This is a genomic window from Methanomicrobium sp. W14 (genome assembly GCF_017875315.1).
GTDB lineage: Archaea > Halobacteriota > Methanomicrobia > Methanomicrobiales > Methanomicrobiaceae > Methanomicrobium.
The window spans coordinates 576,470-618,850 of the sequence record NZ_JAGGMM010000003.1 but is presented as its reverse complement, the minus strand read 5'-3'; the positions used below and the strand labels follow the sequence as shown (position 1 = coordinate 618,850).

Genomic DNA, 42,381 nt, shown 5'->3' with positions numbered 1-42,381 from the left:
ACTCATTCCGAACCCGGCAGTTAAGCCTGCTCACGTCAGATGGTGTACTGAGATACGCGAGTTCTCGGGAAACATCTAACGCTGCAACTGCTTAAGAGAGATTGTGAGTGTCTTTTTTTGTGTTTTTGATTTAGTTTTTTGATTTAATTGTAAGTGAATCCTGGCAGACGTTTTTTGATAGATTGTGTTTGTTATTTCAATGTTTTTTCGTTTTCCTTTAGTTTTAGTTTTAAATTTTGCGTTGTTTTTGTGTCTTTTACTGATGTCCGGGACACAGACCGGATGACGGATTGTTCTTTTTTGGAGCTGTAGTTTCAATGCAGCATATCGTTTATTTCTGGAAGAGGATTTTGGGAAAAACAGGGAATTTTATAGGAGTCTTGCGAACGGTCAGAGTCCGTTCGCACTTGTGATAGGCTGTTCCGACTCCCGTGTAAATCCCGAAAAAGTATTTGGAAGTAAAGCTGGGGAACTTTTTGTACACAGGAATATAGGAAACATTGTGGCGGAAAACGACTCAAACCTGGGGGCTGTTCTTGAGTATGCAGTTGGTGAACTGGGTGTCAGATATGTGATTGTCTGTGGACATTCAGGGTGCGGGGCGATGAAGGCGCTTTTAACCGGCGGGCACGGGAAGTATATTTCTTCATGGCTGAAAAATGCCACAGAAGCAAAAGAAATTCTCGACAGCCTGGACCTTCCTGAAAAAACCGGTGAAGACAGGAATAACAAACTGATTACCCTTGAAAAAGAGAATATCGGGGTGCAGGCTAAAAAATTGTTCAAATATGATTCCGTAAAAAAGGCAGTGGGGAATGGAAAACTGTCCATAAAAGGATTTTATTATAGTCTTGAGGAGGGGACGGTTGAAGAAATTGTATAGATGAATCTTTATCTGGCAGTTTTTTTGGGTAAATTTTTTAGACTTAATTCAGCACTTTTTCAGACCTTTTCGATTACCTGTAGTTTTTTGGGTTTGATGAGTTACGTAATGCAGAAAACTGAAATTGAAGTGGATTTGTCCGGGACAGTTTTCATGTAAAAGACTTCAGAAAGTATAAAATACATAAGGTAACAGATTTTCGGGTTATATGACAGTTAGAGTCAATGAACAAAAAGACCTAATTGAAAAGGCGGATGCGCTTTTTAAGGCCTACGATAATTTTGAAATTATATCAGACGAACTTGCATCGCTTGGTTTTCAAATAACAGGGGGAAATCCCGATGTGGCGGCTCTTGAAAATACCGGCCTGGAGGTTTATGTACATGTAAATCTTGGAGAAGACGGCAGAGTATTAGGCTATGATATAATCACTTTTGACGAGATAAAAAAGAGTTTCAGTAAATAAATATTGATTTTTTTCTGTTTAATTCCCTTTTCTGAGATTTCCTCTTTTGAGGCAGACTATAACATTTGCAGCACCGAGAACTGCCATAAGAAGAAATACGGACTGCATCGACCCAGTGAACTCAGAAATAGTACCTGATGAAATTTCGGCTCCCCCGGTGTATATACTTATAATTCCGGCTGCAATGCTTATGCTTGTTATATTTCCAATCTGCTCAAAAGTGTTTGCGATTCCTGATGCTTCACCGTGGTAATCTTTTTTTACTGAGCTCATTACCGCATTTTTGTTTGGTGATGAGAAAAGAGCATATCCTGTCCCGGTGAGGGCGAGCAAAACCGTAATAAAAAGGGGGTTAATGCTTTTCATATCTATAAATGCATATATGATGAGAGTTGACACGATAAGAGACATTCCGGCTGCTGTCAGGTATTTTGGCTCTTTTTTGTCTGACAGGTGACCCGTTGCAGGAGACAAAATCCCCTGCATCAGGGATATCGGAATGAGCAGGACTCCGGCATAAAAAGCACTGTAATTAAGCCCCTTTTCAAAAAATATTGAAAATGTATATGAGACCGAGCCTATTGTGGAATAATAAAGGAAATCAGCACAGACTGACAATGAAAAAAGCCTGTTATTTTTAAACAGAGAAAGCATTAAAAGCGGGTTTTTGGCAGATTTTTCAGTTTTTACAAAGAAGACCAGAAGAATAACACCGCATATAATGAAAAAAATCCTGTGCGATGAGAAAATTCCTGTTATTGCTGCCGTTATGAGAAATAATGCCGGACAGAAAAGAATCATTCCCTTAAGGTCAAAGCAGGTATTTTTTTCCCTGATTTCTTCAGTTGATAAATTTTTAATTCGCATTGCAAGAATTCCGGCTGCAAGTGAGGCAAAAGATGGTATAAGAAACACCGACTGCCACCCTAACGTCTCGGCAGATATACTCCCGGCAGTCATTCCTATGATATATCCGAAGTATCCTGCGAAAAGGAAAAAACCAAGTGCTTCACCTCTTCTGTCTGTGCCGTAGGCTCTAGTGAGAAGAACCAGAGATGATGCTGTCATCATTCCGTCTCCCATGCCCTGGACGAACCTGAAAAGTATTATCTCCGCGCCTGATGCAGAAATCGCGATTAAAAGGGATGATATTGCAAATATCATGCCGCCTGTAAAAAAAATCCTGAGATGCCCGAATATGTCACCAAGTTTTGCAGCAGGCACAAGAAACATTACTGCGCCCAGGAGATGCGCCTGAAGGATAAGCCCCAGATCCGAAGCATTTAAACCCAGATTACCGGCTATTATCGGGTTTGCAAGTGTTATCGCGGATATCATGAAATAAATGGAAAATACACCCAGACCTGTTGTCAGTGAGATGTATCTGGAGTATGAAAAAAAGCTGTCAGGCATTGTTATTAAAATAATTTATGCGTTTGAATATCATATTTGTCATTTGTTGATCCAAGGTTTTTGATTTATTGTCTGATCTTTTTTTGTCGCATTCTGAAAATACGAAAATTAAAGTTCTTTATATGAATTCTTTGTATACCAAATAAAAAAAGGGTTTTTTTTATAGTTCGACAATTGCTTTGCCTGAACTTTTTGATCTGTTTTTATGCAAACATCTGGAAGATGGCTATTACGAAGTCTAATACCATTTTCCACCAGTCAAGGTTTTCCCAGAACATCATTAATCATTACTCCTTTTGTGGTTTTGCTGCTCCACTGTTTTTTTTGGCTTTGCAGTCCACACTTAAACTTCAAGTTTGATTATGTATAAAGTTATCAATTGAAAGAACTTTTTACAATATTTTTCAGAAAGTATGGTGCTCTTCGAAAAAAAAATGCCAATACCTATTGTTGTGCGAATATTATTTCCACTTAAGCTTATCCGCAGGAATGTATTTAAATGAATTTATATGGGATAAGCCAGAGAAATGTTATATTCAGCATGACGAGTACCCATATAGTGTTTGTAGGCCACCATAAGAAAAGACTGATAGAGTCCCTGAAGATGTCAGGTGACTTTCCTATGGGGAAAATAATTCTTATAGTGGGTGAGCAGGAATCAAGCGGAGAGGAGAAGTCCAGAACTGTAGCAGAAGAGATAAAAAAGGACCTTCTTTCCGTTGTCAGCACCGAAATTGCATATATAGACAAAAAAGATGTAAAGAGGGGGGCATTGCAGATAATCGATTTAATTAAATCCGAGGAGAGTTCCGGGAGGGATGCTGTGGTGAACATAAGCGGTTCGCTTCGGACTTTTGCGGTCTCCGCGTATATTGCGGGTTCAATAACAAAGTCAAGAGTAATAACCTCGATTCCAAAATATGATGCCAATGACAACGAGATAGGAATAGAAGAGGTAATTGACGTGCCGGTCCTTCCCGTGTGCTTTCTGCGTGATGAGCAGATGCAGATAATCCTTTCCATAGACGGGGGGGTGGACTCTCTTGATGAGCTTATAATCAGGATGAAGCCTTCGATGGAGAAATATTCTGATGAGTTTTACAAGGAGAGGAGCCGGGTGAGTCATCACCTGAAGGTCCTTGAAGAGAGCGGTTTTATAGTGAAGAACAGGAAAGGAAGAAATATATCAGTGACACTCTCCGCTCTCGGCATGATGATGCTTCATGTCAGTGACTGCCAGACATCGTAATCTTTGTCTGGTCTCAAACCGATATCTTTTATATTCAATATCACTAATGATAATAGGCAATTCTGCCAAGGTGGCGGAGCGGCCACGCGGTCGCCTGCAGAGCGACTATAACCCCAGTTCAAATCTGGGCCTTGGCTTCACGAATTCACGTTCAAATCTCCCCCCAAACTCTTTTATATTCAGCTTCTGAATTTCTTTTATGGGAAGTTCCACAGCACCCACTCGTATTGACAGTAATTTTCATTACGTCAAGTCTGCCTACGCAGACAAATCCTTTAAAAATGCACTAACAGAAGATCGGATAATCCAGGATGACATTGATCTCATTTATGAATTCATAACTGAGCTTCAGGCATCCCAAAACATCGGACTTCTGAGAACAAACAAGATAATCTACACTCTTGTTAACTGGAGACGCTTTATCTGTCCTTACAGAGATGCAAACATCTCTGATGTTTACAAAGCAATCTCTGATTTAAAACAGGCAAAGACACAAAAAGGCCTGCCGTATAAAACGAACACCATTCATGATTATATCATTTTTCTGAAAAGATTCTCGTTATGGCTAATAGAGAACAACTACTCATCGCTGCCAAAAGAAAAAATAATGAGAATCAGACCTCCAAGGATTGATTCACAAACAAAACAACCTGACCAGCTTCTTTCAAAAGAAGAAATAGAAGCACTACTAAAAGCCTGCCTGACTTCAAGAGACCGGGCGTTAATAGCACTCCTCTATGAATCCGGATGCAGAATCGGTGAAATCGCCCGACTTACATGGGGAAGGGTAAAATTTGATGACTATGGAGTTATCCTAACAGTTGAGGATACAAAATGTAACACACAGCGTTATGTCAGACTTGTAATGACGAAGCCTTACTTTTCTGCATGGCGCCAGGACTATCCTTTTGACTCAAAAGACGATGCACTTGTTTTCATAACACACAGGAAAACCCCGTTAAAACACGGGGCAGTAATGAAAATACTTGAGCGGCTGAGTGACAGGGCAGGAATAAAAAAACACATAACGCCACACATATTCAGGCACAGCAGAATCACGCACCTCATAAATGACGGCATGAACGAATCTGTAATCAAGTTGATGATGTGGGGAAACATTAACACAAAAATGTTTCATACATACGCTCACCTGACCGGTGGTGACATCGACCGTGAAGTCCTCGGCAGCTATGGTATTGTTCAAAAAGAGGAGAAGGAGAACCATGTCCTTGAACCGGTAATGTGTGCGAATTGTATGACAATCAATCCGCCGGGAGCAGAATATTGTGCTCACTGCGGAAAATCATTATCGGAGAATGCCGCTGCCACAATTGAAGAGATGGCAGAGGATGTCCTTTCAAATCCGGACATGTTAAGGAAAATGATAACAGAGATTCTTGAGGAAAGGCTAAAAGCTGCTTCAAAACCCTAAGTGTCAAGATGAAAACAATTACCAAATTTTTTCTTATAATGCGCCTTCTAAATTAAAATTCACAACAAAATCACGCTGCCCATAAATCCGCCGCAGGCGTTCTGAAAGTAAAATGCCTGCAGGTTTATTTGCTCTTAAAAGTGACCTAAAATTATGAGTCAGTTTTTGAAATGGGACCAGACTTTGTTTAGGGATCTTCAGACTTTCGAGTCTGACTTTATCCCTGACAGGTTTTTATTCCGGGATGAACAGATGAAGGAACTCTCATACAATCTCAAACCTGCATTATTGGGGTGCTCACCGGTGAATACGGTGTGCCGGGGACTTCCGGGAACAGGAAAAACAACATGCCTGAGAAAACTTTTTTCTGAGGCAGAGATGCACACAAAAAAGCTTGTTACTGTATATGTGAACTGTCAGATTGACAGATCTCCGTTTTCTATATTCTCAAAGATGTATCAGAAGCTTACCGAAGGTAGAGCAGCACCGGCCGGCGTTTCGTTTAACAATCTGATTGCAGCCACAGCCAGGAAGATTGCAGAGGAAAAGAAGGTAGTTCTTCTCTGCCTTGATGATGTTAATTACATCAATTCCGGCGATGCCATGAACACAACGCTTTTCACTGCTTTAAGGCTCCACCAGGAGTATGAGGGAGTAAGGATGGGTGTTTTTGCAGTCGTGTCCGATGTTCACAAGAATATTTTCTCCGGTCTTAATGCCGGTGTTCTTTCCTCTTTCCGGCCCGCTGACATTTACTTTCCGCCTTATTCTGCTGCAGAGATGCATGACATTTATCAGGCCAGAATCACCCAGGGCGTTTATCCGAATGTGATTTCCAAAGATATTCTTTCCCTTATTGTTGACTATTCGATGAAGACGGGTGATCTCCGTGTCGGCCTTGACCTTATCAAGAGGTCTGTTATGGCCGCTGAGAACGATGCCAGGACCTCTGTAACAGAAGAGGATGTCGGCAGGGCCTTCACACTTTCCAAGGATGTTCATGTAAATGAGACGCTTAAGACACTGAAGCCAGGTGAGAGGCAGCTTTTTGAACTCATTGGTGAGATGAACAGGGAGTCTGAAGAGAAGGGAGACGCTGCCGGCGTTACATCCGGACAGGTGCAGCGGCGTGCGAAGACTGAACTGAATATTGGTTATACTTACTTTTTTGAGTATATTAAAAAATTAGAAGAGCTTCGGCTTGTTGATGTTGTGAGGAGGGATGGGGTGCATGGGAGGATGAGTTATGTGGAGGTGAGAAAGTGAATAAGCCGCTGCCTTTATTAATTAAAACCTAAGTTTGCCAATTTGGATTCAACAACCCATGAAGTGTGATACTGATCCTGTCCAGGTTTATATTGGATTGTTCAAATTCATATCTCTTAAAAAGAGCATCCTGAATGTCAGAAATTATTTCCTCTCTGTTGGCTCCGATGAATTCAAGAACACAGTAAAGAGTTCATTCACGAAATGATTCAAGGTCAAAAATATAACGTATTTCAGATCTGTTTATCCTTAAATTTTGAACGATTCAAACATTTCTAGGAATATACTTAATTTTTTGTACTGGCAAAGTCAGGCTTTGACATAAATTTGATTTTTGCTTTCATTCTCATCAAAAAGCAAAGATACATAGTTAAAAGCACCAATTTTAAAGTATAGGTTATTTAAGAGACATCACCCATGAATAAACAGCAGCTCGCCAATAAAATATGGGAATCCGCAAATAAAATGCGTTCCAATATTGAAGCTAACGAGTACAAGGACTATATTCTTGGCTTCATATTTTATAAGTTCCTATCAGATAAGGAAGTAAAATTTCTAAAAGAAAATAATGCAACTGATAAGGATATTGCACAGATTTCTGAGACTGATACGGATACGGTTACATTTATTCAGGAGAAGCTTGGCTACTTCATCTCTTATGAGAATCTGTTTTCTACCTGGCTTTCGATGGGTAGTGATTTTGACGTTTCGAATGTTCGTGATGCCTTGTCGGCATTTAATCGCAAAATCAGTGATAAACACAAAAAGGTTTTCGATGGTATTTTTGCGACTCTGGAAACCGGTTTGAGTAAGCTTGGTGATAGTCCTGGATCTCAAACTAAAGCGGTAAATGCGCTTATTCATCTTATTAAGGATATTCCGATGGATAACCGGCAGGACTATGATGTTCTTGGGTTTATTTACGAATATCTTATCAGCATGTTTGCTGCAAATGCCGGGAAAAAGGCTGGCGAGTTCTATACACCGCATGAGGTTTCCCTCTTGATGTCCGAGATCGTGGCTGAACATCTGAAAGGAAAGGAGATGATCGATATTTACGATCCGACAAGCGGTTCAGGCTCTCTTTTGATTACGATCGGCCGATCGGCTGCGAAACATATGGCGGGTGAAAATAAGGTCCGGTATTATGCGCAGGAGCTGAAGAAGAATACCTACAATCTTACCCGTATGAATCTGGTTATGCGGGGGATTCTTCCCGATAATATTGTTACGCGGTGCGGGGATACTCTGGATAAGAAAGACTGGCCGTATTTTGAGGATACTGATCCTATTGGAACGTACAGGCCGCTGTATGTGGATGCGGTTGTTTCTAATCCTCCTTATTCCCAGCACTGGGATACAAAGGATATGGAAAACGATCCCCGGTATAAGCGGTTTGGGATTGCTCCGAAGACGAAGGCGGACTATGCGTTTCTTTTACATGATTTGTATCATTTAAAGCCTGAAGGGATTATGACGATCGTTCTTCCGCACGGGGTGCTGTTCCGCGGGGGAGAGGAGGGGACTATCCGCGAGAATCTGGTGGAGTTTAATCATATTGATGCGATTATCGGTCTTCCGGCAAACATTTTCTTTGGAACGGGTATTCCGACGATCATTATGGTTCTAAAGCAGAAGCGGGCTAATGATGATGTTTTGATTATTGATGCTTCGAAAGGGTTTGTAAAGGAGGGGAAGAACAATAAGCTTCGTGCGTCGGATATTAAGCGGATTGTCGATACGTATGTGAGCCGGGCAACGGTTCCTAAGTTTTCACGTGCGGTGAGCCGTGAGGAGATTCGGGAGAATGCGTATAATCTGAATATCCCGCGGTATGTTGATTCGTCCAATGAGGCTGAGCACTGGGATTTGTATGCACTGATGTATGGAGGTATTCCGGTATCAGAGGTTGCGGATTTGTCTACGTTCTGGGATGCGTTTCCTTCGCTTCGCAGTGATTTGTTTTCCGTGGGAACAAACGGATATTTGTCGCTTGCAGCGGGAGATGTCAGAGAACTGATTTCAAATCATGAGGATGTCTGCCGGTTTAAGGATTCGTTTACGGCGGCTTTTTCTGACTTTGACACGTATTTGCATTCTGAGCTAGTAGAGGGATGGGCATTGGTTAATACGGCGAAAGAGGAGGCTGTATTATCAGAAGATATTTTCTCGCGGCTTTCCGGAATTCCGCTGATTGATAAATATGCGGCGTATCAGGTTCTTGATGATTGCTGGCAGAGAGTCACGGTTGATTTAGAGATTTTGCAAAGTGAAGGGTTTGTGGCGGCGAAGAAGGTTGTGCCGAATCTGGTTTTGAAGAAAAAGGAAGGAAAGGAGGTTGAGGTCCAGGACGGCTGGCTAGGGTATGTTCTTCCGTTTGAGCTGGTTCAGGAGACAATGCTAAAGGAGGATCTGGTTTCACTTTCCCTGAAGAAAGAGCGGCTTTCTGAGATTTCGTCCGAGGTTGCGGATGTTCTTTCTTCGCTGTCTGAGGAGGAGCTGGAATCCGAGGCAGTGAATGAGGCGAAGGATGCTTTTACTGCGACGGGTGTTGCTAAGGAAGCAAAGCAGATCCGTGCGGAGATGAAAGGCGGAGCGGTGTTTGATGAGGATTCGTTTGAGCAGAAGCTTTTAACGGTTAATACTTTGTTTGATGAGGAAAAGGGGCTGAAAAAGCAGGTGAAAGCGGATGCCGCCCGTCTGGATGAGCTGACGAAGGAGACGATTGAGCATCTTTCTGATGCCGAGGCTCTTGATTTGCTTGAACGTAAGTGGATTTTGCCGCTGACGTCAGCTCTTGCAAAGATGCCGGAGGATGTTGTTTCCAAGCTGACGACTGCGGTGAAGTATCTGTCGGAAAAGTATGCGGTTACGTTTTCGGAGACGGAGGAGAGTATTCGCGAGGCGGAGAGTTCTCTTTCAGTGCTGACTGATGAGCTGGAAGGTTCTGAGTCTGATATGGCAGGACTTTTGAAGCTGAAGTCTCTGCTCGCAGGTGAGTGATAATGGGGAAGAGGAAGCCTGCACTCCGGTTCAAGGGCTTTGAGGAGGATTGGGATACGTTTAGATTGGAGGATCTAGTTCAAATTATTATGGGACAGTCGCCTGATGGTAGTACGTATTCAGAAACTCCAAGTGATTATATTCTTGTTCAAGGAAATGCAGATTTGAAAAATGGATGGGTTACTCCAAGAATTTGGACTACACAGGTTACTAAAAAAGCATCTGCTGGTGATTTAATAATGAGTGTTCGGGCTCCGGCTGGAACCATAGGAAAAACTGCATATGATGTTGTTCTAGGCCGTGGAGTTGCTGCAATAAAAGGAAATGAATTTCTTTATCAAAATCTCGTGAAAATGGAGTCAGATGGATATTGGAGAAAACTTTTCAGCGGTTCAACCTTTGAATCATTAAATTCCAATGACATAAACAATGCTGAATTATTTGTTTCTTCTAATACTGAACAAATGAGGATTGGGAACTTTTTCAACCAACTCGACACCCTTATCACCCAACAACAGCGAAAATACGATTCGCTTCTAAATGTCAAAAAATCTATGCTGGAAAAGATGTTTCCCAAAGACGGGGCGGACGTCCCGGAGATCCGCTTTAAGGGATTTAGTGGGGCGTGGGAACAGAGTCAATTTGGTGATATGGTAGATAGTTATCAAGACCCCATACCCACTCCCCATAATGGCTATACACGCTTGGGAATCAGGAGTCACGCAAAAGGTACATTTCATAGTTATGTGGAGAGGGGTAGAGAATTGGAAACTGCACAAATGCACAGAGTGGCTGCGGGCAATTTTATTGTGAACATAACCTTTGGTTGGGAACATGCCGTTGCAATTACTGAGGAAAATGATGCAGGAAAGCTGGTTTCTCATAGATTTCCCCAATTTCGATTCCGTGATGGCCTGAATCCTGAGTTTTTCAAATATGTGATTATCGATGAAAAATTTAGACATCATCTATGGCTTGCATCACCAGGGGGTGCTGGGAGAAATCGCGTACTCAAAATTAATGAAATGTTGGAGTACAAAATGGTATTTCCGTCTGAAGATGAGCAAGGAAAAATAGCCAATTACTTCAAAAATCTTGACTCCCTTATCACCCTTCACCACCAAAAACTCGACCACCTCAAACACATCAAATCTGCACTTCTCGAAAAAATGTTTGTCCCGGAGGCAGCATGACATTCCAAACCGAAGCCGAATTTGAAGAAGCCTTAATCTCAGCCCTCAAACGGAAAGGCTGGGGAGAACTTCCCGTCCTCAAATATTCAACAGAAAAAGAACTCATTGAAAACTGGAAAAACATCCTCCTCCAGAACAACAACGGCATAGACCGCTTAAATGGATATCCCTTAACCGACGGGGAAATGCAGCAGATCCTTGAACAAATAATTCTTCTCAAAACCCCCGTCAACCTCAACGGATTTATAAACGGAAAGACCATATCCGTTAAACGTGACAACCCTGACGACGTAGCCCACCTCGGAAAGGAAATCAGCCTCAAAATCTACGACCGACAGGAAATCGCCGCCGGGCAAAGCACCTATCAGATAGCACAACAGCCCCAGTTTACAACCCCATCTCCCATCCTCAACAACCGACGCGGAGACCTCATGCTTTTAATCAACGGCATGCCCGTCATCCACCTCGAGCTCAAACGAAGCGGCATCCATGTAAGTCAGGCATACACCCAGATAGAAAAATACTCGCACGAAAATATCTTCACCGGCCTCTTCTCCCTCATCCAAGTCTTCGTCGCCATGACGCCGGAAGAAACCGTGTATTTTGCCAATCCCGGGACTGACGGCATATTCAACAAAGACTTTTACTTCCATTGGGCAGACTTCAACAACGAATCAATCAACGACTGGAAAGATATTGCCGACTCCCTCCTCTCCATACCCATGGCTCACCAGCTCATTGGATTTTATACCGTCGCCGATGAATCAGACGGCAACCTCAAAGTCCTCAGAAGTTACCAGTACTACGCTGCAAACGCCATATCCGACCGGGTCGCACAACACCACTGGGGAGAATCAAACCCGCTCGGCGGCTACATCGGCCACACAACCGGAAGCGGCAAAACCCTCACCAGTTTCAAATCCGCTCAGCTCATCGCAACCTCAAAAGATGCCGACAAAGTCATATTCCTCGTAGACAGAATCGAACTCGGTACCCAATCGCTCAGAGAATACAAAAATTTTACCAGTGAAAACCAATCCGTCCAGGGAACCGAAGACACCCAGGTTCTCATCGCAAAACTCAAAAGCAGCAACCCGCAAGACACCCTCATCGTAACCTCCATTCAGAAAATGAGCAACATCTCCGAAGAAAGCAGTGTCAGCAAATCTCTTATCGATCAACTCAACACAAAACGCATCGTTATCATTGTTGACGAAGCCCATCGCTCGACCTTCGGCGACATGCGCAGAAAAATCCGTGAAGCCTTCCCCGACGCCCTCTTCTTCGGATTCACCGGCACCCCCATCTACGAAGAAAACCAGAAAAAATTCAATACCACAGCCACCCTCTTTGGCAACGAACTTCACCGATATAGTATTGCAGACGGCATTCGTGACAAAAACGTCCTTGGATTCGACCTCTACAAAGTATCAACACACAAAGATACAGACGTCAGAACCGCTGTCGCTCTATACAAAGCAAAAGCAGAAAGCATTGAAGATGTCCTGAGCGACCCTAAAAAAAGCCAAAAATACTACTATTACATGGACGCCTCCAAAGTCAAAATGGCAGGCTATGAAGGAAGCGACGGGAAATATGTCAAAGGCATCGAAGACTACCTCCCAAAAACTCAGTACCTAAGAATCGAACACCAGCAGAAAGTCGTTGAAGACATCCTCGAAAACTGGACCCGGCTAAGCCGCGGCGGAAAATTCCATGCCATCTTTGCAACAAGCAGCATCAACGAAGCAATCGACTATTACCGTCTCATTAAACAAACAAATCCTGACCTCAAAATAACTGCATTATTTGATCCAAACATCGACAATACCGACGGATTTGAAATCAAAGAAGACGGACTTGTTGAAATCCTGGATGACTACAACAAACGCTACCAAACAAAATTTACCCTCAAAGATCATCACCTCTTCAAAAAAGACATCTCCGCAAGATTCGCTCACAAAGAACCCTACACCAGAATTCAAACCGACCCCGAAGAACAGATTCACCTCTTAATCGTCGTAGACCAGATGCTCACCGGATTTGACTCCAAATGGATAAATACCGTATATCTGGACAAAATTCAGAAGTATGAACAAATCATCCAGGCATTTTCCCGCACAAATCGTCTCTTCGGTCCCGAAAAACCCTTCGGTATCATCAGATACTACCGAAAACCCCACACAATGGAGAGGAACATCAAAGAAGCCGTCAAACTCTATTCAGGAGAAAAAGTCTTAGGATTCTTCGTAGATAAACTCGAAGAAAACATTAACGAACTCAACAAACTCTATACCGACATAGAAACCCTCTTTGAAAATGCCGGAATTTCAAACTTTATCACAATTCCTGACGACATACCGTCCCGCAGGAAATTTGCCAAACTCTTCAAAGATCTCAACCTTCGCCTCGAAGCCGCAAAACTTCAGGGTTTCACTTGGAAGCAACTCACCTATGAATTCGGACATGGGAGCGGCAAACCAAAAACAACTGTGAATCTGCAGTTCGATGAAACCATCTATCTTATCCTGGCACTCCGTTACAAAGAACTCTTCGGAGATGCTGCAGGCGGAGGAGAAACAGCTGACATCCCCTTCGAAATTGATGGCTATCTCACCGAAATCAACACTGGTGCCATCGACGTTGACTACATGAACGCTAACTTTGACAAGTACTGTAGATCCTTAGACCAACCTAATCTTACAGAAGAAGAGCGACAAACCATCTTAGATGAACTGCACAAATCATTTGCAACCCTCACCCAGGAAGAACAGAAACATGCAGAACACATCCTCCATGATGTGGAGAGAGGTGACTTGAAGCTGGAGAGCGGCAAGACATTCAGGGAATATATTGCTCAGTACCAGGCATATGAGAAAAATGACCAGATATCCCGTATATCCTCAATATTTGGATTAAATACCTCTCTGCTTATAGAGATCATGACTGCAAAGGTAAATGAAGCAAATATCGACGAATATGGACGTTTTACAGAGTTAGAACATTCAGTTGATAAAGAGAAAGCTCGGAACTATTTCAGAGCGCTGGAAGGCAGTAACATTCCTGATTTCAAAATCAACGTAAAAATACACAATCTCCTTCAGGATTTTATTTTGCATGGTGGCTATGACATAGAGATTCCCGAGAATCTATGACTGCATAAGAGTTATCTCACTGAGGAATTGTAAAAACCCACATATCTTTTATTTGAATTAAAAAGAGGGATGAGAAAAGCATTTTCTACCATAATAAATTTTAAATCAGATATTTTTTCATTATTTTAACTCACCCCCTTCCTCCCATTCTCCTCTCTCAAAAGCCTCCCGTAACACCTCTCACAAATCGCAAGCTTCAGATCACAAGACCTAAACACCGCCTTCCCTTCATCGCAAAGACCGCACCGGCCGACATCAACACTCACTCTCTCAAAATCCGCTGCACACATAACGCCCGGCAGCGGCAGAGTAAACCCGCTCTCATTTGCACTTTTGCACTGGTTTACACTGACTTGCACTTTGGAAGTGCAACCAAACGGGCCGCCATAATAACTCTGTTTCTTATTTTGACTATCTTTTGCCTGTTTTCCAACTTCGTTTGCACTGATTTTGGAAACACACACAGAAGCACCCGGAGACGATAACGCAACTGTCCGCTTCTCCGTTCCTGAATTTTGGTGCAAACTACTATTTAGAGAGAGAAGCGTTTCATCATTTACCAATGGATTGGCAGAAGCTTCGCAGATTTCCGTTTCTTTCATTTGCACTTTTGAAGTGCAAACGTGGTGTAAACATGGTGCAAAAGTGCAAACATCAGAAGGCCCGGACGGGGAGGAGTCTTCTCCCAAGTCCCCACCGTCATCGCCTCCATCGGCGTCATTGTTCCCTTCTCCGCTGTTCTTGTCATCATCTCCGCCCTGCTCACTTCCCTCATCTATCCAGACCACACTTCCGGTATTCCACCTGTGGTAAATCTCATAGCTAAATGAAAACTGATTCTCTCTTCGGCGGACCATGCAGCCATCCATCTCCTCAGAGACAGTTGCGTCAATGAAACTTATCGCAGGGCACTTCTCAAGAAGTCCTGAATAAGAATTTCCTCCGTTAAAGTATCCCTGAAAGATTCTTCTTGCCTGATGATATGAAATGCCCATTGCTTCCTGAAGCATCCCGATTGTCAGAACTTTCCAGCCCATTTTGCAGATAGTGCTTAGAGCAGCGGCCTCATTCTTCGTAAGCTTTGTCTCCTGTCCTCCGCTATCGCCGTTAATCTGTGCATAAATCCTTGCAGCCGCCATGAAGTCATTAATGTCTGCCCGAATTGCAGGCAGGGATTCTTCAGAAACAAAACCCCTCTCACTTCCGTTATCTCCGCCGGCTTCATCTCCGGCATCACTTCCGGCCGGCCCGAAACTCTCCCGCTGCATCCTGAATAAAAGGGCATGGCACTTGATCAGATCAAAGAGAATTGCCGGATTACGCCTGTTCGCAGAGTTTGAAAACTGAACCTTCTCTGCAAATGGAATTGAGACATAGACATTTTCTTCCTTTAGCAGCGTCCACATACAGCGGCAGACCTCAGCCTCTTCAGGTTCGGAACTGATAATTTCCTCTGAAGCTTCCGTCCTTCTGATATGAAGAAGAACCCTTTCATCCTGCTCTGCGGAGTCATCAATCCACGTTGTGAGCATTCTGTTCATGACCTGATCATCTCCAACCGACTCAACCTTGGCAAGCCACCAGACGCACCGTTCCGGGATGCTGCATATCTTAAGCTGCCTGTCGGTCGTCAGTGTCTGATGCTCGATTCTGTCGCAGAAGTTTGCTGTCGCAGACTTCAGGACCTCCTGGAGATCTTCTGATAGACTGACATCATCGAAGAGAAACACAGTTCCGGGCCGAAGGTCAGGGTTATAGTATAGTGCCTTATCACTCACCGTTCCGGAAAGCCGGTAGTCTTCGGGTATCAGTTTTAGCATAGAATTGCAGGCATGTGATTTCCCCTTGCCGGAATTTCCGGAAACAGATACATGCAGGCCCTTTGTGTTCTCAACTGATTGTGAGGCAACAGACATAATCAGACATTCTGCAACAGTCCTGTCTCCGACATGAAACTTTGCGAATGTGTCAAGCATGAATGCCAGGGGATCTCCAGACCTTAGAATTTCAAGGGCCTTCTCTCTGACTGCATCGGGAAAAACTGAATTGTCAGAACTTTTATGTCCGGCTTTACTGCAGGAACTTCCCAACTCTTTCAGGCTCTTTATTGTCTTCTCCCTTTTGATTCCGAGTGCAGCGGAGTTCTTCTTTTCAGAAAACAGTCCGCTGCTTTTTTTCTTCCCCTCATACATCGCCCGGAGTTCCGGCCACCTCTGAACTCCGCTTCCGCATGAATTGTGATGGCATCCGGCAAAGATAGCGCCGGATTCAAACTGGATTGCAAATGCACCGTCTTTATGCTCACTCGAAAAAGGGCATTCAGAAAGACTGTACATCATTCCGCCTCTCCACGGTTTGATTGTCTTTATGGCAATCCCATAATTTCTGAGCCATTCGCCAAGGTCTATGGTGCTGCCTTCACTTCTGCGGTAATCGCTGCTGCTCTGATTTCTTCCTGCCGTCTTTGTTTCGTTTCCGGCCGGCTCTTTTGGCAGAAGGTCTGCAAGCTTTTTTAGTGTTTCTTTCGTCACTATCTGCGGCTGTTCCGGTGCTGATAATATCTTTGAAACTCTGTGAGGACGTTTATTGGTATCATCGCCCTTCTTTGATTTCGTTCCGTAAAGCTTCCAGATTCTGGCAGCGTTGAAGTTGCCGGTGTCAACTGTTACGGAAGTGTCAGAGAAGAATGTATCAAGAACTTCAAGGCATCTTTTTACAAGCTCGGCTGACTCTTCGCTGTTTTCAAGGTCTATCCGGTAAAGAAGGTGTGCACCGTTTCCGGAGTCGGCAAAAACCGGTTCGGGAAAACCTTCTTCAGATAACCATTCCTTAATCTTCGCTGCCTTTTCCAGTGCAAGTTTGTGCTCTGCATCAGATGATGAAACACCGCTCGGCCGCAGGGGATCAAGGTCAACCGGAAGCCACCTTCTTCTTATGATGTCTGAGTCGGCCGTTGTTGCGTCTTTCTTTGAGAGTTTCATTCTGATTCTGTTTGCACGCCTTGAAAGAAGGTCCGGGTTTATTTCGTTTAGTGTCACATAAACGCCGGAAACATCGCTTAGCCTGCTAACCACAGCTGCCTTTTCTGCAAGCAGTTTGTGGTCATCGAAGTAACCGCTATGGGCTGAATAGTCACTAATCGCCCGGACTTCAACAACACTGTCTGAGTCGAAGAGAACAGAGATTGTCTTTTCAATCTCATGTGCTGCTTTGTTTTCGCTGCTCTTCTCCTGTGATTCCGTATTCAAAGGAATACGCCTCCCCTTAAGTCCGGCATTATCTGAAAAAGCGGTGCGGAAACAACCTCTCCCCTCGCTACTTTCTGAAGAGAGAAGAGCGGGATTATGAATGTGCCTCTCACTGTTACAACATGAACAGACCTTCCGGCTGTGTTCATTGTTACATGGCCGGCGATTTCAGTCTCAAAAATTTCAGCCCATTCATCGCTGTTTTCAGTGCGGTTTTTCATAACCGGAACAGACCTGCCGTAAAAAATGAGGTTTTTTACATCCTCCGGGGTGATGTAAAAATGCTCATCTTCGATTATTATGTCAAGCTTTCCACGGCCTCCTCCCTGGATTATTCCGGAATATGGCTCATTCATCGCTGTCCTCTCCTGAATCGGATTTGTTGTCTCTGTTTTTATCTCCGGTTACTATCCGGGTTGTGGTATCAACTCTGTAAGAGTGCCCGGCTGTTCTTTTTACAGAGATTGTTTCAAGAGTGTCGCCTTTTTCCTGAATCACTTCATTGAGAGCTCTGGGTATCAGATACAGTGGATAGATTCGGGAGTTTTTTTCTGTGACTGCAGCGGCAGTAGTGGAAGGTGTGTCTGCTTTAGGTGCAGAATTTTTTCCGGATGCCATTAGTTTTTCACCTCAGCTGAGAGGGGACGTTTTATATTTTTATCAGACAGACGTATGTTGGCAGTTGGCGACAGGGTGCTGTGGAAATCAAACTGGTGCCGGCTGCCGCATGTTTTGTCATTCTGTTCATTTTTCGATTCTACAAGACGCCAGATGCCTGCTTCAAGCATCACTTTCCCGATATGTCCATATGCAGGATACTGCTTTTCAAAGGCTTCGATGTCTTCTTTTGTTACATTTCTTGGTTTTTTCTGCATGGTCTCACCTAAGTTTAATGGTGGTTTTTTTGCATCTTTTACCTGATTTTTTAATTCTTCAGGCGGCGTTTAGAAAATCCGCGGGGATTTGGTCATCACTAAAAGAAATTTAAATCCCGGTCTCAACTGTTCCCGGAATTTTCCAACGCTTGAATATTTTGTTAGTATTGGCAGATTTAAAGTTTAGGGGGGGTGTTTGGAGATGAGATTTAGTTAGGAATAAATTTATTATGAAAAAATGCAGAAAAATAAGAATAATTATATCTGTTGTGTATTGAAATATATTCCAATCAATAAAAAAGTGAAAACCAATGACTGAATATAAAAATTCTCCAATAAGAGAGGCTGTATGTGAATTCAGGTTTTCAAAAGAAACAGCATGGAATAATGATCTGTCTTCCAAACTATATGATATAATAAAATCAGAATTTCCAATTAAAGAAATAAGAAAAGAGCATCATTTTGAGGTAAAATTTGAGTTAAAACCTAGGAAAAAAGGAGTGGGAAATCAGAAAATTAAACAAAATGACAGATTTTTATTTCTTGATAAAGAGAGGAAATTCATTATTCAACTCGCTCCAAGGATGATATCAGTCAACGCTTTGAAGCCATATCCTTCTTGGGAAATATTTAAGGAAAAGATCGGCTATGCATATAATAAAATAAATGAACTGACAGATGTTCGTGGTATTGAAAGGATCGGATTAATATATGTTAATAAAATTGATCTCCCTGAGAAATTATCTGATTTAAAAGATTACTTTAGATTTTACCCACAAATACCGGAGAATCTAAATCTTAATGTAGGAAATTTTAATATGGGATGCGATTTTACATTCAATAAAGAAAACGACATGTGCAGGGTGCAGTTAGGAAGGGCAATACCGGAAAAAAAAGAGGGAATGGCATTTTTGCTGACAACAGATTATTTCACCGCAAAGCCGGGTTTAATATCTCCCGGTGATGCAATAATCTGGACCGAAAATGCTCATACTGAAATAAAAAAGATATTTAAGGGCTGTATCACAGAAAAAATGGAATCATTATTTAATGGGGCTGATTGAGATGTTATATTCCAATTCTCTCTCCGGTTATGGAACCGGGAGTCAGAAACGATACATATATCCTGAAGAGTATTATTCGGAAGAGTGTGGTGACTCACTGCAGGCAAAACTTCGGATTCTCTGGATAAGTTTGTTTAGTGATACAAATACAGAGTATCTTGAACAAATATTAGGCCAGAAGGAATCAGAAGAGTATATGTATGACAGTTCAAGCTGTTATAACAATATTGAACCCACTTTATTATATCTGGCTGATTATCTTGGAATGAGGCTTCAAAACGCCGAAGGTGTTATAGATTATATCACCAAACATCCGGGAATGTTTGATGTTGTTCTGTATGCATGTCTTCTGGCCTGTGAAGAATTTAATGCAGATTCGCAAGTATCTCTGGAATTATATAATGATAACGAGAGCTCTGATAAGTATCTGACAATATATATCCGTCAGGAGCATTATGTGGATGATATTATTGAAAAAATGGATAGTATCTGTGATGAATATGAGGCCGAACTGGCTGATCAATCAGGATGGCTTCTTTTGACAACAGACTATAAACCCCCTCTTCAATAAAAATGATTTTTTGCTGGTCGCAGTTTCTGGATGTTGCTAAATTTTTAAAGGCTCAGGCCGAAAACGGAGCTTTGCCTTTAGAGGAGGCCGCATACAGATGCTCAATAAGTAGAGCCTATTATGCTGCTTTTGGGTACTCTCTGACATACGCAAAAGATTGTATGGGATATATTCCTGAAAACACAGGAGAAGAACACCATTTGATTAGAGAATTTTATAAATCTAGTGGTAAATCTGAGATAAAAAGAAAGTTATCACGTCTTCATCAGTGGCGTAAAGAAGCCGACTATAATGAAACTGTGTATAATCTTGAATCAAACATGAAAGGTTCCTTAAAAGAAGCAGATGAGATAATCCGATCATTAAATCACTAAGTATCGAAGAATCTTTTTTACTTTCACCCTCCACGCGTTTTGCCTAATAACCAAAAATTCCAATGATATTTTCTCATGTCAATCATACTTCCGGATATTATTATGAGTGCAGCGGTCGTCCTTGGAATATCGGGTGCAGCCCTTGTCGCTGCGAAAAGTTCGGAGTTTAGGCGTGTCGGCTTTGCCTGCTGGGTTGTTGGAAATTTTATCTGGATTCTAGAAGGTGCATTCACAGAAAATATCTATATGCTTATAATGTTCGGATTCTACTGGATAACCGCCATTTATGGCTTCTTTAATACAGGAAAAGAATGGAAAAATACGCAAATCAGGGGATATATCATAAAAGATTCAAGTAAAGTATATACATTTAAAAAAAATAGTTGATTTTTTTAAAGTTTTTAATACTCATTACATCACTATAATCAAGATGTTTTTTGCTTATATGAAATAATAAAGGTAAAAATAACTGCCAGACAAATAATGACCAAAACAAAAAATGGGATAATTAATGAAAAAATAAGTCCTAAAAAAATACTAATGAAAAAGATTATAACACCACCTTCAGACCCATACATTAACAGTGATAATAATAGCTTTAAAAGGGTAAATGAAGCTACGATAAGAACAATTGTACTAATAATGGCAATAAAAAAACTAAATTCTGGAGTTAAATAATACTCTAATGAATTCAATAAGAAATTCCAATATCCTAAAAGAAGATCAGATCCATCTGGCAATCCATATCCAAGTAGTAATCCTGGAATAAAACCACCCAAAAAGATAGATATTTCAGTGTTTGTCAATTTTACCACTTATTTCTTTTTCTCAAAACTATTACAAGACCTAATGCAAAAATTGGCACTAAAACCCCAATTGGAGCTTGAGGATGACTAGTTTCAACATAAAAAGTAGGAATAATTATACTATTGGATGTAGAATCAAAAGCCTCCTTATTACGATTTATAATCCATTTACTTTTATTCCCAAACAAAAAATGCTCTGAGATTTCTCCACTTGTATTATAAATTGCAGCGGTTGTTGTAAATGTATATTTTATTGAATTAATATATTCATCTGGGAAAAAATATTCGGTCCCTTTAACAAAAGAAAAATCCCTAAATATCCATTTAGATTTATCAATAGAAATTGTTTTCAGTTCTTGATTTGGATTAAATAATCTATTAGATTTGAATTTTATCTTTTTATTTTTTTCATCGTATTGAAAATCAAAAAGAGTTTTATCAGAAATGTCTCTTAAAAAATATTCCTTTATTGTACTATAGCCTTTAGAATTAACATTAGAGAGGTATTTATTATAACTAAATTCATCAGACATTATTGCAACTAATGAATATTCACTTAAATTACCATCAATATTTAATTCAGTATTAACTGTTATATCAATAGCAGGGCCACGGACTTGTTGTAAAAAGGGAATTCCAAAATAAGTAACAACAATTCCGATTATCACTACTATAGCTAAGAAAAGGATTATAATTAGAGCATCAGAATAGTTCATTATATAAAAGATTTATACGGCTTATAAATATATTTATCCTGAGACAAAAGTTTAAAACCATTCTAACATTTTCAGGAAAACAGCTACAGCTCCACCTGCTCCTGCACCAAGGCCCGCTGCAATCTTTCCTTCACAACCTTTGGTCTCGGCCCTGTTATCTTCAAGAACGCGGATTCTGTCCTCATGATCCTGAATAGAATCTTTCATCTCGGAAAGAGTCTGGCAAATCCATTTAACGTCTCTGTTTGTTTCTACAATCATATCTCTGGTGGATTTATTACCAGTCATTGATAAAACCTCTATTAATGATAAAGTCTGACCATAAAGTCAAGTTAATATTATTAGCAATCATAATTATGCTTGTCTGTAATACATCCGGATGTGTGGGGACAACAAACGCCGGGTCAGAGACAGCAGACTTCTGCGTCTATGATCCGGCCGATTTCGTTTTAGAAAACGAAAGTTTTGTCGGAGATGACGAAGAAATGGCAGATTTTATTGAAACCATTAACACAAAAACTGCAGTCAGGGTTCTTGCAACTCCTATTGCGGATGCTGCGACCTTTAATTCGATCATCAGTGGTGTAATTTCAGATAACCCCTTTGAGTGTGTTGATTACACATCCAATGGTCAGACCGTATCCGGTGTGACTGTCTCAAAGCAGAGTTATACTGCAAAATTCATCTATGAGGACGATGACGCAAAAACTGTTGGGAGTATGTCTTTAAAGGCACCTACTGTTGACTCTTATAATGAAGTAATCACCCAAATCCTTGCAAACACTGCGCTTGCAACAGAGATTGGCGGCGATTGCATAAGAGACAGTGAAAAAGATGTCTTCTCATGCACTATCAAGTGTATGGATGCAGGCGGAGAACTGTACTATGTGACCTTCTCCAGAAACAACGTAAGAGTCAGCTCATATAATGATGATGCAATTCTTGCGAATGTCGAAACCTGGGCTGACTCTGTGGCAGCGCTGGCCTGATATTATAATCAGACCTGTGCAATTTTGCAGAATCAGTGCTGTGTGCTTCTGACATAAAAAGGACGGAGGGAGATATCCTTTCATTCTTTTTACTTACCTAATTTTTTTCTGCAGAAATTTTTTGTGTAATTTAAAGATTATAATTTATTACACATATAATCACATTGAGTTGCTCACTTCGTTATAAGTAAAGTACATATTTCAAAATTTCATCGCCCAAAGATTAATTAATTATAAAGATCATCCGCTACGTTAATAGTGAATGGGGGAGCATAAAATGTTTGAAGATCCTTTAATTGAAAAAATTAATAATGATGGTTATATTGGTGTAAAAATCCCTAGAACCAATTTAAATCCATTGAGTCTTTTGATAAAAAAATGGAGAAAATATGAATTTTCTTCCGCAGAATTAAATTCTATTTTAAGAGAAAAGAATGAATGCACATTACCCAAATCTAAACCCTTTTCTTTACCTCAAATGAATGGAGAAATTATTTCCAAATATGGCTTTGGTTTTGGAATATCCTTTTTTAAAGAATTTTTGAATCTGATGGGTCTTCCTAGTGCTAGTGTTGAAAGTACATTTAAAAATGTCACTAAATTAGAATATGCCTTTACAAATATAAAAGGAAAAGAAATTGATGATGCAAAATTAGATCGATACTTAAAATGTTCTGACTCAATTTATCCAGTTCCAACATATAAAATTGATTTAGAAAAAGACAAAATCTGTATTATTACTTCAGTTATTTATTGTAATGAACTTTTGATTAATGCATATGATAAAAATAATGTCTCAATTGATTTAGAAACGCCTTTAATGAAAGGATTATCTGATGTTAAATTAGATTTTTTATTAGAGTCTACCGAAAAAGAGCAAATAAAAATTCAAAGGAAAAAACAATTTTATGCTTTTGGGCTTAAAGCAGCTAGACTTTTTTATGAAGATGAAAAATATACTCGTTTTTCAAGAATAACTGAAGGAATAGTAAAAGGAGTAAATGATGATATGAAAATTGATACATGTGTTGTAAGACCTAATCCAGATGAAAATATTGTAAATGAATGGCTTTGTCCAAATGACAATATTATAATTGAATGAGATTGTTAATAATATAATATGAATTTTTAGATAATATAGGTAATATTTCGTAGAAAAATGCCTCGTAGTTGATTCTAAAACATTTTATATGTGCCTAATACCTCACCAGAATTCTAAAGGAGATAAATGTTGCTTAATAGGTACCCGTGAAGTTACATTTAAAGAATATAAAGAAAAAGGAGTCGGGAAGTGTATTAATAGGGATGTTCCCTGCCCGAACAAAGAGTTTTTGTCCTGCTTTTAACCAATAAAAAGAGATTACCTAATGATTCTTAATGCAACAGATGAAGAAAAGAAAATAATAATAAAGAATCTTTCATATTATCCTACATTAAAAAGCATTTTTCTTGAAGAATCCCCCCTGCTTTTTCGTATTCAATATGATCAATATAAAGGAAAAATACCTCCAGAAAGATTTGAAGAAATTGCTGAATTTCTTATTGGAGGAATTTTATTACATCTTAATAGTCAAAAAGATTTCAAAAAATTAATTGAATCCTTGGAATGTTGGTTGAAATTATATCCAGAATATGCAAATATTGAATTTGGTGATAAAATCCTGAGTAATTTTTTTAACTTTTTTTCTGAGATTGAAGTATATGATACATTAAAAAGAGCAGGATGTAATCCTGAAAAAGATGTGATAATAAATAAAAACACAAAGAAAAATCTTGATTTTAAAATCTGCCCGAACGGAAGAGACATTCTAATTGAAATAACAACACCTCGAATGAGCATGAGGGTTGAGCAGATGTTTGAGGTGGTTCCCCATCCAGGATTTTATACTCCAGAATTCGGTATTGAAACCGACGATTATTTTGGTAATCCGAGAGATGAAGTAATAGTTGTAAATAAAATCTTAAATCAAATTTCTGAGGTCACTCAGGGCAATGACTCCATAGTAATTCTTATAATCAACAATACATATGCATGGCCTAATTTAATGAGCTGTAACCGTGATGATTATAATGAAATTGATGCTATTATAATTTACAATAGCAAAAAGAAAATATCAAAATTTTATCCTATGGCTACTTGTTGTCTATCAGAGAAAGAAATACAATTTTTTTCTACCCTTATGTGACCGAGTCAAGCAGAAAACTACAACAGATGCTTTAAAATTAAAACATGCATTATGCTTGGATTATGAGAATTCATGATTGAAATTGGGCCTGAAAATCCAATTATTAAGTCTATTTCACTTTTTTTTCACTAGATGTTGGAATTCTAAATTTTAAAAGGCATAAATTCTTTTTTAAAGGAATTAAAGCCCATTTTGCAGAGATATAATGGCCTCTTATTAACGCATATTTTCAGACGATGATTATATTGAGATCATCCAAGATCGTGGAATACAGGGCTTCTGTGAAGGTCTATTTTTCCGGAATATTCGCGTATTTGGGAGGCTATTTAAGCTTTACTTTAAACTAAATTGCCGGTAGTCGCTCACCCACCGCTGCCTCACTCTGTTCTGCAGCGGGAGGTTCGCTGATCTTCACTAATGCACTGATGTTTGTTACGCCCGTAACAGGCTCGCCCTTCTCGCCTGTTCCCGGCTGCCTGATACCGCCTCCGCTTACTGCTGTCAGCAGAAAGCTCCGGCTGAATAGAAAAAAACAGATGATATATTTCCGGCCCGAATTTATTTTCCCGGATATGGGCAGGGCCTTATCCTGTTATGATTGTCGGCCGTCTTTAATTATTACGCTAGCGCTGGTGTAAGATGAGTAAACATAGTTCTGTGCTATAATGTACTAGTTGTTCGATTGTGTTCAGTAGGGAAGGTGCAATTAAGATTGAAGAATTAATGGAGAAGGTGAAGAAGAGTGGAGACTAGAATCTGATTCTTGAAAGACTGAGGAAAGATCTTGGGATTGTTTAATTTTTGGTTCAGGGCCGAATCACGTAGGTGTTCGAGAGTTCGAACCCCTTTCTTCGCATTTTCTTTAAAATATTTTTTTTTATTAATTGAATTCTTTTTGAATAAATTAATTAGTGCCATAGTTAGATTATTTTTGAATCATGGAGACTCGTAGAATTTCAAATACAAAATTTTTAATTTCCAAATACGAAGAATTTACGATTTGGGAGACTGAGAATAAAAGAGTATATGACGATTTTAATGAAATCTGTAATCTTTTTGAAGAGTTTCTAGTATCAAATATACTTACTGATAAGCATTATTGTGAAGAAGTATTTGACAGAATCATATTAGTTATGGAAAATTGTAATGATCTTCATTTCGATAATGAGTTTGAATCTGTCGCTTACAGTTTAATGCATCTTTTGAATCGCTATCATAGAGCTCAATTAATATCTCGTCTATTAGTTCGTGAAGGACTGTTACCAGTACGTGAAAAAAGTTCAGATATATTAGAAGTTGGTATTGGTCCGGGGAATATGTCATTGGGCGTTTCAGATTGTTACAGGTCATTGAAGCAATTTGGTGAGGACAAAAGAATCGAGAAATTCATTAATTTAGATTTTTCATTGGATTATATCGAATTTAGTTGTGCTTTCAGAAAATGGTTACATCATTTTAATGAGCATATTTACGGAAAAAGAAATGAGCACACAAGAATTCCTTATCATTTAGGGAGTTTTAATGATGTTTATAAGGTCGATTTTCAAAGTTTGAAATTGAAATATCAACAAGATTTAATTGAAAAATATATGGAAGAATATGGTTGTTCAAAGGGGGATGCTCAGAAAATTGTTGATGAAGAGGTAGGGGGATGGAAAGATGCTTATCGCTATAATTTAGTTATATTTAGTAATTTTATTACTATATCTGAACAGGTCAGTCGTTTAGATCATCAATTGGATAGTATTTGTCGGGCGTTGAGAAATGGTGGAAGTATTCTAATTGTTGGAGGCATTGGGGATAATTATATTGATATATATAAAGAATTAATCAAAAAAATACAAAAAATCCCTTATATGAAAGTTGATTTTAATTCTGCTGAAGATGATCCTTTATGCAGTTTCTCTTATAATGACATTTATGGAAATAGAATTGATAAGTTTTATCAAAATCTTATTGCTCATTTAGATAGTCTTGATCTGGATTCAAATTCATATCTGGAATTTAGGAAAGAAATCACAAAACTGTCTGATGCAAAGAAAACTTGGAAAGTGATAGTTTTTCGTAAACAACTAAATAAGAGATTTGTAGACTAGATTCTCATTCAATTTTAAAAAAACCCTTATTTTACTCCTCCTTCTGAATAACCGCCCAAACAGCCGTGCGAATCCGCTCCTCTCTTCTTTCGTCGCTCCCCTGCACGGCACTGTAAACCTCCTCTTGTAAACGCGGGTCTCCGTCAAACGGGTAAGCCGGTCGCTCTGATGAGCGACAGCCATACTCCGTTTGCCGTTTTATCCCCGCACTCAGTCGGTCGCGGTTGAGCACCGGCTGAGGTAGATCGAAATGACTACAAAACAGATAAAGAAAGGGGCAGCTTCCCCGCAAAAGTTAGCTGCACTGAAAGCTCTCATCGAGATAAGTATCGATTTTGACCAGAAGACATATCAGCTTTTCGCTGATCTGCCCGTGGATGTGGACTGCATCCGTGAGCACTACCGGGCTGAGGCTGCCGACAACAACCACATCCCAAATGCAGGGGGTGTCTGCTGATGGTGAATGTCTATGAGATAGTCAGGGAGAGGATAATCTCCTCTCTGTCTTCCGGGAAGATTCCTTGGCATCAGTCGTGGCAGAGCCTGTCGCCGTGTAATGTTCTGACAGGAAGGCCCTACCGTGGCATTAACCGTCTGCTGCTCTCCGGTCATGAATGGTGGGGAACTTACAAACAGATTAAACAGCTCGGGGGGTATGTCCGAAAAGGGGAGAAGGCATATGGTATTGTTGTCTTCTGGTCCTTTGAAGAGGCCCGGTCGGTTGTGAACGAACAGGGCGACGTGGTCCTTGTGATGTCTCACCGAGAGCGACCGCTTGTAAGGTATTATTCGGTCTTCAACCTCTCACAGTGCGAAGGGATCGAGAAAGATGCTGTCGGCGAGATCCGGGCAATCACGTCCTGCGATGAAGTGATTGAAAGAAATTGCCCGAAGGTTCGGCCGGGGAACCCTGCATATCTTCCGACCGCTGATATTATCCACATGCCAGATATGGAACGGTTCGAGTCTCCGGAAGAATACTATTCGACCTTCTTCCACGAACTGACTCACTGGACCGGGCATGAATCCCGTCTGAAGCGTCCGGGAGTGACCGGGCCTATCAGGTTCGGGAGTGAGCATTACAGCCGGGAAGAGCTGACGGCGGAGATGGGTTCTGCCTTCCTGTGTGCGATGACCGGGATCGACATGCCTGTGGTCGATAACCAGGCAGCCTATATTGCAGGGTGGCTCCGGCACATCAGAAACGGCTCAGCTGTCGATGTTATCCGGGCCGCCGGAGATGCACAGAGGGCAGCGGACTTCCTCATTGGGGGTGGGGAGGAATGAATTCTCCTTTTTTTATTTTATCGGCCGGGATTGCTCGCTCGCAAGTCTCGCTTTGCAACGCCGGCCTTGTTTTCCTCGGTTGAGCTGGTTTATATTACGCCCGCCGGGACTAATAGCTGTCTGTCTTATCCACTGCCCGGAGGGGAGGAGCCGTGAATAGCGGCGGGAGGGATAGGTCATCCCGGAGCGTGGGGATGTTTACTCATCCCCGAAAGCGAAGGGGTGGCCGGTAACAGGCGAGAAGATCGAGCCTGTTTCTGGCGACTAAGATAATTTCAACCAGAGCCAGATCCGCGAACCTCCCGCTGCAGAACAGAGTGAGGAAGCGGTGGGTGAGCGACTATATTAAAATTTTTTAGAAGGCGCACAAGATTTTTCAACTTAGAGGTATAACTAGTAAGAAGACAAAGGTTAAAATTTTTTAAATACGAAAGATTTGGATTTAGATTCCTGAATCCGGGCCTTGGCTTCCTGAAGAACCTTCATCATAAGGTTCGAAGGTGCAGGAAATCCTTGATTTCCAAATGTGAAATTATTTCGTCAGAAATAATGAGTTTACAGGAAATCCTTGATTTCCAAATGTGAAATTATTTCGTCAGAAATAATGAGTTTACAGGAAATCCTTGATTTCCAAATGTGAAATTATTTCGTCAGAAATAATGAGTTTACAGGAAATCCTTGATTTCCGAATTCAATTGCGGCCATAGCAGCAGGGACACACCCGGACTCATTCCGAACCCGGCAGTTAAGCCTGCTCACGTCAGATGGTGTACTGAGATACGCGAGTTCTCGGGAAACATCTAACGCTGCAATTGTTACCATTAGAATAACGCAGAAAAAGCTTTTTTTGTTTATCTTAATTTCTGGTGTTTTGAATTATCTGTAAAAGAGATAGTTTAAAAAAATGTTATTTTCAGGTATTTTTTACGTTTTTGTTTGACATTTTTTCCTTATCTTACAGGTTTTGAGAAAAAAGCAGTTGTCGCAAAAAGGAATCTCTCTTTTGAGAAAAATGAGTTACTGCCTGATATTAAATGGAATTGTTTAAGTATCACTCTGTTGTCGGACTGTCCTTTTTTAAGATTAAAAATAAGAATTTATAAAATATTGACAATAATCCCTGAATCACTGCAATTCAATGTATTCTACAAGATAAGCATATCATGTAACCGTAGGCATAGTAACATATTGATAACATGTTGTAAAACATGCCACACAGACAGGAGGCGGATGTAGTGAACATCCCCATCAGGTTAAGGCGTCCGCCGATCCCTGGCATCTCTTCCAGAAAAGGAATTGACGTAAAATTTACAGCCCGCAGAAAAAAGACTGTTTATCTTGCACAGACGATAAGACTGATGTTTGCAAATAAAACAACCGGATACAACATTACAACAGAATTTATGTTGTAATGATGCAACCGAAAAATCCGATTTTCAGGTTGTCCCTGTTAAAATTAAAAAAAGTATTTGAGATATATGAAGGGAGTTTGTTGCAATCATGGGTCCTTCAGGGTCCGGGAAGTCCACTCTGCTTAACCAGATTGGATGCCTTGACGTTCCGACGTCAGGTAAACTTTAAATCGACGGAAAAGATGTAGGTACTCTTTCCGACGACGAACTTACGGACTTAAGAAGGGATAAGATGGGTTACATTTTCCAGAAATTCAACCTGATTCCACTTCTTGACTTAAAAGAGAATGTGGAATATCCGATGATTCTAAAATACAGGAAGAGAGACGATACCGGATACCCGGGAAAACTTCTTAAAATGGTCGGGCTTGACGAAACGAGAATTTATCACAGGCCAAATGAAATTTCAGGCGGTCAGCAACAGAGGGTCGCAATTGCACGTGCAATTGTAAATGACCCCAAAATTCTTTTGTGCGATGAACCTACCGGAAATCTGGATTCAAAGACCAGTGTCCAGATAATGGAGATGCTTTCAGACCTTATCGGGGCAGAACGATTGTAATGGTCACTCATGATGAAGATACAGTCGAATACGCCAAAAAGAAGATTATCTTTGCTGACGGGAGGATAAAAAAATGATTCTGGACGATATATTCTTTGACCTGTCCATTAGAAATGTTAGTCTTCATTTCACAAGGTCACTTCTTGCAGCAATAGGAATTGTAATTGGTGTCGTCGCAATCATTTCCATAGGTATCCCCGGTGCAAATATGACTCTTTCCGTTACAGCAGAGCTTTCTGAGTCGGGAAATTTTATTATGCTCTCCCGGGGGCGGAGGCGGTATGTTTGGTGGCGGAAACGATGATGAGAGTTATATCTCAAAGAAACAGCTTCAGAAAATAGACAAAGTTGTCGCTTCGGCGAACTGCAAATGCGACTTTATTGCCATGCATTCTGACTCGGATACGATATATGTGAGATCAGAAAAAGGCCATTCGACAATCTACGGCGCTGATATGGCATCTGTGGAAAATATTGTCGACGTTGAAGAGGGAAATTTCCCTACGGGGGATAACGGTGTCGTTATAGGACCTACTCTTGCCGACAGGTATGACCTCAATGTGGGAGCCACATAAAGGTAGGTGACGAAGACGGCTCGCAGACCAAGGTGCGTGTAACTGGCATTCTTGAGGAGAGAGGGTTAAAGAGATAGGTATCCTTAGGAGCATAGGCACGAGACGCTCTGAAATAAGGTGGATGTTTCTGTATGAATCCGCAATTCTAGGCCTTATAGGTTCAGGAATCGGTGCACTGTTAAGCTTTGTCGGCGGATATGCACTTACCTATCTGATGCTCGGGACAACGGAGTACTTCTTTGACATCTCAAGCATAATGTACGTCCCGATAGTAATGTTTGTAGGTATGATAATCTGATATAATATCAGGTGTCTATCCCGCATGGAGTGCGGCGAAAATGGACCCGATTGAGGCTTTAAGAGCTGAATGAGGGTTTTTTAGGAATACCCTCAAATAAAACCAATATTCTTTTTATTTCCTTTGTTTTTTTTCGTTTTCTTAGATAAACACTGGTTTCCTCAACAATTTCATCTTAGGTAAAAACAAACAAATTTACCTTAGATCATGAAAATATGGGAACAATCATAAGAATGATTAATCAGAAGTTCCCACTTATACACTACAATGATGCGTGTCGGTCTGCTTGGCTGCGGAAATGTCGGAGGAATAATTGCGGAAAAGAAAAACGGAATTAATATTAAAGCCGTTTATGACTCTGCATACTCCAGTGCAAAGCGCCTTGCCGGTGCAACAGGTGCTGTGGCCTGTGAAAATTTTGAGGATTTTCTGGCACAGGACATTGATATAGTCGTTGAAGCCGCTTCTGTAAGTGCGGTATACGAACATGCGGAGGAAGTGCTCTTGTCCGGAAAGGATATAGTAATCCTTTCTGTAGGTGCTTTGTCTGACAGCGAGTTCAAAGACCGCCTTGTATCTGTTGCCGGCGAAAATAACAGGAAGATAAGAATCCCGAGCGGTGCCGTAATGGGCATTGACAACCTCAAGATAGGCCAGATATCAAAGCTTTCAAAACTCCTTTTAAGGACTACCAAAAACCCGCGTTCACTTAGAGTGGATACAAAAGAGAGGACTCTTGTCTTTTCAGGAAGGGCTGACGAGTGCATAAAGAAGTTTCCGAAGAACATCAATGTAGCAATAGCGCTTGAACTTGCGTCAGGGCGTGAAGTGGACGTCGAACTCTGGGCAGACCCGGCTGTCGAAAAAAACACGCATGAGATATTTGCTGAAGGGGATTTCGGCAACTTTTACCTGAAGATAGAGAACAATCCCTCGCCCCAGAACCCGGCGACAAGCTACCTTGCGGCCCTTTCGATAATAGTCCTCCTGAAAAACCTTGAAAAACCGCTGATAATAGGAACCTGATGCAGACCATGACTATAGCAGATGACATAAAAAGGCTGAAAAAAGAGAAGAATGCAGTAGTTCTCGTGCACAACTACCAGCCCCCGGAGATACAGGACCTGGCTGACTTTACGGGAGACAGCCTTGAGCTTGCAATAAAGGCAAGGGAGGCGAAAGAGGACATAATAGTTCTGTGCGGTGTTATGTTCATGGCTGAGACAGCCAAAATTTTAAACCCGGGGAAAAAAGTAATCCTCCCGGCAAAGGACGCAGGATGCCCTCTCGCGGACTTTCTGACGCCTGAAGCCGTCCGTAAGGCAAAAGAGGCGCATCCGGGTGCAGAGGTCGTCCTCTATGTTAATTCAACGGCAGGGTGCAAGGCGGAAGCAGACATAACCTGTACGTCGGCAAATGCTGTCCAGGTATGCAGGTCTCTTAAAAGCGATACGATACTCTTCGGACCTGACTCAAACCTTGCTTCGTGGGTTGCGGAAAACGTCCCTGAAAAGACTATTATTCCTGTTCCAAAGAACGGTCACTGCCCGGTCCATATGGTATTCAAGCCCTCAGATGCAGAAGACGCGAAAAAAAATGGTTATACTGCTGTCTGCCACCCCGAATGCTCAAAAGAAGTCCGGGACAAATGCAGTCTCGTAGCATCAACTGGCGGTATGGTAAGAGAAGCGGGCAGGTCTGAGAGATGGGCGGTTCTGACGGAAAAAGACATGGCCTACAGGCTGAAAAAGAAGTTTCCGGGAAAAGAGTTTTTTTCCTTCCCTGATGCGGTCTGCAAAGACATGAAGCTCATAACGCCTGAAATGCTTAAAGAGTCCCTTGAAGATGAGGGGCCCGAGATAACCGTTCCCGGCGAAATAATGAAGAGGGCGGGGTGTGCAATAAGACGTATGATGGATATAAAGAGGTGAAGGAAAATGCCGGTTCCTATATCAAAAAGCCTCCTCTTTTACCTTGAAGAAGACCTTTCCGGAGGAGACATAACGTCTGATGCTGTTGTCCCGGATGTGCCTGTGCATGCTCAGATAATTTCAAAGGAGAGCGGTGTAATAGCAGGTCTTTTTGAGGCCTGCCGGATTTTTTCTTATCTTGGCGTTGAGGCCGAGCTTAAAAAGAGGGACTCCGAAAGGGTTGCCTTCGGAGACGTACTGATGACACTTTCAGGAAGTTCAAGATCTGTCCTTGCAGGAGAAAGGACAGCCCTTAACGTTATCGGGAGAATGAGCGGAATTGCAACAAAAACCGCAGAAATCTCAGCTGCCGTAAAGAAAAAAAACCCGTCACTCAGGATATGCGGGACGAGAAAAACATCGCCCGGATGCCGTGAAATAGACAAAAAAGCAATAATTCTCGGCGGTGGTGACCCGCACAGGTCAAACCTTTCAGACGGGTTTCTGATAAAGGACAACCACCTTGTTTTATGCCCGCTTAAAGAGGCGGTTAAAAAGGCAAAAGAATACACCTCTTACAAAAAAGTTGAGGTTGAGGTTGAAAATAAAAAAGACGCCCTGTCCGCCGCAGAAGCGGGTGCCGATATAATACTTTTTGACAATATGACCCCTGAAGCGGTTTCTGAAACTGTGGGTGCCCTCAAAAGCAAAGGTCTGCTGAAAGACGTTGTGATAGAGGTCTCCGGGGGAATAACAAGCGAAACCGTCATTTCCTATGCAGTCGAGGGAGTGGACAGGATAAGCATGGGGTCGCTTACCCACTCGGTGAAAAACCTTGACGTGTCACTTGAAATAAAACCCGCGGTAAAGACCCTGAAAATAAATATCTGAAAAAATTATTTTTTTTGGTTCTGAATTTTTTTATATTTCCTTAATCTTCGCTGTTGTCGTATCTTACGGACTGCAGTGCAAGTCTTATAAGACCAAGGTTCGCATTTTTTTCTGCAAGGACACAGATGTAGAGCTCGTTTACAGGTGCAACGATAAGTTTCCCGTTTGGTGTCTCTAAAAGGAGCTGGTTTAACGAGCCCATCATGAGGTCGCCTGTTATCTTTGACCCCGCACGGACGAGGTCTTCTGTTACAGCCGCGACATGTTCAAAGTCGGCGTCTCCAAGGGACTGGAGTGCAAAACCTTCGAATATGACCGAAACCGCAATGACACCCGGCTGGCGCATGACTGATGAAAGCGTATCCGGGGACAGTATGTCTCCTTTTTTTCCCGGAGTCATTTCTTCTTCAGATACCAAAAAATCACTTTTTAAACCGCTCTTTGCAGTTTCAAGCTCCTCTTCAGTATAGGCATTTAATATGCAGTCCAGTAACACCTCATCCAGAATCATTTCGTAAGCGCTGTTGCCTGAAAAATCTCTTCCGCCCGAGGTGTATGCTGCGGCCACGGGTTTTCCTTTTTCCACAAGCAGAAAGCCCTTACGGTCGTCTCTTTCTGTTCTTACGCAGCCGCTGAAATTTGTGATAAATCCGGATAGCCTGTCCGGGGATATCTGCACTGCAGCAATCTTCTCGCCTTCAGGAAGTCCGGAACTCATAGTGCTGCAACTATTCTTTCACGGTTTTTCTTGAGCTCATATCTTAAAAGTCCCACGTTGACGCCTTTCTCGGCGACTATCGCGATAAGCTCGTCTTCGGACAGAGGTGATATGAGAATAGGGCCTTCCTCGAGTTCCACTATTATCTGGTTCATGACCTCTTTTCCAAGTTCACGGCTCATGGCCTCAGACGTCCCGAGACCGGTTGACGCCATCGCACCAAGCGCCTCTATGTCGACGTCGCCTGAAACCGCACTTTCTATGACAAATCCGTCTCTTCCTGCGATAACCGCAGCGGTAACCCCGTTAATCTGCAGGAATTCGTTAAGTATCTGCTTTAACATAATAATCCCTAAATTTCTCTTGGACCTTTCTCAGGTTTATTCCTGTCGTGTAAAACCTCGATTGATATGGGCATTTTTCCGATTGCATGAGTCGCACAGGAAATACAGGGATCGTATGCCCGTATCACGGTTTCTATCCTGTTTGAAGCGGTTTCACTTAGAACCCCGCCTGAAATGACTTTTCTTGCCGCATCCTCGACCCCTCTGTCCATTGCGTAATTGTTCTGGCATGTCGCGACGATTAGATTGCATTTAGTGATAAATCCGTTGTCGTCGACAGTATAGTCATGAATAAGGGTTCCTCTCGGGGCTTCTATTATTCCTACACCTCTTTTTTTTGCAATCCCTCCAGGCTCTGCACGGATGTCGTCTCCGCATATTTTTAGGTCTGAAAGCAGGGTGACTGCATTTTCGCAGCATGAAAGGAGTTCTATGTAGCGTGCGATGTTGTATGCAAGCGTCGTCTGGGTGAACTCCCCGAAAACCGACCTGTACTCAAAAAGGGCTGAGTCTGCAAGGGGCGTTCCCATGCTTTTGATTATATTGAGCCTTGCAAGGGGCCCGACACGGTAATAATCGCCTGATTTAAGTCTTGAAAATTTCAGGTATGACCAGTCCTCGGAATATTCTTCTATGTAGTCAAGGTAGTCCGTTCCTGAAAAGTTTCCCTTTTGCTCCCTGCCCTTTCCGATAACGTTCACGGGACCGTCGTATATAGAGAATTTATTGTCTTTTGACATTCCCACAAAGGAGGTCTCGACAGCGCCGAGAGTAAGGTCGGTTTTGTCGAGGACACTTTTTGCGGTTTCCCAGCCCTCTTTTGCAATTTCAAGGGATTTTTTTGCCATATCCAGAAGTTCCGAGCGTTTTTCTTCTGAAAGCCGGCATGAAATGCCTCCCGGGACGCAGGTTGAAGGGTGAATTGGTTTTGCGCCGATGGCCTCGGTAAGCCTCTGGCCAAATTTTCTTATTTCAATGGCCTTTTTTGCGATATCAGGCGCTTTTTTGATAAGCCCCACTACGCTTCTGTCAGATGCCGGTGCATCGCTTCCTATGAGAAAGTCAGGTGAGGCAAGCATGAAGAAGTGAAGTGAATGCGAATGTATGAACTGGCCGTTCATCAGAAGTTCACGAAGCATCCTGCCTGTTTCCGGAGGTTTTACCCCGAATATTTCATCGCAGGCTTTTGCTGCCGCTACATGATGAGATACAGGGCATATACCGCATATCCTGGGGGTAATCCTCAATGCCTCCTCTACTGCGGAGCCTATGAGAAACTTCTCGAATCCCCTCAGCTCAACGACCTGAAAATGTGCGGAATTTACCCTGTTCTGCTCATCGAGGTAAATTCTTACGTTTGCATGCCCTTCGATTCTTGTCACCGGGCTTATTGTAATCTCTTTCATCCGCTCCTCTCCTTTACAAGGTCGCGTATCTTCGAATTCTCCTTGTCCTCCATTATCAGGCTGCCTATGGTGAACGGGTACATCGTGTGTGCAACGTCGTATAGTTCTCCTTCAACTTTTTTTTCCGGAATGTCGGTTAGGTCAGATATCCTTCTTACCATCATATTGTAGAGGTCGCGGCAGGGTTCCCTTAGTATATCAAGCGAAGGGCCGTTGCATCCGTGGCATGGAACGTTGTTTTTCGGGCAGGCCGCACCACAGCGCCCGAATGTTACAGGTCCGAGACACAGGTAGCCCTGGCCCAGGAGGCAGTGCTCGCGGTCTGGAATACCTTCATAGCGCCTTTTAAGCTTCCAGCCCTCTACAGATCCCATCTTTCTGTCGCACTCCGAACATACCGATTTCCTGGAGAGTTCGGCCTTGTCGCCCTTTAAAAGAGCCGGGAAAATCTGCCTTAAAAACTGTTCCTTAGGAGGACACCCCGTTATATAGTAGTCGACCTTTTCAAGGTCACCGACTGCAAAAGCCCTGTACAGAAATTTTGGGACGTCTGAAGGAATTTTTCCGTCCTCCTTTACGGTATCTACTCCCCTGTAGACTGTTTTGAAAATTTCGTCGTTGCTGCTGAGCATTGAAAGCCCCGATACGCCGCCGTAGCATGCGCAGGTCCCGAAGGCGACAAGAATTTTTGCTCTGCTCCTTATTTTTCTGAGCCTCTCCCTGTTCTCCTCGTTTCTTACGCAGCCCGTGACAAATGCTATGTCTATTCCCTCAGGAGGCTCTTTTGCATCCATTATAACAGGTGAATATACGATTTCTGCTTCTTTTAAGACTTCCAGGAGGGTTTCATGCAGGTCTAAAACCGCGATTGTGCACCCCGAGCACCCGGCAAGCTCCTCTATTGCTATTTTCATAAAAGTCTCTCCCCAGTCACATCAGGATAAGTTTTTTTAAGCATGCATTCGGCCCCGTATGCATTATTTCAAGCTTTACGCGTGTTCCGGTAATCTCCTCTATTGCACCGACGACATACCCGCACAGCGTCTGGCACAGGGGGCCTTCCTGGGCCTGGCCGTTTCTTCTGAGAGTCTGTCTTACGATGCAGTCATGAAATACGAGGTATATGAACCTCTGGCCGTTTTCCTCTATTATGAAGGTGTCGCTTCCCGCAGGCTTCCAGACCTCGAAGTTGTACTGGCCTGCCAGGAGGTCGGTGAGTTCATGGAGTGCGTCTTCGATGTCATCGCGTTTCTGGAAGTATTTTGCAATTTCATGGCCAAACTTCTTTCCTGCACGAAATGTAACGGCATTCGCCCCCCTTCCTGCAATTTCTTCAAGAGAACGTATAATAAGCCCGTTGAGCTTCATGACGCCATGGAGAGTGACCTCAATCTCTTTCGCCGGAGGCGTGCACTGCAGCGGAATGTCCTCTGATTTGTACGTTACCCCGGTCTCGAACTTCTCGTGGAGTTCGTCAACATAGCTTGCCGCCATTTCAGATGACCTTCCTCAGCATTTCGCAGACTTTTATGTCGATGTAGTGTCTCTTTGCAGGGTAAATCCCCCTGTGCTCAAGTGCCTGCGCAGGGCAGATTTCATGGCAGGAGAGGCACCCCATGCAGTCTTCAGGTCTTACAGGAACGCTTAACCCGTCCTTTAATTCGTAAACCTTCATCGGGCAGTCCTTGACGCACAGCCCGCATCCAACGCATGAATCGCTGTCCACGTGTATTTCTATCATTAACTTTTCACCACCAAAGAACAGAAAAAACATTTTTTTTATTTTACACCGCTTATTCCCCTTACGGCCTCCGCCAGGGTTTCGATTTCACTGTCAGAGAACTCCATTCTGGATTTCAGGTCCTCGACATCGCCTAAAAGCTGTTTTATGCGGACATACATCACCCAGATTATAAAGATGAAAACTATGTTTAGTATGCCAAGGCCTGCTATAATCAAAATTTCAGCTGACATTTTTGCCTCCCGGGAAGAGGGCTCTTGCAAATCTCTCTATGAATTTCTCCTTCTTTTTTGTCTTCGTATCTTCGTCCTCTTTGTAGTCAATTCCGATAAGTGTGGCAGAAATCCTTCTAAAAGCTCTGGAAGCATCAGAAGTAGGATATTTCACGACAATCGGAGAACGGCAGGCTGATGCACGCCTGACGTTTACGTCTTCAGGAATAATTCCGATTACAGGAACGGAAAGCATCTTTTCGATCTGGTTGCGGGTTTTGGTGTCCTTTACGCTGCTTATACGGTTAATTATCGCACCACGTACCTTTCCTCCCAGCATCTCGGTAAGCATCTTGGTCTTCAGAGCATCTACAAGAGATGAGATGTCAGGGTTTACGACAAGAATCACCTCGTCTGCAACGGCAAGGGGGACGATTCCGTCGTGGTTTATCCCGGCAGGCGCGTCTATTATCAGGATGTCGCATTCATCAGTTATCTCTTTTAAAACACCGGAAAGCTTTCCGGGATCGGCGTTTTTGAAGCCTTCAAGGGAGAGCCCGCTTGGAATTACAGAAACGCCGAACGGTCCTTCGTATATAGCCTCGTGGATGTCGGCTTTTCCTGCAAGGACCTCGTGAAGTGTTACCGGCATATTTTCAAGGCCGAGAACCAGACCGAGGTTAGCCATTCCCATATCGGAATCAAGGATGTATGTCCTTTTTTTGTGATATGCAAGCATGGAGCCAAGGTTTGCAGTTACTGTCGTCTTTCCTGTTCCGCCTTTACCTGATGCTATCGTGAAAACTGTTGTCATGTTTTTTTCAGCCTTTTTTCAGTCACATATTCCGCCTCAGAATATACCTGATATCCCTTTCTATGAGTGAAAGGTCCCCTTTTGGCAGTTCTTCATCGGATTTTATTATCCCAACAACCGTTCCCCCCTTATGAGGGACGCCTATCAGCCTGATTTTTGATGACTGCGGTTGTTTTCCCTGCAGGTAGAGGTAACTGTATTTTGCCGCATCCTCTTCCGGATTTTTGTCTGTTGAGCTTATCACGAGGCCGTCTGATGTCGCCATGGTAAAAGAGTTGAGCCCGTAGTGGCTGAAAAGACCTTTAAGGTTCTCTTCGATTGACTGTGAACTGTAAAGTGCTGAAGGATCGGTATCTTCAGCAGCTCTGTTTTTTCCCCCTTCTTTTTCGGGATATCCACCTGTTTTTTCAGTCCTGGCTGCTTCCTTTTTATCAGGTTTTTGCGTATTTAAACCAAGGCGCCTTAATATAAGTACCAGAGTTGCAAGGATTAGCAGAAGAATTATAGCGATTGCAGTTAAAGCCAGGTTTGCGTAAATTTCCGGAGTAATTGTCATTCTTTCTTCTCTGTCTGTATCAGGTGGTCAAGGTGAATTCTTTTGAGGATGTCCTTTGCATTGAGGGAGAAATCCTTTTTTATGGCCTCGATTTCAGCTTCGTCAATGCTCAGGATGAGTTCGTCATCTGAAAACATATCCCCGGAATCAGGAAGTTTTTTATGCAAAACGCCTTTTTCTGGTTCCTTTCCTGCAGCCGGATTGTCCGCCTTAAGGGAAAAACCGTTAGTTTTTACGTCTGGTTCTACATTCTGCGTTGCAGAACCGGGATTTTTAAGAAACGAGGATACGCTTAAGTTGCAGTTCTTTTCATCAGTGATGAATTTTTTGTTGAACTCTTTTGCAAGCTTTACCTGAGCTTCGCTGTACCCTGAAATTTCTGCTGTAATGTCCCCGTCCGGTTCTGAGAAAAGCATTCTGAGAACGCCTGAACCGGAGTCTGCTAGCGATTCCGCCAGAATTATCTCACCGTTTTCAAATATCAGTTCTCCTTCTGTCTTACAGAGCATCCCGGAACAGCACCCGGAAAATTTTTTTTCATAAAGCTCTGCCAAGACGCTCTTAACCGTTGCGCCGCGAATAAATCGTTCAAATCTGCCTCTGGGCAGTTCCATAATGATCACTGAAGAGAGGAAATAATATTAATCTTCTCATTTAATTTTTAAAAAATGTTTACTTATAAATAATATCATTTTCATTCAAAGGAAAGCATTATATTTTCTTTTTTAATTGGCCGGGAATCATTCTTCAAGAATCTTTATAACAATGGTGCAAATATTTTCAATGCCTTCTTCAACTTCAGGGTCCAGTTCTTTTGAGTACTCTTTTATGGACTCTACTTCTATTCCTACAGTAATAACCTCTGTTCCCGGAATAAGCGTTTTTGCCGCTTCAACAACGCCTGAAACACCTACATCATGCAGGGAAATCTGGGAAGGAGTGTATGGAGGAGTATCAGAAAAAACTTTTATCTCGCCTTTCTTTCTGCCTATTCCTGTCATGGCATCTATTATTATTATGCGTTCATAGCCATCCATATCGCCGAGAAGGCCTATTCCACCGGTTCCCCCGTCTATGGCATCTGCTTTAGGGAACAGTTTTTTTAAGCGCTCAACTGCTGCGACACCCGCGCCGTCGTTTCCCATATACGGATTTCCGCACCCGATGACTCTGGTCCTCTTCATAATGCTTTTTCCCGGTATGAAAATGATTGGTGTTTTCAAAGTGATTTAATTTCTCTTTTCAGTTTTTCAGTCTTATCAAACACTTTTTTTGAGCCGTCAGGATACAGCCAGAAACTGAACACTCTTGTCAGAGCCGGCATTAAGGCATATGAAAGCAGTGTTACAAGTATTGCAGTGTCTATCATCTTCTGGACAATAAACGGAAATGACCCGAACACCGTGTTCTCGAGAGGCGTTAATACCGCAAGTATGCATACCGCAAGCCATGTAACTGCCGCCTGCTTGTATTTTCTGGGCGGTTTTAATATCCTGTTTCCGGGAAGGGTAAACCAGCTTTCAAGACCGCTCACCGTGTAAAAGTCCGGAGGAGATACTGTAAGCTCCTTTTCGCGCTGAATCCACCATCTTTTTTCAGGTGAACCGTTCCAGTTGTCGTAGTCCTTTTTTGACCTGAATTTCAATACTACGGTATAGTCGCTGTCTTTTTCATCGCAGGATTTGAAAAAATTTGCCCCGCAGTATCCCGGGAGGTTTGAAAAAATTTCCGAGAGCCTGGAAAGCTCCTTTTCAAACTCTTCCCTGCGCCCTTTTTTCAGGTGATGTGTTTTTATCTGGGTAATGGAAGTGACCTGGAAATTATCGGAATTCTCCATAATTCTCTGTTATTTATTGGATTTATTCTCTCATTAATATAGTGACCATGTCCATTTGAAAAAAAGTTTATTCATTTTCGGATTTTTTCAGAACCTGTGTCTCCATTAAAAATGTATTGAATTAACGGTTTTTTGCCGTTATAAAATCATATTGAGGATGACTCCTGCGACAACACCAAGCGAGAGTGTGTAAAAAGATACGGCGGCCGCGATTTTAAGTCCCATCTCCCTGTAAAGAACTGCGATTGTGGATATGCAGGGGACAAAGAGGACGCTTACTATTGCGAATATGTACAACTGCGCACCTGTCAGTACAGAGCCAAGATTGGCTGTTCCTGCAAGGATTGCAAGAGTTTCAAAAGCCATCTCTTTTCTCAGTATACCGAAGAGAAGTGCGGTCGAGGCGTAGTCCGGAAGGCCGAGGGCCGCCTCCATAAACGGTGCGAATATGCTCTGGAATGAATTTATAATTCCGGTGTACTGCAAAACTCCCAGTATAACGCTGCTTACAATCAGAAGAGGCATTGCGATGAACAAAAATTCCTTCATTCGAAGCCACGCTCTCTGAAGGGTCTGCTTCATTCTCGGTTTTCTCATCGGGACTATTTCAAGTATCATCCCGAACTGGTCACCAGGCGCAAATTTCGTTAGGACAAGGCCTGTCAGGATAATCAGTACGAATATTATCAGGTATATTGAAAGGGCCGGAAGGATTCCGACGAAAGCGGCTACGATTCCTGCAATGATAACCGTTCTTGCAGAGCACGGGACCATTGTGATAAGAAAGGAAGCTATAATCCTTTCCCGTTTTGACAGTTGTCTTATGCTCATTA

The 42,381-nt window shown here is 42.1% G+C and carries 46 protein-coding genes, 1 tRNA gene, 1 rRNA gene and 1 pseudogene (1 of these 49 running past the window's edge); 29 read left to right on the top strand and 20 right to left on the bottom strand.

What is annotated here, in order from left to right; all coding sequences use genetic code 11:
- Nucleotides 1–409 precede the first annotated feature (409 nt).
- The gene (locus J2128_RS12200) at nt 410–883 is read left to right on the top strand and encodes a carbonic anhydrase (RefSeq protein WP_348632402.1); all 474 of its coding nucleotides are present in this window, start codon (nt 410–412) and stop codon (nt 881–883) included.
- 208 nt (nt 884–1,091) lie between these two features.
- Nucleotides 1,092–1,349 carry a hypothetical protein gene (locus tag J2128_RS12195; protein WP_209691697.1) on the top strand — a complete coding sequence of 86 codons (258 nt, stop codon included), beginning with the start codon at nt 1,092–1,094 and terminating at the stop codon, nt 1,347–1,349.
- Between the two features lie 18 nt (nt 1,350–1,367).
- Here J2128_RS12195 and J2128_RS12190 read toward each other — a convergent pair whose 3' ends face one another.
- The gene (locus tag J2128_RS12190) at nt 1,368–2,762 is read right to left on the bottom strand and encodes an MFS transporter (RefSeq protein ID WP_209691696.1); all 1,395 of its coding nucleotides are present in this window, start codon (nt 2,760–2,762) and stop codon (nt 1,368–1,370) included.
- Between the two features lie 499 nt (nt 2,763–3,261).
- Here J2128_RS12190 and J2128_RS12185 point away from each other — a divergent pair, with 499 nt between their 5' ends.
- The 7 genes from J2128_RS12185 (at nt 3,262) to J2128_RS12155 (ending at nt 14,060) form a co-directional block, all read left to right on the top strand.
- Entirely contained in the window at nt 3,262–4,011 is a 750-nt protein-coding gene (locus tag J2128_RS12185) for a DUF6293 family protein (protein WP_245323733.1), read from the top strand.
- 64 nt (nt 4,012–4,075) lie between these two features.
- Nucleotides 4,076–4,148: transfer RNA gene (locus J2128_RS12180), tRNA-Cys, on the top strand.
- Nucleotides 4,149–4,210: 62 nt separating this feature from the next.
- Entirely contained in the window at nt 4,211–5,443 is a 1,233-nt protein-coding gene (locus tag J2128_RS12175) for a site-specific integrase (RefSeq protein ID WP_209691695.1), read from the top strand.
- 153 nt (nt 5,444–5,596) lie between these two features.
- Nucleotides 5,597–6,709, top strand: a complete 1,113-nt coding sequence (locus J2128_RS12170) for an ORC1-type DNA replication protein (protein ID WP_209691694.1) — start codon at nt 5,597–5,599, stop codon at nt 6,707–6,709.
- A 417-nt stretch (nt 6,710–7,126) separates the two neighbouring features.
- Entirely contained in the window at nt 7,127–9,712 is a 2,586-nt protein-coding gene (locus J2128_RS12165) for a type I restriction-modification system subunit M (RefSeq protein WP_209691693.1), read from the top strand.
- A 2-nt stretch (nt 9,713–9,714) separates the two neighbouring features.
- Entirely contained in the window at nt 9,715–10,905 is a 1,191-nt protein-coding gene (locus J2128_RS12160; protein ID WP_209691692.1) for a restriction endonuclease subunit S, read from the top strand.
- Nucleotides 10,902–14,060, top strand: coding sequence for an HsdR family type I site-specific deoxyribonuclease (locus J2128_RS12155; protein WP_209691691.1), 3,159 nt, complete (start codon nt 10,902–10,904; stop codon nt 14,058–14,060). Before J2128_RS12160 ends, J2128_RS12155 begins: the two co-directional genes overlap by 4 nt.
- A gap of 125 nt (nt 14,061–14,185) precedes the next feature.
- On the opposite strand, the gene J2128_RS12150 is transcribed toward J2128_RS12155, so the two are convergent.
- The 4 genes from J2128_RS12150 to J2128_RS12135 are packed head-to-tail and all read right to left on the bottom strand — an operon-like array spanning nt 14,186 to nt 18,183.
- Nucleotides 14,186–17,308, bottom strand: coding sequence for a hypothetical protein (locus J2128_RS12150; protein WP_245323730.1), 3,123 nt, complete (start codon nt 17,306–17,308; stop codon nt 14,186–14,188).
- Entirely contained in the window at nt 17,305–17,664 is a 360-nt protein-coding gene (locus J2128_RS12145) for a hypothetical protein (protein WP_209691690.1), read from the bottom strand. The genes J2128_RS12150 and J2128_RS12145 overlap by 4 nt, the downstream gene beginning before the upstream one ends.
- A complete protein-coding gene (locus J2128_RS12140; protein ID WP_209691689.1) occupies nt 17,657–17,926 on the bottom strand; it encodes a hypothetical protein in 270 nt (89 codons plus the stop codon). The genes J2128_RS12145 and J2128_RS12140 overlap by 8 nt, the downstream gene beginning before the upstream one ends.
- Nucleotides 17,926–18,183, bottom strand: coding sequence for a hypothetical protein (locus J2128_RS12135; RefSeq protein ID WP_209691688.1), 258 nt, complete (start codon nt 18,181–18,183; stop codon nt 17,926–17,928). Before J2128_RS12135 ends, J2128_RS12140 begins: the two co-directional genes overlap by 1 nt.
- 311 nt (nt 18,184–18,494) lie before the next feature.
- Between J2128_RS12135 and J2128_RS12130 the strand changes: the two genes are divergently transcribed.
- The 5 genes from J2128_RS12130 to J2128_RS12110 all read left to right on the top strand — a co-directional run bounded on the left by J2128_RS12130 (nt 18,495) and on the right by J2128_RS12110 (nt 20,870).
- Nucleotides 18,495–19,247 (top strand): TIGR04255 family protein, encoded by a 753-nt coding sequence (locus J2128_RS12130; protein ID WP_209691687.1) that lies wholly within the window; start codon nt 18,495–18,497, stop codon nt 19,245–19,247.
- A complete protein-coding gene (locus J2128_RS12125) occupies nt 19,234–19,818 on the top strand; it encodes a hypothetical protein (RefSeq protein WP_209691686.1) in 585 nt (194 codons plus the stop codon). Before J2128_RS12130 ends, J2128_RS12125 begins: the two co-directional genes overlap by 14 nt.
- Nucleotides 19,819–19,889: 71 nt before the next feature.
- Complete coding sequence (locus J2128_RS12120; RefSeq protein ID WP_209691685.1) at nt 19,890–20,192, top strand: hypothetical protein; 303 nt, start codon at nt 19,890–19,892, stop codon at nt 20,190–20,192.
- A 75-nt stretch (nt 20,193–20,267) separates the two neighbouring features.
- Nucleotides 20,268–20,579 carry a hypothetical protein gene (locus tag J2128_RS12115; RefSeq protein ID WP_209691684.1) on the top strand — a complete coding sequence of 104 codons (312 nt, stop codon included), beginning with the start codon at nt 20,268–20,270 and terminating at the stop codon, nt 20,577–20,579.
- A 96-nt stretch (nt 20,580–20,675) separates the two neighbouring features.
- Complete coding sequence (locus J2128_RS12110; RefSeq protein WP_209691683.1) at nt 20,676–20,870, top strand: hypothetical protein; 195 nt, start codon at nt 20,676–20,678, stop codon at nt 20,868–20,870.
- A gap of 130 nt (nt 20,871–21,000) precedes the next feature.
- Here the strand turns inward: J2128_RS12110 and J2128_RS12105 are convergent, their stop codons facing one another.
- Nucleotides 21,001–21,714 (bottom strand): hypothetical protein, encoded by a 714-nt coding sequence (locus J2128_RS12105; RefSeq protein WP_209691682.1) that lies wholly within the window; start codon nt 21,712–21,714, stop codon nt 21,001–21,003.
- A gap of 51 nt (nt 21,715–21,765) precedes the next feature.
- On the bottom strand, nt 21,766–22,002 hold the full coding sequence (locus J2128_RS12100) for a hypothetical protein (RefSeq protein WP_209691681.1): 237 nt from the start codon (nt 22,000–22,002) through the stop codon (nt 21,766–21,768).
- 68 nt (nt 22,003–22,070) lie between these two features.
- Here J2128_RS12100 and J2128_RS12095 point away from each other — a divergent pair, with 68 nt between their 5' ends.
- From J2128_RS12095 to nadC, 15 genes and pseudogenes are all read left to right on the top strand, one after another.
- Nucleotides 22,071–22,703 (top strand): hypothetical protein, encoded by a 633-nt coding sequence (locus J2128_RS12095; protein ID WP_348632401.1) that lies wholly within the window; start codon nt 22,071–22,073, stop codon nt 22,701–22,703.
- A gap of 277 nt (nt 22,704–22,980) precedes the next feature.
- Complete coding sequence (locus tag J2128_RS12090) at nt 22,981–23,805, top strand: hypothetical protein (RefSeq protein WP_209691680.1); 825 nt, start codon at nt 22,981–22,983, stop codon at nt 23,803–23,805.
- Nucleotides 23,806–24,070: 265 nt separating this feature from the next.
- A complete protein-coding gene (locus J2128_RS12085; RefSeq protein WP_209691679.1) occupies nt 24,071–24,889 on the top strand; it encodes a hypothetical protein in 819 nt (272 codons plus the stop codon).
- 938 nt (nt 24,890–25,827) lie between these two features.
- Entirely contained in the window at nt 25,828–26,985 is a 1,158-nt protein-coding gene (locus tag J2128_RS12080) for a hypothetical protein (RefSeq protein WP_209691678.1), read from the top strand.
- Nucleotides 26,986–27,235: 250 nt separating this feature from the next.
- Complete coding sequence (locus J2128_RS12075) at nt 27,236–27,442, top strand: hypothetical protein (protein WP_209691677.1); 207 nt, start codon at nt 27,236–27,238, stop codon at nt 27,440–27,442.
- Nucleotides 27,442–28,272, top strand: coding sequence for an ArdC family protein (locus J2128_RS12070; RefSeq protein ID WP_209691676.1), 831 nt, complete (start codon nt 27,442–27,444; stop codon nt 28,270–28,272). The genes J2128_RS12075 and J2128_RS12070 overlap by 1 nt, the downstream gene beginning before the upstream one ends.
- Before the next feature lie 693 nt (nt 28,273–28,965).
- A 5S ribosomal RNA gene (gene rrf, locus J2128_RS12065) occupies nt 28,966–29,087 on the top strand.
- A gap of 393 nt (nt 29,088–29,480) precedes the next feature.
- Nucleotides 29,481–29,684, top strand: coding sequence for a hypothetical protein (locus tag J2128_RS12060; RefSeq protein WP_209691675.1), 204 nt, complete (start codon nt 29,481–29,483; stop codon nt 29,682–29,684).
- A gap of 73 nt (nt 29,685–29,757) precedes the next feature.
- A pseudogene (locus tag J2128_RS12055) lies at nt 29,758–30,323 on the top strand (ABC transporter ATP-binding protein); the annotation flags it as partial.
- On the top strand, nt 30,320–30,550 hold the full coding sequence (locus J2128_RS12820) for an ABC transporter permease (protein ID WP_245323729.1): 231 nt from the start codon (nt 30,320–30,322) through the stop codon (nt 30,548–30,550). The pseudogene J2128_RS12055 and the gene J2128_RS12820, both read left to right, overlap by 4 nt.
- Nucleotides 30,528–30,821 carry a hypothetical protein gene (locus J2128_RS12815; protein WP_245323726.1) on the top strand — a complete coding sequence of 98 codons (294 nt, stop codon included), beginning with the start codon at nt 30,528–30,530 and terminating at the stop codon, nt 30,819–30,821. Before J2128_RS12820 ends, J2128_RS12815 begins: the two co-directional genes overlap by 23 nt.
- Before the next feature lie 73 nt (nt 30,822–30,894).
- Nucleotides 30,895–31,119: an FtsX-like permease family protein gene (locus tag J2128_RS12810; RefSeq protein WP_348632410.1), complete on the top strand. Its 225-nt coding sequence runs from the start codon at nt 30,895–30,897 to the stop codon at nt 31,117–31,119.
- 267 nt (nt 31,120–31,386) lie between these two features.
- Nucleotides 31,387–32,145 (top strand): aspartate dehydrogenase, encoded by a 759-nt coding sequence (gene nadX, locus J2128_RS12045; protein ID WP_209691674.1) that lies wholly within the window; start codon nt 31,387–31,389, stop codon nt 32,143–32,145.
- Nucleotides 32,146–32,153: 8 nt separating this feature from the next.
- The gene (gene nadA, locus J2128_RS12040) at nt 32,154–33,050 is read left to right on the top strand and encodes a quinolinate synthase NadA (protein ID WP_209691673.1); all 897 of its coding nucleotides are present in this window, start codon (nt 32,154–32,156) and stop codon (nt 33,048–33,050) included.
- 6 nt (nt 33,051–33,056) lie between these two features.
- Nucleotides 33,057–33,920 (top strand): carboxylating nicotinate-nucleotide diphosphorylase, encoded by an 864-nt coding sequence (gene nadC, locus J2128_RS12035; RefSeq protein ID WP_209691672.1) that lies wholly within the window; start codon nt 33,057–33,059, stop codon nt 33,918–33,920.
- A 40-nt stretch (nt 33,921–33,960) separates the two neighbouring features.
- Here the strand turns inward: nadC and J2128_RS12030 are convergent, their stop codons facing one another.
- From J2128_RS12030 to feoB, 13 genes are all read right to left on the bottom strand, one after another.
- The gene (locus J2128_RS12030) at nt 33,961–34,638 is read right to left on the bottom strand and encodes a roadblock/LC7 domain-containing protein (protein ID WP_209691671.1); all 678 of its coding nucleotides are present in this window, start codon (nt 34,636–34,638) and stop codon (nt 33,961–33,963) included.
- Complete coding sequence (locus J2128_RS12025; protein ID WP_209691670.1) at nt 34,635–34,982, bottom strand: roadblock/LC7 domain-containing protein; 348 nt, start codon at nt 34,980–34,982, stop codon at nt 34,635–34,637. Before J2128_RS12025 ends, J2128_RS12030 begins: the two co-directional genes overlap by 4 nt.
- 8 nt (nt 34,983–34,990) lie before the next feature.
- A complete protein-coding gene (locus J2128_RS12020) occupies nt 34,991–36,388 on the bottom strand; it encodes a Ni/Fe hydrogenase subunit alpha (RefSeq protein WP_209691669.1) in 1,398 nt (465 codons plus the stop codon).
- Nucleotides 36,385–37,302 carry a F420-nonreducing hydrogenase gene (locus tag J2128_RS12015; protein ID WP_209691668.1) on the bottom strand — a complete coding sequence of 306 codons (918 nt, stop codon included), beginning with the start codon at nt 37,300–37,302 and terminating at the stop codon, nt 36,385–36,387. The genes J2128_RS12020 and J2128_RS12015 overlap by 4 nt, the downstream gene beginning before the upstream one ends.
- 16 nt (nt 37,303–37,318) lie before the next feature.
- Nucleotides 37,319–37,882: a hydrocarbon binding protein (contains V4R domain) gene (locus J2128_RS12010; protein WP_209691667.1), complete on the bottom strand. Its 564-nt coding sequence runs from the start codon at nt 37,880–37,882 to the stop codon at nt 37,319–37,321.
- A 1-nt stretch (nt 37,883) separates the two neighbouring features.
- Nucleotides 37,884–38,129 carry a ferredoxin family protein gene (locus tag J2128_RS12005; protein ID WP_209691666.1) on the bottom strand — a complete coding sequence of 82 codons (246 nt, stop codon included), beginning with the start codon at nt 38,127–38,129 and terminating at the stop codon, nt 37,884–37,886.
- Between the two features lie 38 nt (nt 38,130–38,167).
- The gene (locus J2128_RS12000; RefSeq protein ID WP_209691665.1) at nt 38,168–38,362 is read right to left on the bottom strand and encodes a hypothetical protein; all 195 of its coding nucleotides are present in this window, start codon (nt 38,360–38,362) and stop codon (nt 38,168–38,170) included.
- The gene (minD, locus tag J2128_RS11995; RefSeq protein WP_209691664.1) at nt 38,352–39,155 is read right to left on the bottom strand and encodes a cell division ATPase MinD; all 804 of its coding nucleotides are present in this window, start codon (nt 39,153–39,155) and stop codon (nt 38,352–38,354) included. Before minD ends, J2128_RS12000 begins: the two co-directional genes overlap by 11 nt.
- Nucleotides 39,156–39,177: 22 nt before the next feature.
- The gene (locus tag J2128_RS11990) at nt 39,178–39,711 is read right to left on the bottom strand and encodes a hypothetical protein (protein WP_209691663.1); all 534 of its coding nucleotides are present in this window, start codon (nt 39,709–39,711) and stop codon (nt 39,178–39,180) included.
- Complete coding sequence (locus J2128_RS11985) at nt 39,708–40,325, bottom strand: hypothetical protein (RefSeq protein ID WP_209691662.1); 618 nt, start codon at nt 40,323–40,325, stop codon at nt 39,708–39,710. The genes J2128_RS11990 and J2128_RS11985 overlap by 4 nt, the downstream gene beginning before the upstream one ends.
- A 126-nt stretch (nt 40,326–40,451) precedes the next feature.
- Nucleotides 40,452–40,895 carry a hydrogenase maturation protease gene (locus J2128_RS11980; protein ID WP_209691661.1) on the bottom strand — a complete coding sequence of 148 codons (444 nt, stop codon included), beginning with the start codon at nt 40,893–40,895 and terminating at the stop codon, nt 40,452–40,454.
- Nucleotides 40,896–40,930: 35 nt separating this feature from the next.
- Complete coding sequence (locus J2128_RS11975) at nt 40,931–41,548, bottom strand: antibiotic biosynthesis monooxygenase (RefSeq protein ID WP_209691660.1); 618 nt, start codon at nt 41,546–41,548, stop codon at nt 40,931–40,933.
- A 138-nt stretch (nt 41,549–41,686) separates the two neighbouring features.
- A protein-coding gene (gene feoB / locus J2128_RS11970; RefSeq protein WP_209691659.1) for a ferrous iron transport protein B crosses the window boundary here: on the bottom strand, nt 41,687–42,381 show its final stretch. The gene runs 1,150 nt beyond the window's last position; 695 of the gene's 1,845 nt are visible here — the last part of the coding sequence; the start codon falls outside the window, past its right edge — the gene reads right to left on this strand; it ends in the stop codon at nt 41,687–41,689.

Bases quoted from the DNA above. Each gene is read 5' to 3' on its own strand.
- J2128_RS12185 (WP_245323733.1), top strand. From the start codon at position 3,262: ATGAATTTATATGGGATAAGCCAGAGAAATGTTATATTCAGCATGACG.
- J2128_RS12820 (WP_245323729.1), top strand. From the start codon at position 30,320: ATGATTCTGGACGATATATTCTTTGACCTGTCCATTAGAAATGTTAGT.
- J2128_RS12815 (WP_245323726.1), top strand. From the start codon at position 30,528: ATGTTTGGTGGCGGAAACGATGATGAGAGTTATATCTCAAAGAAACAG.
- J2128_RS11975 (WP_209691660.1), bottom strand. From the start codon at position 41,548: ATGGAGAATTCCGATAATTTCCAGGTCACTTCCATTACCCAGATAAAA.
- J2128_RS12140 (WP_209691689.1), bottom strand. From the start codon at position 17,926: ATGGCATCCGGAAAAAATTCTGCACCTAAAGCAGACACACCTTCCACT.
- J2128_RS12195 (WP_209691697.1), top strand. From the start codon at position 1,092: ATGACAGTTAGAGTCAATGAACAAAAAGACCTAATTGAAAAGGCGGAT.
- J2128_RS12165 (WP_209691693.1), top strand. From the start codon at position 7,127: ATGAATAAACAGCAGCTCGCCAATAAAATATGGGAATCCGCAAATAAA.
- J2128_RS12030 (WP_209691671.1), bottom strand. From the start codon at position 34,638: ATGAGTTCCGGACTTCCTGAAGGCGAGAAGATTGCTGCAGTGCAGATA.
- J2128_RS12135 (WP_209691688.1), bottom strand. From the start codon at position 18,183: ATGCAGAAAAAACCAAGAAATGTAACAAAAGAAGACATCGAAGCCTTT.
- J2128_RS12175 (WP_209691695.1), top strand. From the start codon at position 4,211: ATGGGAAGTTCCACAGCACCCACTCGTATTGACAGTAATTTTCATTAC.
- J2128_RS12115 (WP_209691684.1), top strand. From the start codon at position 20,268: ATGTCAATCATACTTCCGGATATTATTATGAGTGCAGCGGTCGTCCTT.
- J2128_RS12110 (WP_209691683.1), top strand. From the start codon at position 20,676: ATGACCAAAACAAAAAATGGGATAATTAATGAAAAAATAAGTCCTAAA.
- J2128_RS12085 (WP_209691679.1), top strand. From the start codon at position 24,071: ATGATTCTTAATGCAACAGATGAAGAAAAGAAAATAATAATAAAGAAT.
- nadC (WP_209691672.1), top strand. From the start codon at position 33,057: ATGCCGGTTCCTATATCAAAAAGCCTCCTCTTTTACCTTGAAGAAGAC.
- J2128_RS12130 (WP_209691687.1), top strand. From the start codon at position 18,495: ATGACTGAATATAAAAATTCTCCAATAAGAGAGGCTGTATGTGAATTC.
- J2128_RS12010 (WP_209691667.1), bottom strand. From the start codon at position 37,882: ATGGCGGCAAGCTATGTTGACGAACTCCACGAGAAGTTCGAGACCGGG.
- J2128_RS12125 (WP_209691686.1), top strand. From the start codon at position 19,234: ATGGGGCTGATTGAGATGTTATATTCCAATTCTCTCTCCGGTTATGGA.
- minD (WP_209691664.1), bottom strand. From the start codon at position 39,155: ATGACAACAGTTTTCACGATAGCATCAGGTAAAGGCGGAACAGGAAAG.
- J2128_RS11985 (WP_209691662.1), bottom strand. From the start codon at position 40,325: ATGGAACTGCCCAGAGGCAGATTTGAACGATTTATTCGCGGCGCAACG.
- J2128_RS12190 (WP_209691696.1), bottom strand. From the start codon at position 2,762: ATGCCTGACAGCTTTTTTTCATACTCCAGATACATCTCACTGACAACA.
- J2128_RS12005 (WP_209691666.1), bottom strand. From the start codon at position 38,129: ATGATAGAAATACACGTGGACAGCGATTCATGCGTTGGATGCGGGCTG.
- nadA (WP_209691673.1), top strand. From the start codon at position 32,154: ATGACTATAGCAGATGACATAAAAAGGCTGAAAAAAGAGAAGAATGCA.
- J2128_RS12000 (WP_209691665.1), bottom strand. From the start codon at position 38,362: ATGTCAGCTGAAATTTTGATTATAGCAGGCCTTGGCATACTAAACATA.
- J2128_RS12080 (WP_209691678.1), top strand. From the start codon at position 25,828: ATGGAGACTCGTAGAATTTCAAATACAAAATTTTTAATTTCCAAATAC.
- J2128_RS12060 (WP_209691675.1), top strand. From the start codon at position 29,481: ATGCCACACAGACAGGAGGCGGATGTAGTGAACATCCCCATCAGGTTA.
- J2128_RS11980 (WP_209691661.1), bottom strand. From the start codon at position 40,895: ATGAAGAGGACCAGAGTCATCGGGTGCGGAAATCCGTATATGGGAAAC.
- J2128_RS12160 (WP_209691692.1), top strand. From the start codon at position 9,715: ATGGGGAAGAGGAAGCCTGCACTCCGGTTCAAGGGCTTTGAGGAGGAT.
- J2128_RS12015 (WP_209691668.1), bottom strand. From the start codon at position 37,302: ATGAAAATAGCAATAGAGGAGCTTGCCGGGTGCTCGGGGTGCACAATC.
- J2128_RS12100 (WP_209691681.1), bottom strand. From the start codon at position 22,002: ATGACTGGTAATAAATCCACCAGAGATATGATTGTAGAAACAAACAGA.
- J2128_RS12090 (WP_209691680.1), top strand. From the start codon at position 22,981: ATGTTTGAAGATCCTTTAATTGAAAAAATTAATAATGATGGTTATATT.
- nadX (WP_209691674.1), top strand. From the start codon at position 31,387: ATGATGCGTGTCGGTCTGCTTGGCTGCGGAAATGTCGGAGGAATAATT.
- J2128_RS12170 (WP_209691694.1), top strand. From the start codon at position 5,597: ATGAGTCAGTTTTTGAAATGGGACCAGACTTTGTTTAGGGATCTTCAG.
- J2128_RS12095 (WP_348632401.1), top strand. From the start codon at position 22,071: ATGCTTGTCTGTAATACATCCGGATGTGTGGGGACAACAAACGCCGGG.
- J2128_RS12105 (WP_209691682.1), bottom strand. From the start codon at position 21,714: ATGAACTATTCTGATGCTCTAATTATAATCCTTTTCTTAGCTATAGTA.
- J2128_RS12155 (WP_209691691.1), top strand. From the start codon at position 10,902: ATGACATTCCAAACCGAAGCCGAATTTGAAGAAGCCTTAATCTCAGCC.
- J2128_RS11990 (WP_209691663.1), bottom strand. From the start codon at position 39,711: ATGACAATTACTCCGGAAATTTACGCAAACCTGGCTTTAACTGCAATC.
- J2128_RS12020 (WP_209691669.1), bottom strand. From the start codon at position 36,388: ATGAAAGAGATTACAATAAGCCCGGTGACAAGAATCGAAGGGCATGCA.
- J2128_RS12145 (WP_209691690.1), bottom strand. From the start codon at position 17,664: ATGAATGAGCCATATTCCGGAATAATCCAGGGAGGAGGCCGTGGAAAG.
- J2128_RS12075 (WP_209691677.1), top strand. From the start codon at position 27,236: ATGACTACAAAACAGATAAAGAAAGGGGCAGCTTCCCCGCAAAAGTTA.
- J2128_RS12025 (WP_209691670.1), bottom strand. From the start codon at position 34,982: ATGTTAAAGCAGATACTTAACGAATTCCTGCAGATTAACGGGGTTACC.
- J2128_RS12070 (WP_209691676.1), top strand. From the start codon at position 27,442: ATGGTGAATGTCTATGAGATAGTCAGGGAGAGGATAATCTCCTCTCTG.